Annotated in this window: 50 protein-coding genes and 1 other annotated feature (1 of these 51 running past the window's edge); of the genes, 45 read left to right on the top strand and 5 right to left on the bottom strand. The window is 34.4% G+C overall.

The annotated features are described in order from the left end of the window. The 20 genes from mutS to CAT7_RS06830 form a co-directional block, all read left to right on the top strand. Window positions 1-1,731, top strand: the 3' portion of a protein-coding gene (gene mutS, locus CAT7_RS06925; protein WP_007723689.1) for a DNA mismatch repair protein MutS. 894 nt of this gene lie to the left of the window's left edge; the window shows 1,731 of its 2,625 coding nt (coding positions 895-2,625); its start codon lies off the left edge, out of view; the stop codon is at window positions 1,729-1,731. Window positions 1,732-1,759: 28 nt separating this feature from the next. After that, window positions 1,760-3,739 (top strand): DNA mismatch repair endonuclease MutL, encoded by a 1,980-nt coding sequence (gene mutL / locus CAT7_RS06920; protein WP_007723687.1) that lies wholly within the window; start codon window positions 1,760-1,762, stop codon window positions 3,737-3,739. 80 nt (window positions 3,740-3,819) lie between these two features. After that, window positions 3,820-4,257 carry a peptide-methionine (R)-S-oxide reductase MsrB gene (gene msrB, locus CAT7_RS06915; RefSeq protein ID WP_007723684.1) on the top strand — a complete coding sequence of 146 codons (438 nt, stop codon included), beginning with the start codon at window positions 3,820-3,822 and terminating at the stop codon, window positions 4,255-4,257. 186 nt (window positions 4,258-4,443) lie between these two features. Next, complete coding sequence (gene ruvA, locus CAT7_RS06910) at window positions 4,444-5,058, top strand: Holliday junction branch migration protein RuvA (protein WP_007723681.1); 615 nt, start codon at window positions 4,444-4,446, stop codon at window positions 5,056-5,058. Between the two features lie 32 nt (window positions 5,059-5,090). Then, the gene (ruvB, locus tag CAT7_RS06905) at window positions 5,091-6,104 is read left to right on the top strand and encodes a Holliday junction branch migration DNA helicase RuvB (protein WP_007723665.1); all 1,014 of its coding nucleotides are present in this window, start codon (window positions 5,091-5,093) and stop codon (window positions 6,102-6,104) included. A gap of 10 nt (window positions 6,105-6,114) precedes the next feature. Further along, complete coding sequence (gene queA, locus CAT7_RS06900) at window positions 6,115-7,146, top strand: tRNA preQ1(34) S-adenosylmethionine ribosyltransferase-isomerase QueA (protein ID WP_007723662.1); 1,032 nt, start codon at window positions 6,115-6,117, stop codon at window positions 7,144-7,146. A gap of 489 nt (window positions 7,147-7,635) precedes the next feature. Further along, window positions 7,636-8,232, top strand: coding sequence for a TetR/AcrR family transcriptional regulator (locus tag CAT7_RS06895; protein ID WP_007723659.1), 597 nt, complete (start codon window positions 7,636-7,638; stop codon window positions 8,230-8,232). Between the two features lie 72 nt (window positions 8,233-8,304). Continuing rightward, window positions 8,305-9,450: a tRNA guanosine(34) transglycosylase Tgt gene (gene tgt, locus CAT7_RS06890; RefSeq protein ID WP_007723657.1), complete on the top strand. Its 1,146-nt coding sequence runs from the start codon at window positions 8,305-8,307 to the stop codon at window positions 9,448-9,450. 63 nt (window positions 9,451-9,513) lie between these two features. Continuing rightward, complete coding sequence (yajC, locus tag CAT7_RS06885; protein ID WP_007723655.1) at window positions 9,514-9,891, top strand: preprotein translocase subunit YajC; 378 nt, start codon at window positions 9,514-9,516, stop codon at window positions 9,889-9,891. A gap of 169 nt (window positions 9,892-10,060) precedes the next feature. Beyond that, complete coding sequence (locus tag CAT7_RS06880; RefSeq protein ID WP_007723652.1) at window positions 10,061-10,342, top strand: post-transcriptional regulator; 282 nt, start codon at window positions 10,061-10,063, stop codon at window positions 10,340-10,342. A gap of 194 nt (window positions 10,343-10,536) precedes the next feature. After that, window positions 10,537-13,209, top strand: coding sequence for a bifunctional acetaldehyde-CoA/alcohol dehydrogenase (gene adhE, locus CAT7_RS06875; protein ID WP_424650159.1), 2,673 nt, complete (start codon window positions 10,537-10,539; stop codon window positions 13,207-13,209). A gap of 157 nt (window positions 13,210-13,366) precedes the next feature. After that, window positions 13,367-14,014 carry a metal-dependent transcriptional regulator gene (locus CAT7_RS06870; protein ID WP_007723649.1) on the top strand — a complete coding sequence of 216 codons (648 nt, stop codon included), beginning with the start codon at window positions 13,367-13,369 and terminating at the stop codon, window positions 14,012-14,014. Window positions 14,015-14,028: 14 nt separating this feature from the next. Further along, a complete protein-coding gene (locus CAT7_RS06865; protein ID WP_007723647.1) occupies window positions 14,029-14,961 on the top strand; it encodes a metal ABC transporter solute-binding protein, Zn/Mn family in 933 nt (310 codons plus the stop codon). A 25-nt stretch (window positions 14,962-14,986) separates the two neighbouring features. Next, a complete protein-coding gene (locus CAT7_RS06860) occupies window positions 14,987-15,757 on the top strand; it encodes a metal ABC transporter ATP-binding protein (protein WP_007723646.1) in 771 nt (256 codons plus the stop codon). Beyond that, window positions 15,758-16,669 carry a metal ABC transporter permease gene (locus CAT7_RS06855; RefSeq protein ID WP_007723644.1) on the top strand — a complete coding sequence of 304 codons (912 nt, stop codon included), beginning with the start codon at window positions 15,758-15,760 and terminating at the stop codon, window positions 16,667-16,669. It abuts the gene before it with no gap. Window positions 16,670-16,671: 2 nt separating this feature from the next. Continuing rightward, the gene (locus tag CAT7_RS06850) at window positions 16,672-17,583 is read left to right on the top strand and encodes a metal ABC transporter permease (protein WP_007723642.1); all 912 of its coding nucleotides are present in this window, start codon (window positions 16,672-16,674) and stop codon (window positions 17,581-17,583) included. Between the two features lie 157 nt (window positions 17,584-17,740). Then, entirely contained in the window at window positions 17,741-18,874 is a 1,134-nt protein-coding gene (dinB, locus tag CAT7_RS06845; RefSeq protein ID WP_007723640.1) for a DNA polymerase IV, read from the top strand. Between the two features lie 101 nt (window positions 18,875-18,975). Next, window positions 18,976-19,665, top strand: coding sequence for a metal-dependent hydrolase (locus CAT7_RS06840; protein ID WP_007723638.1), 690 nt, complete (start codon window positions 18,976-18,978; stop codon window positions 19,663-19,665). Window positions 19,666-19,680: 15 nt separating this feature from the next. Then, complete coding sequence (locus CAT7_RS06835; RefSeq protein WP_007723636.1) at window positions 19,681-21,012, top strand: DRTGG domain-containing protein; 1,332 nt, start codon at window positions 19,681-19,683, stop codon at window positions 21,010-21,012. Between the two features lie 12 nt (window positions 21,013-21,024). Next, window positions 21,025-21,975: a DHH family phosphoesterase gene (locus CAT7_RS06830; RefSeq protein WP_007723635.1), complete on the top strand. Its 951-nt coding sequence runs from the start codon at window positions 21,025-21,027 to the stop codon at window positions 21,973-21,975. An 83-nt stretch (window positions 21,976-22,058) separates the two neighbouring features. Here the strand turns inward: CAT7_RS06830 and CAT7_RS06825 are convergent, their stop codons facing one another. Next, on the bottom strand, window positions 22,059-23,396 hold the full coding sequence (locus tag CAT7_RS06825) for a hemolysin family protein (RefSeq protein WP_007723633.1): 1,338 nt from the start codon (window positions 23,394-23,396) through the stop codon (window positions 22,059-22,061). A gap of 493 nt (window positions 23,397-23,889) precedes the next feature. On the opposite strand from CAT7_RS06825, the gene CAT7_RS06820 reads away from it, so the two are divergent. From CAT7_RS06820 to CAT7_RS06800, 5 genes are all read left to right on the top strand, one after another. Next, window positions 23,890-26,034, top strand: coding sequence for a PBP1A family penicillin-binding protein (locus CAT7_RS06820; protein ID WP_007723632.1), 2,145 nt, complete (start codon window positions 23,890-23,892; stop codon window positions 26,032-26,034). A gap of 103 nt (window positions 26,035-26,137) precedes the next feature. Further along, window positions 26,138-26,482, top strand: coding sequence for a YlbF family regulator (locus tag CAT7_RS06815; protein ID WP_007723631.1), 345 nt, complete (start codon window positions 26,138-26,140; stop codon window positions 26,480-26,482). Between the two features lie 114 nt (window positions 26,483-26,596). Next, window positions 26,597-27,850, top strand: a complete 1,254-nt coding sequence (locus tag CAT7_RS06810) for a metallophosphoesterase family protein (protein WP_198008048.1) — start codon at window positions 26,597-26,599, stop codon at window positions 27,848-27,850. Continuing rightward, the gene (locus CAT7_RS06805; RefSeq protein ID WP_007723629.1) at window positions 27,834-30,677 is read left to right on the top strand and encodes an ATP-binding protein; all 2,844 of its coding nucleotides are present in this window, start codon (window positions 27,834-27,836) and stop codon (window positions 30,675-30,677) included. Before CAT7_RS06810 ends, CAT7_RS06805 begins: the two co-directional genes overlap by 17 nt. A 34-nt stretch (window positions 30,678-30,711) precedes the next feature. Continuing rightward, a complete protein-coding gene (locus tag CAT7_RS06800; RefSeq protein ID WP_007723624.1) occupies window positions 30,712-31,680 on the top strand; it encodes a 3'-5' exoribonuclease YhaM family protein in 969 nt (322 codons plus the stop codon). A 71-nt stretch (window positions 31,681-31,751) separates the two neighbouring features. On the opposite strand, the gene CAT7_RS06795 is transcribed toward CAT7_RS06800, so the two are convergent. From CAT7_RS06795 to CAT7_RS06785, 3 genes are all read right to left on the bottom strand, one after another. Beyond that, the gene (locus tag CAT7_RS06795; RefSeq protein ID WP_007723623.1) at window positions 31,752-32,771 is read right to left on the bottom strand and encodes a peptidylprolyl isomerase; all 1,020 of its coding nucleotides are present in this window, start codon (window positions 32,769-32,771) and stop codon (window positions 31,752-31,754) included. Window positions 32,772-33,041: 270 nt separating this feature from the next. Further along, entirely contained in the window at window positions 33,042-33,389 is a 348-nt protein-coding gene (locus CAT7_RS06790) for a YtxH domain-containing protein (protein ID WP_007723622.1), read from the bottom strand. Further along, window positions 33,389-33,820 (bottom strand): HIT family protein, encoded by a 432-nt coding sequence (locus CAT7_RS06785; RefSeq protein WP_007723621.1) that lies wholly within the window; start codon window positions 33,818-33,820, stop codon window positions 33,389-33,391. The genes CAT7_RS06790 and CAT7_RS06785 overlap by 1 nt, the downstream gene beginning before the upstream one ends. Window positions 33,821-34,014: 194 nt before the next feature. Here CAT7_RS06785 and CAT7_RS06780 point away from each other — a divergent pair, with 194 nt between their 5' ends. The 5 genes from CAT7_RS06780 to trmB all read left to right on the top strand — a co-directional run bounded on the left by CAT7_RS06780 (window position 34,015) and on the right by trmB (window position 38,915). Further along, on the top strand, window positions 34,015-34,752 hold the full coding sequence (locus CAT7_RS06780) for an ABC transporter ATP-binding protein (protein WP_007723620.1): 738 nt from the start codon (window positions 34,015-34,017) through the stop codon (window positions 34,750-34,752). Then, window positions 34,749-35,975: an ABC transporter permease gene (locus CAT7_RS06775; RefSeq protein ID WP_007723619.1), complete on the top strand. Its 1,227-nt coding sequence runs from the start codon at window positions 34,749-34,751 to the stop codon at window positions 35,973-35,975. The genes CAT7_RS06780 and CAT7_RS06775 overlap by 4 nt, the downstream gene beginning before the upstream one ends. 98 nt (window positions 35,976-36,073) lie before the next feature. Next, on the top strand, window positions 36,074-36,934 hold the full coding sequence (gene dat, locus CAT7_RS06770; RefSeq protein ID WP_007723617.1) for a D-amino-acid transaminase: 861 nt from the start codon (window positions 36,074-36,076) through the stop codon (window positions 36,932-36,934). A gap of 410 nt (window positions 36,935-37,344) precedes the next feature. After that, a complete protein-coding gene (locus CAT7_RS06765; protein ID WP_007723615.1) occupies window positions 37,345-38,139 on the top strand; it encodes a phosphotransferase family protein in 795 nt (264 codons plus the stop codon). Between the two features lie 122 nt (window positions 38,140-38,261). Continuing rightward, on the top strand, window positions 38,262-38,915 hold the full coding sequence (gene trmB / locus CAT7_RS06760; RefSeq protein ID WP_007723613.1) for a tRNA (guanosine(46)-N7)-methyltransferase TrmB: 654 nt from the start codon (window positions 38,262-38,264) through the stop codon (window positions 38,913-38,915). A 49-nt stretch (window positions 38,916-38,964) separates the two neighbouring features. Here trmB and CAT7_RS06755 read toward each other — a convergent pair whose 3' ends face one another. Next, window positions 38,965-39,303: a PepSY domain-containing protein gene (locus CAT7_RS06755; RefSeq protein ID WP_007723611.1), complete on the bottom strand. Its 339-nt coding sequence runs from the start codon at window positions 39,301-39,303 to the stop codon at window positions 38,965-38,967. 179 nt (window positions 39,304-39,482) lie between these two features. Here CAT7_RS06755 and pepA point away from each other — a divergent pair, with 179 nt between their 5' ends. The 15 genes from pepA to CAT7_RS06680 all read left to right on the top strand — a co-directional run. Continuing rightward, window positions 39,483-40,562, top strand: coding sequence for a glutamyl aminopeptidase (gene pepA, locus CAT7_RS06750; protein WP_007723609.1), 1,080 nt, complete (start codon window positions 39,483-39,485; stop codon window positions 40,560-40,562). A gap of 23 nt (window positions 40,563-40,585) precedes the next feature. Next, the gene (locus CAT7_RS06745) at window positions 40,586-40,903 is read left to right on the top strand and encodes a thioredoxin family protein (RefSeq protein ID WP_007723608.1); all 318 of its coding nucleotides are present in this window, start codon (window positions 40,586-40,588) and stop codon (window positions 40,901-40,903) included. A gap of 34 nt (window positions 40,904-40,937) precedes the next feature. Continuing rightward, window positions 40,938-41,432, top strand: coding sequence for a universal stress protein (locus tag CAT7_RS06740; protein WP_007723599.1), 495 nt, complete (start codon window positions 40,938-40,940; stop codon window positions 41,430-41,432). Continuing rightward, window positions 41,425-42,036 carry a YtpR family tRNA-binding protein gene (ytpR, locus tag CAT7_RS06735; RefSeq protein WP_007723596.1) on the top strand — a complete coding sequence of 204 codons (612 nt, stop codon included), beginning with the start codon at window positions 41,425-41,427 and terminating at the stop codon, window positions 42,034-42,036. Before CAT7_RS06740 ends, ytpR begins: the two co-directional genes overlap by 8 nt. Before the next feature lie 201 nt (window positions 42,037-42,237). After that, entirely contained in the window at window positions 42,238-45,261 is a 3,024-nt protein-coding gene (locus CAT7_RS06730; protein ID WP_007723591.1) for a DNA translocase FtsK, read from the top strand. 405 nt (window positions 45,262-45,666) lie between these two features. Next, a complete protein-coding gene (gene murC / locus CAT7_RS06725) occupies window positions 45,667-46,995 on the top strand; it encodes a UDP-N-acetylmuramate--L-alanine ligase (protein WP_007723590.1) in 1,329 nt (442 codons plus the stop codon). Between the two features lie 236 nt (window positions 46,996-47,231). Next, complete coding sequence (gene polA, locus CAT7_RS06720; RefSeq protein WP_007723588.1) at window positions 47,232-49,892, top strand: DNA polymerase I; 2,661 nt, start codon at window positions 47,232-47,234, stop codon at window positions 49,890-49,892. A 70-nt stretch (window positions 49,893-49,962) separates the two neighbouring features. Continuing rightward, window positions 49,963-50,802, top strand: coding sequence for a DNA-formamidopyrimidine glycosylase (gene mutM / locus CAT7_RS06715; RefSeq protein ID WP_007723587.1), 840 nt, complete (start codon window positions 49,963-49,965; stop codon window positions 50,800-50,802). A 13-nt stretch (window positions 50,803-50,815) separates the two neighbouring features. After that, entirely contained in the window at window positions 50,816-51,415 is a 600-nt protein-coding gene (gene coaE, locus CAT7_RS06710; RefSeq protein WP_007723583.1) for a dephospho-CoA kinase, read from the top strand. Window positions 51,416-51,592: 177 nt separating this feature from the next. After that, the gene (nrdR, locus tag CAT7_RS06705; protein WP_007723580.1) at window positions 51,593-52,060 is read left to right on the top strand and encodes a transcriptional regulator NrdR; all 468 of its coding nucleotides are present in this window, start codon (window positions 51,593-51,595) and stop codon (window positions 52,058-52,060) included. Between the two features lie 25 nt (window positions 52,061-52,085). Then, complete coding sequence (locus CAT7_RS06700) at window positions 52,086-53,534, top strand: replication initiation and membrane attachment family protein (RefSeq protein ID WP_007723577.1); 1,449 nt, start codon at window positions 52,086-52,088, stop codon at window positions 53,532-53,534. A gap of 2 nt (window positions 53,535-53,536) precedes the next feature. After that, entirely contained in the window at window positions 53,537-54,466 is a 930-nt protein-coding gene (dnaI, locus tag CAT7_RS06695) for a primosomal protein DnaI (protein ID WP_007723574.1), read from the top strand. A gap of 386 nt (window positions 54,467-54,852) precedes the next feature. Continuing rightward, entirely contained in the window at window positions 54,853-56,790 is a 1,938-nt protein-coding gene (thrS, locus tag CAT7_RS06690) for a threonine--tRNA ligase (protein ID WP_007723572.1), read from the top strand. A 45-nt stretch (window positions 56,791-56,835) separates the two neighbouring features. Next, window positions 56,836-56,978 (top strand) — a sequence feature (ribosomal protein L20 leader region). A gap of 28 nt (window positions 56,979-57,006) precedes the next feature. Beyond that, window positions 57,007-57,528 carry a translation initiation factor IF-3 gene (gene infC / locus CAT7_RS06685; RefSeq protein ID WP_007723570.1) on the top strand — a complete coding sequence of 174 codons (522 nt, stop codon included), beginning with the start codon at window positions 57,007-57,009 and terminating at the stop codon, window positions 57,526-57,528. Between the two features lie 25 nt (window positions 57,529-57,553). Beyond that, on the top strand, window positions 57,554-57,671 hold a 118-nt coding region (locus CAT7_RS06680; RefSeq protein WP_007723567.1), incomplete at its 3' end, for a large ribosomal subunit protein bL35.

Below are 57,671 nucleotides of genomic sequence, written 5' to 3'. Positions count from 1 at the left end.
CAATGGATTGACCGACCTCTTATTCAAGAAAAGCAAATCACGATGAGACAAAATAGTGTTGAGAGTCTTATCAATCATTTCTTTGAACGAACGGATTTAAATGAAGCCCTGACTAGAGTATACGATCTAGAAAGATTAGCTGGTAGAGTAGCATTCGGGAACGTTAATGGACGTGATTTAATTCAACTGCAAACCTCTTTGCGCCAGATTCCTCAATTAATTGAAATTATACAATTAATGAATAAAGGTGAGTGGGATCAATTTATTGCTGAATTAGATCAAGTTCCGGAGGTAGTTGACTTAATTAATCAAGCGATAGATGAAGATGCTCCACTTTCGATAAAAGATGGTGGAGTCATTAAAGATGGGTTTAACGAACAATTGGATGTCTACCGTGATGCAATGCGAAATGGTAAAAAGTGGATTGCTCAGTTAGAAGCAGAAGAAAAAGCTGCAACAGGTATTAAAAATCTAAAAATCGGATACAATCGTATTTTTGGTTATTATATAGAAATCACTAAAGCAAATCTTGCTAATTTACCTGAAGGACGTTATGAACGCAAGCAAACATTAGCGAATGCTGAACGTTTTATTACGCCAGCTTTAAAAGAAAAAGAAATCTTAATACTGGAAGCTGAAGAAAAATCGATGCTTCTAGAGTATACCTTATTTACTGAAGTGCGAGAAACAATCAAACAGTACATTGAGCGATTACAAAATTTAGCAAAAACTGTAGCGGCTATTGATGTATTGCAGAGTTTTGCAACTATAAGCGAAAAATACCACTATACTCGTCCGGTAATGACAGCCAATAGTCAAGAAATCAGTTTGATTGAGGGACGTCACCCAGTTGTCGAAAAAGTTTTAGGGCAACAAACGTATGTGCCAAACAGTGTAGAAATGGGTAAAGAAAATGAAATTCTACTGATTACAGGACCGAATATGTCTGGTAAAAGTACCTACATGAGGCAATTAGCTTTAACCGTTATTATGGCTCAGATGGGTTGCTTTGTTCCTGCTGATCAAGCGAAAATGCCGATATTTGATCAAATATTTACACGTATTGGTGCGGCGGATGATTTGATTGCGGGCCAAAGTACGTTTATGGTTGAAATGATGGAAGCTAACGAGGCTCTGCGGTATGCTTCTAAAAACAGCTTGATTCTATTTGATGAAATTGGCCGTGGTACAGCAACCTATGATGGTATGGCATTAGCCGAAGCAATTATTGAACACATTCATGAAAAAGTTCATGCAAAAACGTTGTTTTCAACACATTATCATGAATTAACGGTTTTGGATGAACGATTGCCTCGTTTAACGAATGTCCATGTTGGGGCGGTAGAAGAAGAAGGAGAGTTAGTCTTTTTACACAAAATGCTTCCTGGTCCTGCAGATAAAAGTTATGGGATACAAGTGGCAAAGCTAGCTGGACTTCCAGATGAATTGCTGTCACGTGCAACGGTTATATTAGAGCAATTGGAGCAAAAAGAAGAAGTTATCTTAAATCATTCACCTCAAATAGAATTGGCTGAAGAAGTTCAAATGCCAATTAAGGCTAATCAAAAGAAAAAAAATGACATGATTGATGAGGGGCAACTTTCTTTATTCGGATTGCTTGAAGATTCTGAAGCTGAAGTCGTTAAAGCGGTTCGGAAAATGAATTTATTGACGATGACGCCTTTAGAAGCGTTGAACTGCATTAGTGAATGGCAACAAAAATTGAATTGATTTTAGTTTGTGGAGAGGAATGGGATAGATGGCAAAAATTCAAGAACTTTCAGATGTATTAGCCAATCAAATTGCAGCTGGAGAAGTAATTGAACGACCTGCTTCAGTAGTAAAAGAACTAATTGAAAATGCCATTGACGCAGAAAGTAGCCAGATTGACATTCTTATCGAAGAAGCGGGATTAAAAAAAATACAAATCATTGATAACGGAATAGGTATAGAACCAGAAGAAGTTCAAAATGCATTTAAGCGCCACGCAACTAGTAAAATCTATTCTCGGGATGATCTTTTTCGAATCCGTACACTAGGCTTTCGTGGGGAAGCCTTGCCGAGTATTGCTTCGGTTTCAGAAGTTTCTTTAGAGACTTCAACTGGAGGAACACGCGGTACGTATCTGTCTTTAAAAGGCGGAAAAATAATTGAAGAAAAATCTAATGAAGCAAGAAAAGGCAGCAAAATTACCGTAGAAAATCTTTTTTTTAATACACCCGCCCGCTTAAAATATGTAAAAAGTTTGCAAACAGAATTATCGAATGTGACAGATATTGTAAATCGATTGGCTATCAGTCATCCTAGAATTGCTTTTCGTTTAATTAATGATGGCAATCAGCTGTTAAGAACAGCGGGAAACGGCGATTTAAAACAGACTTTAGCTGGTATCTATGGAGTAGCTGCAGCCAAAAAAATGAGAGAAATAAATAAAGAAGATTTGGATTTTAGAGTATCTGGGTTCATATCTTTACCAGAGCTTACGAGAGCCAGTCGAAATTATATTTCTATTATTATTAATGGGCGCTACATTAAAAATTATTTGCTAAATAAAGCTATTATTGCAGGGTATCGTTCTAAATTAATGGTTGGACGCTTCCCAATGGTTGCTATTGAAATTGAGATGGATCCTTTGTTGGTGGATGTAAACGTTCATCCAACCAAACAAGAAGTTCGGATTAGTAAAGAAAAAGAACTGATGCAGCTGATTGAGTTGGCTATACAGGATTGTTTAAGTAAGGAACAATTAATTCCAGATGCATTAGAAAACTTGTCATTTAAAAAGAAAATAAACAGGCCTATAGAACAGAATGAACAAATAACTTTTGAATTTCAACAAGAAACAAACATAGAAAATAAAAGTGAAGAAAATGAAGAAACTGAAAGTACTCATTTAGCTAGAGAATCTTATTATTCGCATCGTCAAAGTACTCCTTTTGAAAAAGAAAGTAACTATGTGGATGAAGTAGAGCCCTTTTTCTTGAAAGAAAAAGAGCGAGAATCACTTATTAGTGGTGTACCGGAAGAAGAGGCTAGTGACGTTCCTATTGAAACGGTGAGCGAATTAGTGGATTACCATCAAGAATCACCTTTAAAAACAGCCGATAAATTAATGAAAAAACATGCGAAAGTTAAAGAATCCATAGGGCAGTTTCCAACATTAGAATATGTTGGGCAAATGCATGGGACCTATTTGTTTGCGCAAAATGAAACAGGTTTGTATATTTTAGATCAGCATGCTGCTCAGGAACGAATAAAATATGAATACTTCCGGAAAAAAATTGGTGAAGTGAGTACTGATTTGCAAGACTTATTAGTGCCAATCATGTTGGATTACCCGAACAGTGATGCTATTAAAATCAAAGAGAATAATGATGCGTTAGAAATGGTCGGTATTTTCTTAGAACCCTTTGGTCAGAATAGCTTTTTGCTAAGAAGCCATCCAGTCTGGTTCAACCAAGGTGAAGAAGAAACGATTGTAAGAGAAATGATTGATTTACTATTGGATCATGGAAGTGTAAGTGTCGCTAAATTTAGAGAAGCAACAGCAATCATGATGAGCTGCAAAGGTTCAATTAAAGCAAATCACTATCTGAATGATGCAGAAGCAAGAGCGTTGCTGAGGGACTTGAAGAAGACAGAAAATCCTTATAACTGCCCACATGGCAGACCTGTATTGATTCATTTTACCAATAAAGATATGGAGAAAATGTTCAAACGAATTCAAGATCCTCATTGAAATCGTTAATCGAATTCAATAAATTGAAGCAAAGCTCTAAAAAGTGTAAACTAAATATAGAAACAAAAAGGAGGATTTTCATGAATAGCTATGATAAAAATGAATTGAAAGCTAAATTGACAGATATTCAATTTGAAGTAACGCAAAATGAAGCTACTGAACGTCCATTTACAGGAGAATACGACGACTTTTATAAAGACGGTATTTTTGTAGATGTCGTAAGTGGAAAACCATTATTTTCTTCAAATGATAAATATGATGCTGGATGTGGTTGGCCATCTTTCACAAAACCGATAGAAGAAAAAGAAGTTATTGAAAAAATGGATACCAAATTTGGGATGAGTCGTACTGAAGTAAGAAGTTCAGAGTCAAACTCTCACTTAGGCCATGTTTTTACAGATGGTCCGCAAGACAAAGGTGGATTGCGTTACTGTATCAATTCTGCAGCTTTAAGATTCGTGCCTGTTGATAAGTTAGATGAAGAAGGGTATAGCACTTACCGCAAATTATTTGCTTAATCCATTCTGTGAAATTTAATAAGCACCCTCTAGCTGGTTAAACAGTCTAGAGGGTGCTTATGTTTTTTGTATAGGATTTTTTATAGCCTCTCCTTTTATTGGCACAAATGTGGTAGAATAAATAGCGAACAGGTGTGCCTTTTTATACCTAATAAAATGATAGAACGTGTGAATGGAGAAAATAAGATGTTTGAATATATTAAAGGAATAGTGACGTTTGTTAGTCCTGCGTATATTGTTCTTGAAAATAGCGGAATTGGGTATCAACTATTTATTGCTAATCCATTTCGATTTTCAAGCAAATTAAACGCGGAAGCAACGATTTATGTCCATCAAGCGGTTCGAGAAGATGCGATTACATTATATGGTTTCAAGGATTACACTGAAAAGCAATTGTACTTAAAGCTGCTTAGCGTTTCAGGAATAGGTCCAAAAAGTGGTTTAGCTATTTTAGCAAATGATGATCATCAAGGTTTAGTGCAAGCAATTGAAAACGAAGATGCTGCGTATTTAACTAAGTTTCCAGGAGTAGGTAAAAAGACTGCTTCTCAAATTGTACTAGATTTAAAAGGGAAGTTAGCTGATTTATCGCTTACTCAAGCCGAAAGTACGACTGACTATCAACAAGAATTAGTTTTATCAACTAATTATAGCCATGTTACCGAGGCGGTTGAAGCCTTAGAAGCATTAGGCTACAGTGCCAAAGAAATCAAAAAAATTGAACCACAGATTCGTAAATTAAACAAAGAATCTACAGATGCTTATTTAAGAGAAGCTTTACGATTACTCATGAAGAAATAAGTGGGAGTAAAAAAGAAAAGTGGTGAAAAACAATGGATCCAGAAGAACGAATAATTTCCGGTGATAGCAGTACGACAGAAGAGATTTCGTTAGAAAAATCGTTACGTCCGCATTATATGGCAGAATATATCGGTCAAGAAAAAGTAAAAAGAGAATTGGCTATTTATATAGAAGCCGCGAAGAACCGGGAAGAAGCGTTAGATCATGTCTTGCTTTATGGCCCCCCTGGGTTAGGGAAAACAACGATGGCAATGGTTATTTCAAATGAAATGAATGTAGCGATTCGTACTACCAGTGGTCCTGCAATCGAAAAAGCAGGGGATCTAGTTGCTCTTTTGAATGAACTAGAAGCAGGAGACGTCCTTTTTATTGATGAGATTCACCGGATGCCAAGATTAGTGGAAGAGATGTTGTATTCGGCTATGGAAGATTATTTTGTAGATATTATTGTGGGGCAAGGACCAACAGCACACCCAGTTCATTTTCCTTTGCCGCCATTTACTCTTGTGGGCGCAACTACAAGAGCGGGACTTCTATCAGCACCCCTACGTGACCGGTTTGGTATCGTGTCACATATGGAGTATTATACTGTAGAAGAATTGAGTGATATTGTTTTGCGTTCTGCAGATATCTTTAATACTGAAATAATCGAATCAGGAGCAATTGAAATTGCCAGACGTTCTAGAGGAACTCCTCGTGTCGCCAATCGTTTATTAAAACGTGTAAGAGATTATGCACAAGTACAGTCTAATGGTGTGATTAAAAAAGAAATAGCAGATGAGGCATTAGCTATGTTGCGAATTGACCAAGAAGGTTTAGACTTTGTTGATCAAAAATTATTAAAAACGATGATTGAAAACTATAATGGTGGTCCGGTTGGATTGTCTACTATTGCTGCTAATATTGGTGAAGAAATTGAAACAATAGAAGATATGGTTGAACCTTTTTTACTGCAAGCTGGCTTCCTTCAACGGACACCGCGTGGAAGAATCGTAACTCATTTGGGCTACACTCATTTAGGTTACCCTATTACTTATACAGATTAGGAGTATGGATATGTTAACAACAAAAGATTTTGATTTTGATTTGCCAGAAGAATTGATTGCTCAAACGCCTTTAGAAAATCGCTCAAGTTCAAAACTATTAATTTTGGATAAAGAAACCGGTAAAGTTGAAGATAAACACTTCACGGACATTCTTGATGAACTTCATGAAGGTGACGCACTAGTTATGAATGATACACGTGTATTGCCTGCAAGGTTGCATGGCATAAAAACAGAAACAGGCGCACACATTGAAATCTTGTTATTGAAAAATACTGAAAACGACCGATGGGAAACGCTAGTTAAACCTGCTAAAAAAGCAACGGTAGGAAACGTTATTTCTTTTGGTGATGGTAGACTGACAGCAACAGTAAAAGAAGAATTGACCCACGGTGGAAGAATTATTGATTTCTCTTATGAAGGAATTTTCTTAGAAGTGTTAGAATCTTTAGGTGAAATGCCACTTCCTCCTTATATCAAAGAAAGATTGGAAGACAGCGAACGTTATCAAACAGTGTACGCGAAAGAAAATGGCTCTGCAGCTGCTCCTACAGCAGGGTTACACTTCACACAAGAGCTATTAGAACAAATCAAAGCAAAAGGCGTACAGCTCGTATTTTTGACCTTGCATGTAGGTCTGGGTACGTTTAGACCCGTTAGCGTTGATTCAATTGAAGATCATGAAATGCATTCAGAATTTTATCGCCTGACAGAAGAATCTGCAGCAGCTTTAACGGCTGTTCAAAAGAACGGTGGGAAAATTGTTGCAGTGGGGACAACTTCCATTCGTACGCTAGAAACAATTGGTACAAAATTTAATGGTGAGTTGAAAGCCGATAGTGGCTGGACAGATATTTTCATTTCTCCGGGCTACAAATTTAAAGTTGTCGATGCTTTTTCAACTAACTTTCATTTACCAAAATCAACATTAGTGATGTTAGTCAGTGCTTTTGCAGGAAGAGAACATGTTTTGGCCGCTTATCAGCATGCCGTTGATGAAAAGTATCGTTTCTTTAGCTTTGGAGATGCGATGTTTGTCAAATAAATAAAATAAAAAAATAGAAGTTGGCTTTTAGGCCAACTTCTATTGGTTTTTAGAGAGGATAGGAGTGAATTAGCGAATTGTTAAATGAATCTTTTTTTGTTTGAACTTCTTTTAAAAACGACATACAGGTTCTTTACTACTTTTTTAAAACTGTCTTTAAATTATCTTTAAACTCTTTAAATGGTACTCAGTTACTAATTTTAAAATAATCTTTCTATTAAACTAATGGGACAGTGAATCAGGTAACGCAAAACAGAATGTTGATTTTACATGTTTTTTCTGAATCTAAACACCAAAGAAATTCGACTAATTCACTTCTATAAGCGTCTCTCTATCCACTTATAATATACCACATTAAGAAAGCGGTTACCAATTATGTGTCTTGGAAATCTAAAAAGAGTTTGTTTTCTAAAAATAGTGTGATAAACTATTATATTGAGTGAGCACGTACTTGTTTTAAGAGTAGGTTTAATTTGGAGGTCAAAGTAATTGGCAAACGTAAACACAGAAGCATTAACGAATACTCAACAACGTATTATTGATGCAGCATTAGATATCGTTTCACATGTAGGCTATAAAAGTACAACAACTAAAATGATTGCACAAAAGGCTGAAGTTAATGAAACAACTATTTTTAAAAATTTTCAATCCAAACAGGTTTTGATAGATACGGCATTTAAGCAACATACAACACAAATTACTAAAGAAGTGGATGAATTTTTTTCTCAGACCTTTAATAATACAACTGATTTAATGAAAGAGTCAGGCCGTTTTATGGCAAATATTTTCGATAAACATCGACAAATTGTGATTGGTACAATTAAAGAGGTTGGAAACGAACAAACAAAAACGATTTTTACGTATAAACAAGAGTATATTCAGCAACAGCTTTGTACTAAATTAAAAGAATTTTCAAAGGATCACTCATTAACGGACCAACAGTATGAGACAATTATTTTTATTTTTAACAGTGCAATTATGAATCTTTTAGTTGATAAAGCGAGAAGAGAATATTCGGATGATGAACAAGCTATGACGATTCATTTGGATGATGTAATTGAGTTGATATTAAAAACATTGAATTGATTTGTTGATCATGATTTAGAGATAAGTTAAATATATGGGTAACCTTAATTGGATGAAAGTAGGAATAGAAATATGGCAGAACCAGCAATTAAATATCGCTTAATTAAAAAAGAAAAACATACAGGTGCAAGACTTGGAGAAATTATCACGCCACATGGGACATTTCAAACGCCTATGTTTATGCCAGTTGGAACATTAGCAACTGTTAAGAGTATCGCTCCTGAAGAACTAGAATCAATGGGTGCAAGCATTATTTTAAGTAACACGTATCATTTATGGTTACGCCCAGGGGAAGATATTGTTGAAGAAGCTGGTGGACTGCATAAGTTCATGAACTGGGATAAAGGAATTTTAACTGATTCAGGTGGATTTCAAGTGTTCTCATTAAGTGATTTGCGCAGAATAGAAGAAGAAGGTGTCCATTTTAGAAATCATTTAAATGGTTCTAAGATGTTTTTGTCACCTGAAAAAGCCATTAACATTCAAAATAAATTAGGTCCAGATATTATGATGAGTTTTGATGAGTGCCCGCCTTTTGACGAAAGTTTTGATTATGTTAAAAAATCAGTTGAACGCACAAGTCGTTGGGCTGAGCGAGGATTAAATGCTCATGCAAAACCGAATAGCCAAGGGTTATTTGGTATTATTCAAGGAGCTGGGTTTAAAGAACTTCGTCAGCAAAGTGCTCGTGATTTAATATCAATGGATTTTCCAGGGTATTCAATTGGAGGATTATCGGTTGGGGAACCAAAAGAAAGTATGAATAGAGTATTAGAATACACTACACCGCTTATTCCAGATGATAAACCGCGTTATTTGATGGGCGTAGGAACTGCCGATTCATTGATTGATGGTGTCATGAGAGGAGTCGATATGTTTGATTGCGTATTGCCTACTCGTATTGCTCGTAATGGGACATGTATGACGAGTAAAGGTCGAGTAGTGATTAAAAATGCACAATACGAACGCGATTTTGGGCCTTTAGATGACAAATGTGATTGCTACACTTGTCGAAATTATACGAGAGCATATATTCGTCATTTGATAAAAGCGGATGAAACATTCGGCTTACGTTTGACTAGTTACCATAATTTGTATTTCTTATTAAATGTAATGAAAAATGTAAGACAAGCTATTATGGATGATAATCTATTGGAATATAGAGAGAGCTTTTTTGAAGAATATGGTTATAATAAACCAAATGCTCGGAATTTCTAAAATTTTTATAAGAAACTTTATTTAAGAGATAGTAAAAAGGCGTCATGTTTGGTAAAGTAAGGAATGAAAAGTGATTTAAAAGAAGAATGGAGTGAAATGATGGAATTAATTCTTAATTTTTTACCTTTTATTGCGATTATGGCTTTGATGTACTTTATGATGATTCGTCCGCAAAAAAAGGCAGCTACAAAAACACAAGATATGCTTAATGCTATGAAAAAAGGTGACGCTATCGTTACAATTGGTGGATTACATGGAGTAATTGATGAAGTGAATACTACTAATAATACTATCGTAATTGATTGTGATGGAATCTTTTTAACATTTGAAAAGAAAGCTATTGCACGTGTAGTAACTAGTGGTGTTTCAACTCCTGTAGAAGATCTTGGTACAAATACACCGACTCATACATTAGATGAAACTACTGACGAAGAACTTTAATACTTACAATTAATAGCTTAAAAAGGATGCTATCAGAAAAACTGGCAGCATCCTTTTTAGTGCTTCATTTGTATTTTAAAATGAATTGTGTTACTTTGTTTTAAAGTTCCATTGTGCTGATGTATAAAAGAATGCAAATAGTTTAGTTTTAAATAAGGAGTGTATACTTTTGATTAATGAATCCTTTGCTTACTCCTCTAAATACGAGCCTTGGGTAAAGTTGAAAATTAGGGAGTTTAATCAGTTAGGTTATCATCAAATAAATGAAGACGATTTGTGGAAATTTGTTGTGCAATTTTGTTGGAAAAGAGCTGTTCCAGAACACTATTACCAACAAATTAATGACATTATGAAGATTACACCCAATCATTATTTAGATTATGCTGCTCTAGAAGCACAGATTTATAAAGTAACTTCACTTGATGATATGAACTTAGAAGATTTATTTTAAAAAGGGATCAGATGATTTGTTCTGATTCTTTTTTATTTTTTTATGATTGTTTGTGAATTAATTATTATAAAAAGTGATAAGTTTTTCGGTAGTGATAATAAAAAAACGCTTTTTAGAACGTTGATTTTAAAGCTTTTTAAATCTTTTTTTAATAAAGTTACAATTTATTCTTTACAATAAAAAGAAAATGAAGTATGATAATTGTGAAATTGATAACAATATTAGGAGGATTTAACATGATGGAAGTTAACGTTAAAGAAAAAAATAAAATTGATAATAAAAGTCGCTTAAACAATCAAACTAGTGTAGCTGAAGATGTGGATTTGTTAGTTAACCAAGGGAAAAAAGCATTAAGTATTTTAGAAACATTTGATCAAGAAAAAATTGATTTTATTGTTCATCAAATGGCAATGGCAGGATTGAACAAGCATATGCCATTAGCAAAAATGGCAGTAGAAGAAACAGGCAGAGGTATTTACGAAGATAAATGTATTAAAAATATGTTTGCAACAGAATCAATCTGGAACTCAATAAAAGATAATAAAACAGTAGGAATCATTAGCAGAGACAGCCAAACTAATTTAGTTGAGGTAGCCACTCCTGTAGGGGTAGTATGTGGAGTAACACCGGTTACTAATCCAACATCTACAACAATGTTTAAAGCACTTATAGCGTTGAAAACTCGTAATCCAATTATTTTCTCTTTCCATCCAAGTGCTCAAAACTGCTCAGTGGCAGCAGCTAAAGTTTTGAAAGAAGCAGCTATCCAAGCTGGAGCACCTGAAGATTGTATTCAATGGATTGAAAAACCTTCTTTAGAAGCAACAAACAGTTTGATGCAACATCCAGGAATTGCAGTTGTCTTAGCAACTGGTGGATCAGCTATGGTAAAAGCAGCTTATTCAACAGGCAAACCAGCCTTAGGCGTTGGACCAGGAAATGTTCCTAGTTATATTGAAAAATCAGCAAAAATCAAACGTGCAGTTAATGATATTATCGCTTCAAAAACATTTGATAATGGTATGATCTGTGCTTCAGAACAAGCGGTTATCGTCGATAAAGAAATTTATGAAGAAGTGAAAGAAGAATTCAAAAAACATTCTATTTATTTTGCTAAGCCAAATGAAATAGAAAAATTCGAAAAAGCAGTAATGAATGAAGCTAAAGTTGCGGTTAACCCAGCTATCGTTGGACAATCACCACATAGCATTGCTACATTAGCTGGTATCGAAATTCCAAAAGAAACGAAAATGATTGTTGTAGAATTAAACGGAGTTGGTGCTGATTATCCTTTATCTCGCGAAAAATTATCTCCAGTTCTTGCTATGTTAAAAGCAGATTCTACTAAACATGCCTTTGAATTGTCTCAACAAATGCTAGAACTAGGTGGATTAGGTCATTCAGCAGCAATTCATACTCAAAATGATGCTCTTGCAGAAAAATTTGGGGAAGAAATGAAAGCTTGTCGTATTTTAGTTAACTCACCAACAGCCCAAGGAGGAATAGGTGACTTATACAATAATATGATTCCTTCATTAACATTAGGTTGTGGTTCATACGGAAAGAACTCAATTTCTAAAAATGTTACAGCGGTTAACTTAATGAATATTAAAACAATTGCGAAACGGAGAAATAATATGCAGTGGTTTAAATTACCATCAAAAATTTATTTTGAAAAAAATTCTCTAGCTTATTTACAAGACATGGAAAATGTCGAGCGCGTGTTTCTTGTATGTGATCCAGGTATGGTAGAATTTGGCTATGCAGCTAAGGTTGTAGATGAGTTGATGAAACGGAAGAACAAAGTTCAAGTAGAAATATTCTCAGAAGTTGAACCAAATCCTTCTACTAACACAGTTAAAGCCGGAACAGAAGCAATGAACCATTTCCAACCAGATACTATTATTGCTATCGGTGGTGGTTCAGCAATGGATGCTGCAAAAGGAATGTGGTTGTTCTATGAAAAACCTGAAACAGTTTTCTTTGGAGCTAAACAAAAGTTTTTAGACATTCGTAAAAGAACCTATAAAATTCCTAATTTAAATAAAACACAATTTGTCTGCATACCAACTACTTCTGGTACAGGTTCTGAAGTAACACCATTTGCGGTTATCACAGATAGTGAAACGCATGTTAAGTACCCATTAGCTGATTATGCATTGACTCCTGATGTTGCAATCATCGATTCTCAGTTTGTAATGAGCGTACCAAAATCAGTTACAGCTGATACAGGTATGGACGTATTGACACATGCAATTGAATCTTATGTATCTGTTATGGCAAGTGATTATACTAAAGGTTTGAGTCTTCAAGCAATCAAACTTGTATTTGAATATTTACGTCCATCTTATGAATATGCAACAGAGGAATCTCGCGAAAAAATGCACAATGCATCAACTATGGCTGGAATGGCCTTTGCAAATGCATTTCTAGGAATTAATCATTCTATTGCACATAAAATTGGGGCTGCATACAATATTCCTCATGGTCGTACAAATGCTATATTGATGCCTCACGTTATTCGATACAATGCAAAAGATCCTGCAAAACATGCATTGTTTCCTAAGTATGAATATTTCCATGCACATGAAGATTATGCAGAAATAGCTCGTTTCATGGGCTTTAAAGGAAATACAACAGAAGAATTAGTGGAATCATTAGTTCAAGAAATCAATAAATTAGGTAAAGATGTTGGAATTAATATGTCTTTGAAAGATCAAGGAGTAACTTCTGAAAAATTGTATGATACAGTTGATCAGTTGGCAGAATTAGCTTTTGAAGATCAATGTACGACTGCTAATCCAAAACAACCATTAATTAGTGAATTAAAACAAATCATAATTGATGCATTTGAAGAACTAAAATAAAAAAAAAGCAGGAACCAGAACAACTATTGTTTTGGTTCCTGCTTTTTTTTTTGCGCTAAACAGATAAAAAATGGGATTAAAGTCTTGTAATAATATTATTTCAAGGTATACTTTTAATATAAGTTAGGTTCACCTTAAAAATAGTTAGGAGAAAATTATGACGCCAAATAAAGAAGATTATTTAAAAATGATTTATGAACTTGGTGGAACAACCAAAAAAGTAACAAATAAACAACTGGTTACAGGGCTTAAAGTATCAGCGGCATCTGTAAGCGAAATGGTCACTAAGTTATTGAAAGAAGGATTTGTTGAACATATTCCATATCATGGTATCCACTTAACAGATGAGGGGCTTCTAAAAGCAAGTGCATTAGTGCGGAAACATCGATTGTGGGAAGTTTTTTTAGTGAATCATTTAGGTTATGCATGGAATGAAGTTCACCAAGAAGCTGAAGTGCTAGAGCATGTTACATCTATTGAATTAACCAGATGTCTAGATAAATACTTAGATTTTCCAACGGTTTGTCCTCACGGAGGAATGATTCCAGCTGAAAAAGAGATTCTTAATGAAAAAGCGCTCCCGACTTTAGTGGACAAACAAATTTATGATGTGGTTAAAATCAAACGAGTTGCGGATGATAAAGAACTTCTTGATTATTTAGCTTCATTAGAAGTTAGCATAGGCGATGTATATAAAATAATGGATATAGGTGCTTATGAAGGGCCTATACTACTCGAATCGGATGGCAAACAGCTAGCCATTAGTTATAAAGCAGCTACTAGTATTTTTATTGATTTGGTATAGAAAGTAGGAGAAAGATGAAAACTATTAAACGCATTCTTTTTGGATTACTGTTTAGTGCATTTATTTTTTTAGCAGGTTGTTATAATTTTAGCTCGGAGCAAGATTCAGATAAATTACAAGTTGTAGCGACCACCACTATGCTAACCGATTTGTTAAGAGAAATAGGTGGAGAACATGTTCAAGTTAACGGATTAATGCCTGCAGGTGTAGATCCTCATTTATATAAAGCAAGTGCAAGAGATGTTATTTATATGCAATCTGCAGATGTAGTAGCCTACAATGGTTTAGAACTTGAAGGTAAAATGGGTGAAATATTTCAAGGACTTGAAGAACAAAATAAAACAGTTATCTCTTTAGAAAATGGTTTGAAAGAAGAAGATATTCTTGCGGCTGGAGAAAGTACTACGTCTGTTGACCCGCATATTTGGTTTGATGTTGAACTATGGCAAAAAGCAGCAATAGAAGTAGCTAAAGGCTTGAGCGCTGCGGATGTTGAAAATGCAACAAGTTACCAAGCTAACTTAGAAAGTTATTTAATTGAATTAGAAGAGTTAGATCAATATGTCACCAATCGAGTAAATGAACTACCAAAGGATGATCGTATTTTAGTGACAGCCCATGATGCTTTTAGTTACTTTGGCGAAGGATACGGCTTTAACGTTTTAGGACTTCAAGGTTTAAATACAAATGCTGAAGCTGGGACAGGCGATATCAGCCAATTAGCAAATTATATTGTAGAGAATAATATAAAAGCTATCTTTATTGAGTCTTCTGTTCCAACAAGAACAATTGAGTCTTTACAAGCAGCTACTAAAGCAAAAGGTTTTGAAGTTGAAATTGGGGGAGAACTTTATTCCGATTCTCTAGGAGATCAAGAAAATAACACAGAAACCTATATAAAAACAGTGCAATCTAATGTTGATACAATTGTCGATGCGCTAAAATAAATCAAAAGACTGGAGTGCATGGAGCATGGAGAATGAACAAATAGAAAAAACGACAGCAATACGCTTAAACCAATTAACAGTAGCTTATGAAGCACAGCCCGTTTTGTGGAATGTTTCTGTCAATATCCCTAAAGGAAGATTGACAGCTATTGTTGGACCAAATGGTGCTGGTAAATCCACCCTTATTAAATCATTAATCAATTTAATTAAACCAGTTGCTGGTGAAGTCGATTTTATTTTTGAGCAAACGAAAGATGAAAATTATGGAAATAATAAAAATTTAGTCGCGTATGTTCCTCAAAATGGGAGTGTGGATTGGGACTTTCCAACAACAGTTTTAGATGTCGTTGTGATGGGAAGATATGGTCATATAGGTTGGTTTAAAAGACCGAAAAAGAAAGATAAAGCCTTAGCAAATGAAATGTTACTAAAAGTTGGGATGGCTGATTTCAAAGATAAACAAATCAGTCAATTGTCTGGTGGACAAAGACAGCGGGTATTTTTAGCCCGTGCATTGGTTCAAGAAGCTGAAATTTACTTAATGGATGAACCTTTTCAAGGTGTAGATGCTCAAACTGAGAAAATCATTATTCAATTACTAAAAGAATTAAAAACAGAAGGAAAAACAATTGTGGTTGTTCATCATGATTTACAAACTGTTCCTGAATATTTTGATGAAGTCATTTTAATCAATCGTGAATTAATTGGAAGTGGACCGGTTGAAACGACGTTTACCAAAGAATTGATTGCTAAAACTTATCGTCAAAATCAAACAAAACCATGGGAGGAAGAATAAATGGATGTACTAAGTACTCTGTTCTTTGATTATACCTTTCAAGTAGTCGTTTTTGGTTCGAGTATCTTAGGCTTATTGAGTGGTGTCATTGGAAGTTTTGCTGTTTTACGTAAGCAAAGTTTGCTTGGAGATGCAGTAAGTCACGCAGCTCTTCCTGGAATTTGTCTGGCGTTTATACTTACTTCAAATAAACAAATGGAAATCCTTTTACTGGGAGCACTTGTTTCAGGATTACTTGCTACATGGTTGATCATGGTGATTGTTAAACACTCTAAAGTCAAATTTGATAGTGCATTAGCACTGACAACAGCCGTTTTCTTTGGTCTTGGTTTAGTATTGCTGACTTTTATTCAAAAAAGTCCAAATTCAAATCAAGCGGGTTTAGAAAAATTCATTTTTGGTCAATCGTCTACTTTGTTAGAACGAGATGTGACAATAATGTTTCTAGTGGGAATCGTGATACTAATTGTTGTCGGTATATTCTGGAAAGAATTCAAATTATTGGCTTTTGACCAGTCTTATGCTACTAGTATTGGTTTGCCAGTCTATTGGATGAACAGCCTTTTAGCGACTCTAACCGTAATTGTGATCGTGATGGGTTTACAATCAGTTGGAGTGATCTTAATGAGTTCTCTTTTGATTGGGCCGGCTGTAGCAGCCAGACAATGGACCAATCATCTATCTATCATGGTAGGATTAGCAGCATTTTTCGGATGTATTTCTGGATTAATTGGAACTGTGATCAGTTCGTTAGGTCGACAAATTCCTACAGGACCGACTATTGTATTAGTTATCAGTTCGATTGTACTAATAAGTATGCTTTTTTCTCCAAATAGAGGGATTATTTGGAAAATGATTAAAAATAATCAACGGAAAAAAGAATTTGCAAGTCAATTAAAGAAAGGCGGATAAGTATGAACCCTGTTTTTGAAATACAACTCATAGCCGTTTTAGTTTCTGTTGCTTGCGCATTACCGGGTGTTTTTCTGGTGATACGTGGGATGGCAATGATGACAGATGCCATTACTCATACAATTTTATTGGGGATTGTAGTAGCTTTCTTTATTACCCAAGATTTAAATTCGCCGTTACTGATTGTAGGTGCTGCATTTGTAGGGATTCTAACAGTTTGGTTGACTGAATTGATTCATCAAACTAAATTGTTAGATAAAGATGCATCAATTGGAATTATTTTTCCATTATTATTTAGTATCGCTATTATTCTGATTACTCGCTATGCTGGAGACGTACATTTAGACACAGATTCAGTGTTATTAGGGGAGTTAGCTTTTGCTCCTTTTGACCGTTTCATTGTATTTGGAATGGATATCGGCACCCAAGCGATGTATTCGATGTCAATTATTCTTGTTCTACTCCTTTTATTTATAGGTTTCTTCTATAAAGAACTTAAACTGACTTCATTTGACCCTTTGCTAGCAGCATCGTTAGGCTTTTCTCCTATCTTGCTACATTATGCGTTAATGTCATTAGTATCCGTTACTGCAGTAGGAGCTTTTGAAGCAGTTGGATCAATATTAGTAGTCGCGTTTATGGTAGGGCCGCCAGTTTCAGCGTATCTTTTGACCAATCGTTTAAGTTATATGCTAGGAATTAGCGCAGGATTAGGTGCATTTAATAGTTTAGTCGGCTTCCAATTGTCTATGTATTTTGATGTATCCATTGCCGGTATGATTGCGGTTGTTACTGGACTAACTTTTATGCTGATTTTCATCTTTTCTCCTAAAAAAGGATTTATCTATGAAGTGCATCGTAAAAAGCAGCAACAAAAAAGCTTGAAAAAAGCATTGGAAAACCGTTCAAACTAATTAGTTTAAGGAGTTGGGAAATTATCCAACTCCTTTTTTTAATTCAACTAGTAATCAAACATCAGATGTATAGCACTATTTAAGCAGATAGATTTAACTACAAATCTTGCTTCAGAATGTGTGTTCCCTTATAATAAAATAAAGGAGGTGGAAAAGGATGGACATTGGTGTATTAAGATTTGATGAGCCAAAAAGAGACACAACGAGGAAAATCATACACATTGACATGGACGCCTTTTTTGCCTCAGTAGAAGAACGGGAAAATCCAGATTTAAAAGGAAAACCTGTCATTATTGCACGACACCCAAAGGAAACAGGTGGAAAAGGTGTCGTCGCTACAGCAAATTATGAGGCTCGTAAATTTGGTGTTCATTCTGCAATGAGCGCTCAAAAAGCCTTTGAATTATGTCCTCATGGGAATTTTATTTCTGGTCACTATGAGTTATATCGAGAAATATCAAAACAAGTCCGTGCGATATTTGAGAGGTATACAGATATTATTGAACCTCTTTCACTAGATGAAGCCTATTTAGACGTTACTGAAAATAAAAAGAATTTAACCAGTGCCATTTATATCGCTAAACTTATTCAAAGAGATATCTGGCAAGAAGTCCGCTTAACCAGTTCTGCGGGGGTTTCTTATAACAAGTTTATTGCTAAACTCGCTTCTGATTACCATAAACCTGCCGGAATAACGGTCATTCCTCCTGATAAAGCCTTGGAATTTTTACGCGAATTACCTATTGAGAAGTTTTATGGAGTGGGAAAAAAGACGGTTGAAAAGATGCATGAATTAGGTATTTATACAGGAGAAGACTTGTATCAAAAAGATGAAATGGAACTGATTCAACGTTTTGGGAGAATGGGGTACTCTCTTTACCGCAAAGTTAGAGGAATTGATAACGCACCTGTTCAAGTCAGTCGTGAAAGGAAATCAGTTGGCAGAGAATTAACTTATGGAAAAAATCTAACAACAGAACAAGAAGTTTTAAGCGAACTGAGGTTTATTGCAAATAAGGTACAATTATCTCTTCAAAAAAATCAAAAGCATGGAAAAACAGTAGTATTAAAAGTGCGCTATTCTAATTTTGAAACAGCGACCAAACGAATAACATTGCCCAATTATGTAAAAGATGGTGAAGAAATATTTTTCCATGCTCAAAATATTTGGGATGAGATTGGAGTAATAAGCAGAGGCATACGATTATTAGGTATTACAGTAACAAACTTGGATCCAATGGCATATGAAAATATTGTCTTGCCTTTATGGGATAAAGAAATTAGGTATTAATCTTGTTGTATAACAAGACTAATTGCAATCTATTTTTCTCAACTGTATAATAAAAGCATCTACCGTTACCTTATATTTAACGCTGGAAGGGGAACAACGATATGAAAATATCTTGGCATGGACAGTCTTGTGTACGAATACAGACAGATACAGGAGTTGCTATTTTAATTGATCCTTTTATTACTGGAAATTCTAAAAGTGATTTAGATCCAGATACCGTTGAAGCAGATGTGATTTTTTTAACACATGCACATAACGATCATATTGGAGATACAGAATCCATCGCAAAACGAACGGATGCCTTGATTGTTGCTAATGCAGAAATTGCGACTTTTTTTAAAAAGAAAGGCTTGAAAACGCATGGTATGCAAATGGGTGGGAAACATCAGTTTGATTTTGGTGAAGTTAAAATGACCCCTGCTATTCATGGTTCTTCTTATGAAGTAGATGGAGAGTCTTTAACCTTAGGGCTTGCGGCTGGAATAATTTTTAGCGCAGATGGACAAACGATTTACCATGCAGGAGATACTGCTTTATTTACAGATATGAAGCTAATTGGTGCTTATAAGACAATCGATGTAGCGTTATTGCCTATTGGGGATAATTATACTATGGGACCAGAAGATGCAACTATTGCTGCAAGTTATATTCAAGCAAAAAAGGTTATTCCTATTCATTACAATACGTTTCCGTTGATTGAACAGAATGCTGAAGAGTTTTGCATGGGTTTACCTGAAGAGCAAGGTTTAGCACTGAAAGTAGGAGAGATAATTGATGTATCTTATGTGTAGTATGGAGGCAAGTAAATGACTACAAAACATGATCAAATCATAACGTATATCGAAACTTTACCGGTAGGAGAAAAAATTTCAGTTCGGTCAATCGCCAAAAATTTAAGTGTGAGTGAAGGAACAGCATATCGAGCTATTAAAGAAGCACAAAATAACGGATTGGTCTCAACGATTCAAAGAGTTGGAACGATTCGCATTGAACGCAAAATGAAAGAAACTTTTGAAACGTTAACTTATGGAGAAGTCGTTAAAATTATTGAGGGCGACATCTTGGGTGGCGAAGAAGGATTGGATAAAGATTTAAGCAAATTTATTATCGGTGCCATGACTGAAGATGCCATGATTCGGTACATCACACCAGGATCTTTAATGATTGTAGGGAATCGCGAGAATGTACAAAAATTAGCTCTTGAACAGGGAGCAGCAGTCTTGATTACTGGTGGATTTAATACAAATGAAGAGATTACTTTGTTAGCCAATAAATTAAAAATGCCCGTGTTAAGCACAACCTACGATTCTTTTACTGTAGCGACACTGATTAATCGAGCCATTACAGATCAATTAATAAAAAAAGAAATTATGCTAGTGGATGATATTTATACGAAAGCTGATCAAACGCTTTATTTAACAGCAGATCAATTAGTATTAGATTACCGAAAGTTAAATGAAAATAGCCAACATACACGTTTTCCAGTAGTCAATAAAAAAGGCCGTTTAATTGGGATGGTTACAGCTAAAGATATTATTGGCAAGCAAGACCATGTCAATATTGAACGAGTGATGACCAAAAATCCTACATTTGCAAAAACGCATATGAGTGTGGCTAGTGTTGGACATTTGATGATTTGGGATGGTTTAGAAGTAATGCCTATTGTTGAGGATAATTTGACTCTTATGGGTATTGTTTCAAGACAAGATGTCATGAAAGCTATGCAGTCTTCTCAACGACAGCCGCAAATGGGCGATACGCTATCTGACCAAATTAATGAAAATATAGAAATCTCAACATCTTCTTCAGAAATGGATATGTCTGAAATTCCATATTATAAATTTAAAGTTACACCGCAAATGACAGATAATGTAGGAACTCTTTCATTTGGATTGTTGAGTGAAGTTATTGCTACTGTAACAAAAAATACATTAGTTGTTTTTCAAAAAAAGAATGCCATGGTTGAACAAATGAATCTATATTATTTGAAATTGGTTCAACTCGGAAGTGAAATAGAAATCAGACCACGTGTCTTTGAAATGGGCAGAAGGACTGCTAAACTGGATATTGAGGTTTATACAGATACTGTTTTAGTAGCAAAAGCGACAGTAGTCTGTCAATTAATGCAAAAAAACTAAAGGAGACAAAGAATGACTATAGAAAAATACGATCAAATACTTGTGGCAATTAAAGAGTCAAAAACAATTATTATTCATAGACATAAGAATCCAGACCCAGATGCACTTGGTTCCCAAGGTGGATTGGCTGAGATAATAAAAGCTAGTTTTCCAGCTAAAAAAGTTTTAAAAACAGGCGGTTCAGTAGGCGATTTGGCATACTTAACTACAATGGATGAGATTTCTGATGAAGATTATCAAGAAGCTTTAGTTATTGTAGCGGACACAGCTAATACACCACGCATTAGTGATGAACGTTACAAGAATGGAAAAAAATTAGTGAAAATAGATCATCATCCTAATGATGATGCTTATGGAGATATCGTTTTAGTGAATACAAATGCTAGCAGTACAAGTGAGATCATTGCAGATTTTTGTTTTTACAATAAAGACGAATTGAAAATGACAGATGAGGCTGCTAAATTATTGTATGCAGGGATTGTTGGAGATACTGGTCGGTTTTTATATCCAGCTACTACGCCTAAAACAATGCGAATTGTTGCAGATTTAATGGAGTTTTCTTTTAAACCTGATGAAATCAATCGTAAGATGACTGCGATGTCACAAAAAGTAGCACATTTATCTGGATATGTGTTACAGAATATTGCTATTGATCCTTCTGGTGTAGGAAAAGTTATTTTAACTAAAGCGATTATGGAGCAATTTGGTGTAACGGATGCTGAGACATCTGCAATCGTTTCGTTGCCTAGTTCAATTGAAGATATTGTTCTATGGGGAATATTTGTTGAACAGTCTGATGGACACTACCGGTGCCGATTAAGATCAAAAGGACCGATCATTAATGAGGTAGCTAAAAAACATGATGGTGGCGGACATCCACTAGCTAGTGGAGCCAATGCGAAAGATTTAGTGGAAGTAAATGAAATTATTGAACAATTGATTCAGGTAGCTGAACAACGCTAAGAAATTGTTTTGAGCCATTAAAAATAGATAAAAAAGAGCATAGAGTATACTGAACTCTGTGCTCTTTTTTGTTTAAAAGTAATTTATTCTAGGTCATTCATAGCAACTTGAGGTGTTTTCTTTAAAATATCAATCACTTCAAGCGTTCCATTACCAGCTTTAATGACTTTAAAGCTATGATTATTAAAAGTTAATTCTTCTCCGATAGAAATATCGTATTTTTGATTCATCATCCAGCCACCAATGGTATCGACATCTTCTTCCTCAATAGAAAGACCAAAAATATCATTTACGTCATCAATCAACATTCTAGCACTTACGCGGTAATGATGGTCACCAATTTTTTTGATTTCTGGTTCACCAACCATTTCGTAATCATCGCTAATATCGCCAACGATTTCTTCTACAATATCTTCCATTGAGATAATACCGCTAGTTCCGCCATATTCATCGACAAGAACAGCTATTTGATTGCGTTCTTTTTGCATTTTTACTAAAAGTTCTTTGATAGGAATCGTTTCAATAACCGAGATAATCGGTCTAATGTATTCCGCAAAACTAAAGGTTTCAGATAATTTTGCTTCTACAGCGTCAACATAAACAGCAAAAATCTCTTTTGTATTGATAATACCTAAGACAATATCTTTATCGCCATCTTTGATTACGGGGTATCTTGTGAAACGTTCTTTGCTGACCAATTGAGCGATTTCTCTTAGGGTCATCGAAGTTGATACAGTCACCATTTCCGTACGAGGTACCATAATTTCACGACTCATTCGATCATCAAATGCAAAGACATTCTCTACAAACTGATATTCATCACGATTGATTTCACCACTTTTTAGGCTCTCTCCCATAATGATACGTAGTTCCTCTTCAGAAACACCTTCTTCTGGCTCACTGATATTTTTCATACCGATTCGACGTGAAATACCATTTGCAATTCGGTTCAATACATAGACTAACGGATACATGATTCTGAACCATATCTGTAAAGGCTTAGCAATGAAGAGTCCAATTTGTTCAGTTTTATTGATTGCAATATTTTTAGGTACTAATTCTCCAATAATAACTTGAAGAGAAGTTAAAATGGCAAAAGATAAAACAACTGAAGCAATTGTTGAGACAGAAGGCGGAACGTCAAAAGATGAAAATATGAGGTCGAATAAACGGCCAAAAGTAGGATTTCCTAACCACCCAATTGCTAGTGAAGTTATCGTCACACCTAGTTGGGTAGCGGAGAGATAAGTATCTAATTTTTGTGTCATTTCTTTTAAAAGTATCGCGCGATTGTCACCATTTTCAATTAAGTAATCCAATCTTGATGGGCGAATACGGACGAGTACAAATTCTGACATCACAAATAATGATGCAAGAAATAGGATAATAAAGAATACAATGATTCCGGTTGTAATTGACAAATTGTTGTCTACGTTGCATAGCTTAACGTAGACTTCACCTCCTTGTAGTATAGTTTCTAATGATGCTTATCATGATGGTTTAGTATACAAAGAGCAATTTCAGTGGTCAGATAGTAAATTCCTCAGGAAGAGGGTAGATACAATGGTGAAAAAGACCCAAAGAAACAGCTATATCAAGTAAACTATTCTTTTGATGGATCAATACCCTTATTAATTTTTCTGTCCCAAGGTCTCACCTCATCTTTAAAATATAAAAAACTTGTGTCAAACAATAAAACAGCTTTTTCATTTTAACAAAGTCTTTAACTTTACTCTACATCAATATGGTAAAATGATAAAGAAAAAAGTAAGAAAACCAACTAAATTATCTAATTTCAAACGAATTGATCTATTGGCATATCCTCCTTAAGTAGGATGTGTCTTCATTATTTTTTTGATACACTAAATAAAAATAAGCTCAATTCTAAAAACTACTATTAAGGAATGAATGTGAATGAATGAATCTTCTTTTTTAACCAAGATAAAAAAAAAGCTGCTCCTACTTTGGGAATGGGCTAAACCTTATCTAATAAAGTTCCATAAAAAAAGACAACGCTTTTGGAAAAAATACAACATAACTAAAATTATTATTTTAGTTATGTTGACAATAGCTTTAGTATCTAGTGTTTATTTACTGTACTTAGCAAAAACAGCAAATGTCTCTACACTAAAAGCTGGACTAGAACAAACAACCACGATTTATGATGTCAATAACGAAGAAGCTGGAACACTTTACTCACAAAAAGGGACATTCGTTTCGGTTGATGAAATCTCTGAATCAATCGAACAAGCTGTTATCTCAACTGAAGACAAACGGTTCTACAAACATGCAGGATTCGATCCAATTGGAATTGCAAGAGCAGCAGTTGGCTATGTCGTTAATGGTGGAAATATTGTTGGTGGCGGAAGCACAATTACTCAACAATTAGCTAAAAATGCTTATTTAACACTTGACCAAACCTTTATTCGGAAATTAAAGGAACTCTTTTTAGCTATTGAAATTGAAAAAGTATATACCAAAGATGAAATACTAGAAATGTACCTTAACAACTCTTATTTTGGAAATGGAGTGTGGGGTGTAGAAGATGCTTCACAAAAATACTTTGGGAAATCTGCAGCAGATGTTAACTTATCAGAAGCAGCAACGATAGCTGGAATGTTAAAAGCACCCACAAATTATAATCCTATTGATGATTACGATAATGCTATTTCTCGGAGAAATACCGTGCTAGATTTAATGGCAACAAATGAAATTGTAACTCAAGAAGAAGTGGACACAATAAAAGTTGAAGGATTATCATTAGTAGATGCCTATTCTGAAAAGGAAGGTTATCAATATCCTTCTTATTTTGATGCAGTCGTAAATGAAGCAATCTACACATATGGTTTAAGTGAAGAAGAAGTTTTAAATAAAGGGTATAAAATTTATACTTCATTAAATCAAGATTATCAACGTGCGATGGATATAACGTATGAAAATAATTACTTGTTTCAAAATGCAGCGGATGGAACACTCCTAGAAAGCGGCTCTGTGGCACTAGATCCAAAGACAGGCGGCGTTTTTGCTATTTATGGAGGACGAAAAGAACACTCTTTTAGAGGATTTAATTATGCGACTCAAACGGTTAGACAACCGGGTTCTATTATGAAGCCCTTAGCTGTTTATACAGAAGCGTTAGAACAAGGATACAGCATTGATTCAATGCTTGTCGATGAACCTCTCTCTTATGGTAAAGATGATTATACTCCTGAAAATGTTGACCATCAATATGAAGGAGAAGTTCCAATGTACCAAGCATTGGCAGAGAGTAAAAACACATCAGCAGTGTGGCTTTTAAATGAGATTGGATTAGATAAAGGATTCAAAAAAGTTGAAGATTTTGGTATTCCTCTTGTTGAAGGTCCTGAAGGAGATGGCTATTTAGGTCTTGCATTAGGTGGTTTGAGTAAAGGTGTATCGCCACTTCAAATGGCAAGTGCGTACACAACTTTTGCTAATGAAGGTGTTATGAGTAAAGGTCATTTTATTACGAAAATTGTAGATGCAACAGGTGCAATTATTGTCGACAATACGGAACCTAAAAAGAAAAAGGTCACTACACCAGAAGTAGCAAAACAAATGACTAGTATGTTAATGGGCGTATTTTCGTATGGAACGGCACGAAACAATGATCCTGCAGGTTATACGGTTGCTGGTAAAACTGGAAGTACAGAGGTAACCTTTAATGATGAAGGTGGTACAACAGATCAATGGACAGTCGGGTATACGCCAGACATCGTGATAGCAACATGGATGGGATTTGATCCAACGGATGAAGAACATTATATGACAACAGGAAGTTCTACTGGGGTAGGTCCATTATTTAAGCTACAAATGGAGAATATTCTTCCTTATACTGAACAGACTGCTTTTAATACAGAAAGTGCTAAAGAAATCGTGACTGCAAAAGCAGAAAATGACGTGGATTCTAGCGACTGGAAACAAGGCCTAAAAGATACAGTTGATTCAATAGGTGGGAAAGTAAAAGAAGGATCAGAAATTTTGAAGGATAAATTTGGTGGGTTATTGGATAAATTTACAAACAGAGTGACTCAATAGATTTTTTTTAGTAATTTAGATGAGAATAATGGAAAAAAGATGGCTGAAATGATATAGTTACTAAGATGAGAACAAAAATTCGAATTGGAGTGTGAAATTTATAATGAGTACGAACATTTATGATACAGCTAATAGTCTAGAAAAAGAATTAAGAGATAGTCAAGAGTACATTACTTTAGTAGCAGCTTTTAATGAAGTGAAAAAAGATGAAGCAGCTAGCAAAATGTACCACGATTTCCAAGAGGTTCAAATGAAATTACAACAAAAACAAATGTCAGGTGAACAAATCACTGAAGATGAAATTGCTGAAGCTCAAAACTTAGCTCAAACTTCTGGTGAAAATGATGTTATTAAAGAATTAATGGAAGCTGAACAACGTTTAAGCATATTAATCGAAGACTTAAATCGTATCATCATGAAGCCCGTTCAAGATGTTTATCAAGGATAAGAATAGATGACTAAGAAGAACTCACTATTATAAAAGAGTAGTGAGTTCTTTTTTTCTGATAATAAAGGAACGTATGTGCCCTTGTGAAAAAGGGTCTTGTATGGAAGGAGATGAATGATTCTAATGGTAAAATTTATTCATGCAGCTGATTTGCACTTGGATAGTCCTTTTATTGGCTTGAAGAACTTGCCTGATTATATATGGAGCGCTATTTATTTATCGACATTTTCAGCCTTAACTAAAATAGTGGACCGTGCAATTCAAAATAATGTAGACTTTGTCTGTCTAGTTGGAGATATTTACGATAACGATGAAAGAAGCGTCAAAGCTCAAGCCTATTTACGAAATGAAATGGAGCGATTAAATAAATTCAACATACCTGTTTATCTATTACATGGCAATCACGATTACATAGAAAACACTGGGTTGCATTTAGATATGCCTGAGAATGTTATTTTATTTGATGAAACGGTCGAAACGAAATGGCTAACGACCAAAGAAAACGAACAAATTGCTCTTACCGGTTTTAGTTATGACAAAAGATGGGTTCTTGAAAGGAAAATTACAAATTATCCAGAAAGAAACCCTCGCGCAACGTATCATATAGGCATGTTGCATGGCTTCTCAGAAGGGTTAGAGTCAGAACATGGACATTATGCGCCGTTTACGATGGCTGAATTAAGAAGCAAAAAATACGATTATTGGGCGTTAGGTCATATTCACAAAAGACAGCACTTAGCTGAAAATCCACCAATTGTCTATCCTGGAAATACTCAAGGAAGAAGTAGCAAAGAGAGTGGAGATAAAGGGTTTGAATTAGTAACTATCACTGAATCAGGTGTAACAACTGAGTTTTGTTCCACTGCAGTTATTCAATGGAAAACAATTGAACTCTCTGTTAAAGAAATGAAGAATTTAGATACTGTATATAAAGCTTTGAAAACGGCTATAGAAGAACAACAAAATGAGTCGTACAGTCTCTTTCTTTCAATCCGTTTGACAGATAATGAGCATTTACTTGACGGAGTTATAAAAAAAATTAAGCAAGGCGAATTAGTGGAAGCTTTACAGCAAATTCCGAAAACAGACACGTTTGTCTGGGTTCACAAGATAGAGTTGCAGACGGTAGCTGAGAATCATATACCGGCTATCCAAAAGCTTTTTCCAAATGAATGGACTAAAATATTACACGAAATTGAGATGGAAAATTTATTTAATGAAACTACAAATACACTTTTTGATTTTCCTGGAATAGACGATGTTGTAGAAACACGTGAAGAACAGTACCGGAAAAAAATTGTACTAGATGCCAAAGAGATGGTCCGTAATCAACTAGGATTTGAAAGAAGTGATGACCTTGAAGATTGAATCAATTGAAATATATGGCTATGGAAAATGGGTAGACCATAAAATCGATCATATAACTAATTTGCAACTATTCTATGGAGAAAATGAAGCCGGAAAAACAACAATCATGTCCTTTATTCATAGTATCCTTTTTGGTTTTCCCTCTAAGTTAAGTTCCGAATTAAGATATGAACCTAAGAGCAGTAGTCAATATGGGGGCAGACTCTTTTTAACGGGTACACAGTATGGCGATGTTCAAATTGAACGTGTAAGAGGAAAAGCAAACGGAAATGTGACGGTAACTTTTGCCAATGGCGATACAGGTGGAGAAGAATGGCTTGAAAAAATTCTATCTGGACTTGACAAGACGACCTATCAAGCTTTATTTTCTTTTAATTTAGCTGGACTACAAAAAGTACAGCAATTAAATCGCGAAAAATTGAACCGTTATTTTTTGAGTGTAGGAACAATTGGGAATGAGCAATTATTAAAGGTTGCGGATAAATTACAAATAGAAGCAAGCAAATTATTTAAGCCTAATGGAAGAGTAACGGTCATCAATAAAAAAATGGCAGAGGTTGAAACTAAAAGAAAACAATTGAAAGTAGCTAAAGAAAAAAATAACCAGTATATGGATTGGCTGCTTGGAAAAGGTAACTTAGAAAAAGAGTTAGTTAGCTTAAGGGAACAACGAACTCATTACGAAGATAAAGTGATTAAGTTAAACCAATTGGAAGCTAACTGGGTACTGTTTAGCGAAATGCAAGATATCCAGCATCAAATAGAGAAAGAACAACTTGTCGAACTGCCTAAAGATGGATTGTATCAACTGAACCATTATAACCAAGAAATAAATCAACTAAAATTAACGATTAGTCAACAGCAAGAAAAAATGAATTACCTTAATGATAAAACTGAAGAGACACGATTACTGAAAGTTTTTAACGAACACAGAGCTGAGATTACTCAACTGATTGATCAGTTAGATGATATTCAAGCAATCTTACAAGAGACAGCATTTGTTAAAGAAACGCTCTTATCAACGCAAGTTCAATTATCACGTGAAAAGCAACATTTAGGACTCTTGGAGCAAGAAAATATACCAGCTGTAATGACTGTAGATTGTCGAAATAAAATAACTAAATTACAAGATAAAAAGAATCAAATAGATTTAGAATTAGCTCAATTAACTGAACGTATAGCATTTTTAAATTTTCAGCAGGAATCATTAGGAGATCAACTTGATAAGTTAGAAAAACGATTATGGGATAATCAAACGTATCAAGAAGTAGAAAATCAGCTAGAAAAAAGTAATCTTAACCAACGTGCGGATACTAAGGTAGCAAAGAAAATAAAAAAAGCACCAAGTAAAGGGACCATTATCAGTTTGATGGGAGGATTATTGATAAGTGTTTTAGGTCAATACCTTTCGAATGAAATTGGATGGGTTCTCATGATTGCTGGTTTTGGATTAATTGTCTACAGTTTGTGGTCAATCGTTAAGAACAATAAGGCTACGAATAAAAGAGAAGAAATCAAGGAATCTACGTACTCGTTTGAAGAATATATTCAACAAACGGAAATCCGAAAACAATGGAGAGAAAAACTTGCAGAAATTGATCAAGTGATTCTTGAATTAAATGAGAAAAGTGATCAAATTGAAGAAGCTAAGAGCCAAAATGTTGAATGGGAAAAAGAATTTCGGTTATTTAAACAGGAATATGGTTACCCTTCTCATTATTTAATAAACGAATTAATCCAAGAAACGGATATGTTTGAAGGGATAAGGGAAAAAACAGTTCATACTAATGAAATACAAGAGCACTTAATCAATTTGGAAAGAAAAATCGTATCATGGAAAGAAAAAATCAATTATTTGGAGCCAATTATTTTTGTTGATTGGACTAATAATGAACAATTAGTTGAGGCGATAAAACATTTTTTCAAGGAAGCGACAGCTGATGAAGAAAAAATCAAAGATTTTACAAAGCAGCAACAAGAAATAGACCAACGGATTGAACAGCTCATTAGGCAACAAAAAGAGTACGAGCAAAAGCGTTTACGTCTGCTCCATTCTGTTAAAGTAAAAACGGAAGATGAGTTTCGTAAGAAATATGTACTGGATGAAGAATTAGCAAGAAAAAGAGCTCGACTGAATTTATTAGAACAGCAAGTTGGTGAGTACAGTGCGCTGCTTGAAACGTACCGAGATAAAGCAGCATTATTAGAAAGTATTCAGGAAATAAAAATAAAACTGCAAAACTTGAAACAAGTAATTGAAGGTAAACTAAACAAAAAAATTGCAATAGAAGTTTCACTTAAAAACTTAGAAGTCGGTGGAGAATATTCTGAGTTGCTACAAGAATATGCAAATTTAAAAAGTGAAACACAAATTTTGGTTGATGAATGGGCCACATATAAGATTGCGGCTGAACTTATTGAACGAACATTAACAGAAGCTAGAAAAGACCGTTTTCCAGCAACTATTCGAGATACGACCTATTTCTTTACTATTTTGACACAAGGGAATTATCAAAAAGTCTTTTTAAAGGACCAGACGATTACTGTTCAACGTAAAGACGGTACTTTATTTGAAGCTTTTGAACTCTCTCAAGCGACAGCTGAACAACTTTATGTTGCTTTACGCTTTTCATTTGTGAAAAATGCGAGCGATCTAATCCAACTGCCTTTATTAGTTGATGATGGATTTGTGAATTTTGACAACCAACGAAAAAATGAGATGTATCAGCTATTACAGAAAATTAGTGAAGATATGCAAGTGTTTTATTTTACATTTGATGAATCTGTAACAGATGTTTTTCGAAAAGAGCAGATAGAAATGTTATAATAAAGAAAAGTTAGTTATAGAAAGAGGGAGTCAAATGGAAAAGAAATTATTTGAGTACACTAATGATGAAACCTTCGATATTTATTTATTAATTAAATCAGCCGATATCCGAGTTGCGAAGAATGGTAAAAAATTCATTGCTTTTACATTTCAAGACACAAGTGGTCAAATGGATGGCAAATACTGGGATGCATCAGAAGAAGATATTGCGGCTTTCACTGCTGGAAAAGTTGTAAAGGTTTCAGGGAAAAGAGAACTTTACCAAGGAAATCCTCAAATCAAACTATTTAAAATTGCTGTAACAAAATCAGGCGATCCAGATAATGCAGATTTATATGTCGAAAGAGCACCATTAAAAAAAGAAGATATGATGGAAGAAATAAATGATACTATATTTGAAATTACAAATGCTAATATGAATCGTATTGTGCGTTATTTATTAAATCATTATCAAAAACCATTCTTTCAACATCCAGCAGCCAAACGTTTTCACCATGCTTTTACTGGTGGTTTAGCTTTTCATACCATCTCAATGTTAAGAATTGCAAAGACATTAGCAGCTCAATACAAAGATATTAATAAACCTTTACTTTATGCAGGAATTATTTTGCATGATATGGGTAAAATCATTGAACTTTCTGGTCCTATTTCTACTGAATATACTTTGGAAGGGAATCTTTTAGGTCATATTGTGATAGTAGATGAAGAAATTACTAAAGCTTGTATTGCACTAAAAATTGATGAGAAAAGTGAAGATGTGCTCCTTTTAAAACATATGGTTCTGGCTCATCATGGTCAACTTGATTATGGTTCGCCAGTTCGACCAAAATTAAGAGAAGCTGAAATTTTATTTATGATCGATAATTTAGATGCAACGATTAATATGTTGAACACGGCGTTAGATAGAACCGAACCAGGTTCGTTTACAGAGAGAATTTTTGGATTAGATAATCGAACGTTCTATAATCCTAATGAACCAGAAAAAACGAGTGAAAATAAATAAAGTAAAAGAGCGCTAGGGCAATTGTCCTAGCGCTCTTTTACTTTATTGAGATTTTTTATTCGTGTACTGGATTATTCAGCAGAAGAGTCTGTAGCAGCAGATTCTTCAGTAGCAGAAGAGTCTGTAGCAGCAGATTCTTCAGTAGCAGAATCAGTAGCAGCGGGTTTTTCAGTAGTAGATTCTTTCACGGCTGATTCTTCAGTAGCAGAATCTTTAGCAGATGAATCTTTTTCAGTTCCCAAGTAAGCATCCATTGCATTAGATAAGTCTTTATCCTCAATGATGATGTTAGCATCTTTCATAATTCCGGACATAACTTTTTGAATATAAGCACTATCAGCTAACTTAGTTTGTAATAATTGGTCTTTGATTGTATCTGTTTCTTCTTTTAATGTTCCTTTTTCAGGTTTATCAATCATTTTAATGATGTGGAAACCATATTCTGTAGCAACTGGTTCAGTTGTCATTTCGCCTTCTTTTAGAGCATATGCTGCTTCTTCAAATTCAGGGACCATTTCACCAGATGAGAATGTAACTTCTCCGCCATTAGCTGCAGTAGCAGTATCTGCAGAATTTTCTTTAGCAAGTTTTGCAAAATCAGCACCATCATTTAATTGAGCGATAAGGTCTTTTGCTTTTGCTTCATCTTCTACAAGAATGTGAGCTGCTTTAACAGAAGGCACATATGCGTCATAAGCAGTTTGAATTTCTTCTTTAGTAAATTTAGTTTTATCTTTTACTGCTGCTTCAATTAAAAGATTTAAACGAATGGTGTCTTTATATTTTTCAGGGGTATAACCTTGTTGCAACATAAGGTATTCAAAAGCTTCAGCTCCACCCATAGAAGTTTCTTCAGTAGTGTATTGTTTATCTACTACTTTATCGGTAACTTTATCTCCGTATAAATCAGTTAAAACATCTTCAATGATTAATTGTTGTAACATGCTTGATCCAACAGTATCTTTCATTTCAGCATAAAACTCTTCTTCTGTAATTTTTCCTGCAGTTGAAGAGGCAACAGTGCTATCAGAACAACCTGCAATTGTAAATCCTGCTAAGATAGTAGCTGTAGCTAGTAATAATTTTTTCATTTCTTAACACATCCATTTCTTTTATTTTGCTGTAAATAAATATTTCGTAATCACAGATATAAATATACCATACTCATTTGTATAAAAAAAACTAAAATCCCATTATTTGGCTTAAAGTCAATTAAAAATCACAAAAAAAACACAAACTGATGGAATTGCGAATGATGTTCAGTTTTTACTGGTAAAGCAGATTCCCTTTTTGTTGAAGATAAAAAAAGAGAGGTTGGGACAATTGCCCAATCTCTCTTAAAATAATAGAATAAAACGACATTATTTCATGCTTTGAGTCAAATCTTCCATATCAGCTGTTAATTTTTCAGTATGTTCTTGAATACGGCGTAAACGAGGCTCGGCCTCAAATGAAAATTCATCAACCGATTCTTTCACATCTTGTGTAAATTCTTCAGCTAAGTTTTTTCCTTCATTTGTTAATTGAGCAATTGCCCCTTTTAAATCATTGACACTTTTTGAAACATCATTAACCAGTAAAGTAGTATCATCAACATAAGATTTTAGTGCAACTCTATTTTCTTTACCTGTACGTGGAGACTTAAGTAGTCCATATATTCCTCCCGCAGCAGCACCTAAAAATAAGCCGTTCATAAAGTGATTAGACATTAATATCCCTCCAATTTGCTTTTTATTGTTAACGCGATACTATCTAATTCTTCAGGTGTATAGTTCTCGGAATGGTCTCCGAAATGAATTGAAAAATCATCTTGCTCATCGTATCGTGGCAAGATATGTATATGTGAATGGAAAACAGATTGATAAGCTAATGTACCATTATTATTTATAATATTCATACCTTTAATTGCAGGATTGGATTGCTTGATTGCTTTTGCAATTGTTGGTATTTTACTGGCAACTGTAGCTGCTAAAATCTCATCTAATTCAAAAATATCGGCTACATGCTTTTTCGGGATTACTAATGTGTGACCAGGTGTAACTTGTGTAAGGTCTAAAAATGCTAATATATCGTCATCCTCATAAACTTTTCTACTGGGTATTTCATTATTTATAATTTTACAAAAAATACAATCTGCCATTTAGTATCCTTCTTTCTACTATAAAATCTTTGTATATAAGGTAATGATAATAGAGAAATAGGTTCTCTTATCTAATAAATGTATCATAAAAGCTAAAGAAAGTGAAACGGTAACACATGAAAAGAGAAAAGATTCTCATTCGTTCTTATGGTACAATAACTACATTAACTTGTGCAGAAGGGACTAAAAAAACTATGAGTTTAACAGTATCACATGTTACAGGAGGCTATAGCCAAATACCTGTATTAAAAGATGTATCTTTTGAAGTAGGAGATGGAAAATTAATTGGATTGATTGGTTTAAATGGGGCAGGAAAAAGTACGACTATAAAACATATTATTGGTCTTTTACAATCTCAAAAAGGGGAAATCAGTATTGATGGTTTGACCTTAAAGGAAGATAAAGAAACCTATCGGAAAAAATTTGGTTTCATTCCTGAAACTCCGGTTTTATATGAAGAATTAACCTTAAAAGAACATATTGAAATTACAGCAATGGCCTATGATATCCCAATTGAGATTGCTTTAGAGCGCGCTAATAAACTATTAAAAACATTTAGGTTAGAAAATAAATTAGAATGGTTTCCGGCTAATTTTTCTAAAGGAATGAAGCAAAAAGTTATGATTCTTTGCGCTTTTTTAGTAGAACCAAGTTTGTACATTATAGATGAACCTTTCTTAGGTTTAGACCCACTAGGCATTAATGCACTTTTGGAATTAATGGAAGAGATGAAAAAACAAGGTGCTTCAATTTTAATGTCCACGCATATATTAGCAACAGCTGAAAGACAATGTGATGGGTTTGTCTTATTACATGATGGCAAAGTAAAAGCTGAAGGAACATTAGAAGATTTACGAAGAACTTTTAACATGCCTAATGCAACATTGGACGAATTGTATATCCAATTAACAAAAGAAGAGGATAGTAAATGATGATAGAAATATGGAAGCAACGAGTTAAGCTGCATCAAAAGAAAATGATGAAGTACTCAAAGTATATATTCAATGATCATTTTGTAATTGTTTGTTTATTTTTAGTCGGTGCTATGGGGTATGCCTACTCAAATTATTTGAAAACAATCACTTCTTATGACGTGAAAGGCCAATTGATAGGAGTTGTTGTTTTTACAGCTACATTAGGTATTGGAAAGTTAGGAACACTTGTTCAGCCAGCTGATGCAGTGTTCCTGTTGCCTAAAGAAAAAGCTATGGCAGAATATTTTAAACAAGCAAAATGGAGAAGTCTATGGTTACCTATTTTTGCTATTGTGTTAATTATTGGTGCAATAATGCCTTTATTAGTTGCTATGTCTGGATTTGCTTTTTCAGATATGATCTATTTTATGGTGATATTAATCATTTTGAAAGAAGTAGATCTCAACGTACAAATGCTAAATTTGAAAATAAAAGAATCTAAAGAATGGGTTAAAATACAAATTATCTTATTTAGTATTTTCTTCATTGTTAATATTCTTGCTCTATTTATCAGTCCAATTGTTGGACTAGTAGCTGCTATCATTTTAACGATAAGTTACCGCTTATTACTTAATCGTAAAAATGATTATCAAACTTATCAATGGGAAAAGATGATAAAAGATGAATCGAATAGAATGAAGCGGATTTATCAGTTTATAAATTTGTTTACCGATATTCCTGCACTAAAAGGTTCTGTTAAAAGAAGAGGCTATTTAGATGCTTTTTTGAAACCGATACAAAAAAACAACAGCAATGCTTTTTACTATCTATACGCTAGAGCATTTCTAAGAGGTACTGAGTACAGCGGTTTATATGTTCGATTGTTGGTTATCGCTATGTTGCTTAGTGGCTTAGGCAATTCCTTTATGTTAAGTGCCTTTTTAACAATTGTATTTCTCTATTTAACAGGTTTTCAACTTTTACCACTTTATTTTCATTTTGATAACTTATCGTTAAATGTTCTATACCCTATAAAGCAAGATGATAAACTTCAGTCTCTTAAAAAAGTATTATTGGCATTACTGTTTGTTGAAGGTTTATTGATTACTGTTGTATCTGCTGTTCACTTGTCCATTATAGAAGTACTGGTTCTATTGACAATCAGTGTAACCTTCAACTTAGGCTTTTGCCAGTTCTATTTACCTCATCGACTAAATAGAATGATTAAATTACAGAGATAATTGAGAAAGTAAACTTATTTTTTAAATTAAAAATGCACAGTTCATTTTTTTTTGGTATGATAGAAAAAATTATTCTATTTTTAGAAAGAGGTTAAGAAATGAAAGTTATTTGGAATAATGAAATTGTTGAACGTAGTGAAGTTAAAATTGATATGGAAGATAGGGGTTACCAATTTGCAGATGGGATCTATGATGTTGTAAGAGCTTATAATGGCAAGTTTTTTACTTTAGATGAACATGTAGATCGTCTATTTTCTAGTGCTGAAAAAATTGAATTGATTTTACCTTTTACAAAAGAGGAATTGAAACAACTGTTAAGTAAATTGATTCAGGTAAATGAAATCGATACGGGTAATGTTTATATGCAATTAACTAGAGGTATTGGGATTCCAAGAAATCATTCCTATCCTGATCCTGAATTAGTTCCGCCAGTTTTTACAGCTACAACAACACTTGTTCCGCGTGATCAAATAAAAATGGATCAAGGCATGTCTGCTATTATCGTACCTGACTTACGATGGTTAAGATGTGACATTAAGTCGACCAGTTTGCTTGGTAATATTATGGCTAAACACGAAGCACATAAAAAAGGCGGAGACGAAGCAATTCTTCATCGTGATGGTGTGGTTACGGAATGTTCTTCTTCAAATGTATGGATGATCAAAAATGATGTAATTTATACTCATCCAGATGGAAATCTTGTTTTACCGGGTATTACTAAGCTAATGTTGTTAAAAGTTGCTCGAAAAGCAGGAATACCTGTTAAAGAAGAAGCGTTTACTCTTGAAAATCTAAAAGAAGCAGATGAAGTGTTTGCATCTAGTACGACTATGGAAGCTATGCCGATAACCTTTATAGACGGCAATCCCGTAGGACAAGGGAAACGAGGCTCAGGAGTCGAAAGGTTGCAACAATTGTATGTAGATGCTGTAGAAGAAGTATGTGGAAAGATAAGATAACCAATCAAAATTAAGAAGGTCAGCCAAATAATTTGTTTGGCTGCTTTTTTTTGAGAAAAATTATCGTAGAAAAAATCTGAAAATAAAAAGAAAACGTAATAAATTGCATGAATGAACTCGTATAGCAACTTTTTATAAATCCAAAGTAAGTGTATTTGTAGAAAAAGAACGTATATACGCTTGACGTAGAAAGAAAATCTATTTAAAATAGAAAGAGAACAGAAAGATAGATGTCTTTTGTGATATCTGTCCTTTTTTTGTCTAAAGTTGCAGGTAAACTAAATAAGATTTAGTACTATTGGTTTTACGGGTTGGAATTTTTTGCTATTCGAATAAGATTATTCTCACCCGTTTTGCTTTTCATGTCTGTATAGAAATGTTTCAGAATATAAAGCAAGGAATGATTTGGTATGGATTTTGAAATAGATTCTGGATGGAAGTTACATCCCGTTGGTGGTGACACTGGTCAAGCGTATATGGGTACAAGGGCGGAAGAAAAGCTTTTTTTAAAGCGAAATTCTTCACCTTTTTTAGCTGCATTATCTGTTGAAGGAATTACTCCAAGGTTAATGTGGACAAAACGTATTGGTAATGGTGATGTCCTGACGGCACAAGAATGGTTAAATGGAAGAGCTCTTACAAAAAAAGAAATGTCTTCACCAGAGGTAGCAAAACTGATTAGTCGAATACATAATTCTGCAACATTAAGAAGAATGCTTGCTCGTGTAGGCGGCGAAGTTGTTACACCTGAACAGTTAATTCAAAAATATGAAGAAAAATTATCATTAGATTTAAAAAATCATCCTTTATTATCACTTATTATTAAAAAATTAAAAGCTGAAGTAGCATTAATGAGCACAGTTGAAGCCAAAGTTTGTCATGGAGATATTTATCGCAAAAACTGGCTTTTATCAGATGAAAATCGACTTTATCTAGTTGATTGGGATTCTGCTATGTTATGTGATCCGGCTATGGATGTCAGTATGTTACTCTGTCAGTATGTCCCTGAAGATCATTGGGTAGATTGGCTAGAACATTACGACACAGAAATAACTGAAGAGTTAAAAAACCGTATTATGTGGTACGCTCTAATGAACTATTTAATTCAAACAAAACAACACCATAAGGAAACACGATTCCATGAAATGAATAAAGATATCATTATGTTACAAAGTCTTTATCAAGGGAAAAATTATTTTTTTTAACAAAAAATGAAGAATAATAAGTGTCAGTATTTATTCAAATCCTCTTCCTGTTTTTGAAGAGGATTTTTCTATGTCAAACGGAAAAAAATTAGGTAATAATAAATAGAATGGAGAATATAAATATGCGTTTAAGAAATAAACCAAATGCACCGCAAAAAATTGCTGAGTTTCCTCAGTATATACCTGAACAACCAGATAATTGGGTAGGAAAATGGCAAGAAAGATTTGGCAATGACCATCCTATTCATATTGAAGTAGGTACGGGTAAAGGGCGTTTTGTTACTGAAATGGCCAAACTACATCCAGAAATTAATTATATTGGTATTGAACTTCAAATGAGTGTAATTGTTGTGGCTTTAGACAGATTGATTGAAGAAAAATTGCCAAATCTACAGTTGTTACACGTCAACGGAGGCTCAGTAACACAATATTTTGCAGAAGGAGAAGTTGCTCAAGTTTACTTGAATTTTTCTGATCCGTGGCCGAAAACACGTCATGAAAAAAGACGGTTAACATACAAGAGCTTTTTAGAAAGTTATGAAAAAATTCTAGTATCTGAAGGTGAAATTCATTTCAAAACAGATAACCAGGGATTATTCGAATATTCTTTAGCTAGTTTCTCAAAATATGGGATGATACTTGACCAAGTTTGGCTAAATTTACATGAAAGTGATTTTGAAGGAAATGTTATGACTGAGTATGAAGAGAAATTTTCTTCTCGAGGTAGCCGCATTTATCGTGTAGTTGCAAAATTTCCTAAGAAAGAAGTTAAATAGAAATAAAAGCGTTAAACCAATTAACTTTACTTGGTTTAACGCTTTTATATTAGACACGGTATAAGTCTAAGATGCTTCCAGTGTAAGCATCCGCAATGAATTCGTATTGGATTAATTGGTCTTCTTCAAGTCTTGAAATACCTCCGTAATAAACATCCGTTTTAAGAGCAAATTTTTGTAAAGGGACTTTTTGTAATTCAATCCAAGAGCCTTCTATAGGACCTTCTTTTAAAAATAATGTTTTAACGTGTTTTAAAATAGTATCTCCATGGATAGCTTTTTTTGTAGTTAGTATTTTGTGAAGGAAATAACCACAAGTTAATCCTGCTCCAAAAAGTAATCCGCTAGCTAATAGATATGGTGTTTTTTCTTTAGTATAATAAGTCATTTAATAAACGCCCTCCCATTTCATTTGTTTTTTTTATAGTATACCACGTTTAAAAATAAATGAAATTAAAGCATTACCACTTAAACTTAGACTGAATTAAGGTATAATAGAATAAAGAAAACTTATAAGGGGGATAGATCACGTAGGTAGCAACACAAAAACTATGTGGGTATACAATAATGGAAGCTAAAACATTTGATTTGATAAAGAAGTTAACTGAAGCACAAGGAACAAGTGGATTTGAACATCGCATACGCGATATTATGCGTCAAGAAATGACTCCTTTAGTAGATGAAGTTGTGCAAGATGGACTTGGCGGAATTTTTGGAGTACGTAAAAGTAAAATTGAGAATGCACCGAAGATTATGGTAGCGGCTCATATGGATGAAGTTGGTTTTATGGTAGCAAGTATTTCTAAGCATGGTTTGTTTAGAGTAGTCCCACTAGGTGGATGGAATCCATATGTAGTATCTGCACAACGTTTCACGCTTCAAACAGCTAAAGGAGACTATCCGTGTGTTTCTTCATCTGTTCCACCTCACTTATTAAGAGGTAAAGATGGTACTGGGAGTAAATTAGATATCGCTGATATTCTATTCGATGCTGGATTCGATTCTAAAGAAGAAGCTGAAGCATATGGCGTGCGCCCAGGAGATGCTATTGTTCCATTAGTTGAAACAATTAAAATGGCGAATGGCAAGAAAATTTTAAGTAAAGCATGGGATAATCGTTATGGAACGACTGTTGTTCTTGAAGCTTTAAAAGAATTACAAGGCGAAGAATTGCCAAATACTTTGATTGCTGGAGCTAACGTTCAAGAAGAAGTTGGGTTACGTGGAGCAAAAGGTGCTGTACATCAATTCAAACCGGATTTATTCTTTGCTGTTGATTGTTCTCCAGCTGATGATTTGACTGGCGATAAAGATAAGTTTGGCCATTTAGGAGAAGGCTTCTTATTAAGAATCCAAGATCCAGGCATGATAACGTTAAAAGGAATGCGCGAGTTTTTGTTGGATACAGCTGAGACACATAATATACCTTATCAATATTTTGTTTCTAAAGGTGGGACAGATGCAGGGGCAGCTCATCAAATGAATAATGGCGTGCCAAGTGCAGTCATTGGAGTATGTGCACGATATATTCACACACATCAAACAGTCTTTCATATTGATGATTATGCTGCTGCAAAAGAAATGGTTATTCAAGTTGCACGTACCTTAGATCGCAGTACATTTGAAACAATCATGAAGAATAATTAAACGAAAAGAAAGAAGGCTACAACGTGGAGTTATTAAATACAGTTGAAGAATTTTATATAATGGTTAAAGAAAACAAACAAAAAACAATTTTCTTCTTTACAGCAGATTGGTGTGGTGATTGCCAATTTATTAAACCTGTCATGCCTGAAATTATTGAGAATCATCCTGAAATCGATTTTGTAGAAGTTGATCGTGATAAATTTATTGATTTATGTGGCGACTTGTCAATTTTTGGAATACCTAGTTTTGTGGCATTCGAAAATGGAGAAGAGACTGGGCGATTTGTAAATAAAGATCGTAAAACACAAGAAGAAATAGAGAAATTTATATCAACTCTTTAATAGATAATAAAATTGACTAATAGGAGATGTTATTATGTTAGATACACAACAATTTCAACGCATACTGATTGCCATAGACGGAAGTGAATCTTCAGAAAATGCACTTATTAATGCTATTAAAATAGCAGAAAGAAATAGTAGTGAATTGATTATTGCTCATGTGTTTGATATAAACTCTTATGCTTTAGGAATGGTAGATACTGCAGGTATAAACACGTTAGATGCAGCAGGAATAGACCTTGATAAGAATCGAATGGAAAAGCTTTTAGAAGAGTACAGTCTAAAAGCTAAAGAACATAATATAGAAAAAGTTCAAACAATTATGGTACAAGGATCACCAAAATTACTTTTAGCAAAAGATATACCTAATAAATACCATGTAGATTTAATTGTGGTTGGACAAACAGGTATGAATGTTGTTGAAAGATGGATGATGGGTAGTGTGAGTGAGCATATTATTCGCCATGCACCATGTGATGTTTTAATTGTACGAAATAAAAAACAGGATGAGGAAGTTAATAATGATTAGTATTTATAATAATGAAGGCATTGGAGATACACTTATTGTCATGCTTGACAACAGTGAATCGAAGGAACAAAATTTTGAAAAACAAAATGATGTGGTTCGAATTTTTAAAGAAGAAACAAATCAAACAGTTGGATATAACTTTTTTAATAGTTCAACTCTTATTGATCTTAAAGGAACTGGGCAAGTTATTTTAACGAATGAACAAATAAAAATTTTAAATGAATCAATTGCATCTGCAGGATTTTCTGATACTTTACTAACAGATGAGTCACCAAAATTTGTTATTGGTGAAGTGAAAGAATGTAACCCACATCCAGATTCAGATCATCTATCTATCACGCAAACTGAGATAGATAATGGAGAAATTATTCAAATCGTTTGTGGAGCTTCTAATATCGCTAAAGGCCAAAAGGTTGTAGTTGCTAAAGTAGGCGCTATGATGCCTAACGGAATGTCAATATGGGATGGTGAGTTGAGAGGCGAACCTAGTCATGGTATGATTTGTTCTGCTAAAGAATTGAATTTGAAAAACGCTTCAGAAGAAAAGGGCATTTTAGTCCTACCAGATTCTGCAACTACAGGCGAAATTTTCCAAGTAAATTAACTTAAATTATTCTCTAAAAAGACTTCAAAAGCTGTCTTTCAAAAAAACGAAAATATGTTTTTTGAAAGATAGCTTTTTGTAAAGTCTTTTTTTATTTGTAAATTGTAAGGATATCGCGTGTTTCTTAAAGAATGCACCTATAATCACTTTATTTTTTATGGTAAACTAAGATTCGGAGTAAGGTAGGAAAGGAGGGTCATCATGCCCAAATATGATGGACCTAGTTATCAAAAAAATCAAGACAGTCAAAAAAAGTTTAAGTTTCCTTTCTATCGTGATGCTGAAAAAGCAACGAATAAGGAAGCGTCTATTAAAATTTCCCATCCAAAAAATAACGATAGTCAAACAACTAACCAACTAATAAAAACTAATGAAAAAAATTCAGAGGTTGATTTTACGACTCTTCAAAAAGATAATAATTCTGTTAGAAATTATCTTTCTACTATTAGTAAAGAGGAACAAAAGAAACAAAATGAACTTAAGAAGCAAAAAAAGAAAGTTGAAAAAAGAATTAAACAAACGGCGTATTCAAAAGAATCTTTAAGACATGCTGCGACACCTTTTCAAGAAGGAAGAAGTTCGACACCTTTTAAAGTTCAAAAGATTCCTTCGCCTTATTATGGGTTTCAAGAGAGGTCACCAAAAAAGAATGAAGACACTAATTATTTGGAAATTCTCTTAAAATTAGAAAAAAAACCAGAAGATTTCTTGTTGTTTGAAGAAAATTTATTAAATGAAATCGATTATTTTTTTGAATTAGAATCAGAAGAAGCACTGAAAACAGAAGAAGTGTTAGAGCCAGAAGAAGTATTAGAACCAGAAGAAGTATTAGAACCAGAAGAAGTATTAGAACCAGAAGAAGTATTAGAACCAGAAGAAGTATTAGAACCAGAAGAAGTATTAGAACCAGAAGAAGTATTAGAACCAGAAGAAGTATTAGAACCAGAAGAAGTATTAGAACCAGAAGAAGTATTAGAACCAGAAGAAGTATTAGAACCAGAAGAAGTATTAGAACCAGAAGAAGTATTAGAACCAGAAGAAGTATTAGAACCAGAAGAAGTATTAGAACCAGAAGAAGTATTAGAACTAGAAGAAGTGTTAGAACCAGAAGAAGTATTAGAACTAGAAGAAGTGTTAGAACTAGAAGAAGTGTTAGAACTAGAAGAAGTGTTAGAACTAGAAGAAGTATTAGAACCGGAACTAACCAATAGTAGTATAGAAGATGAAGAAATGGCGGTTACTAATTCCGAGAAAGCAGCTGTAGAGTCTTTGGCACACTCTGTTAAGAAAAAACGAGGATTATCTCGATCATTAGCAGGTATGATTGAGGATGAGCAAAATATCCGCCTTAATCGAGGAAAAAATGTTGCAAGATATTTTGGTGAAGCAACAGTATTACCAAAACAAGTCAGACAACCTATTAGTCCAACTCGAGTTTCTGATAAACCATCTACTCCAACAAGTACAGAAGAAATTGAAAATATGGAATTAATGGCTGCATTAAGTCGGATGAATTATTTAGACAAACAAACTTTCCCAGTTAATGACATTAACCAGCCTGAAGAACCAGAGCAATCAGAAAAGTTAGAACAACCAAAAAAGCTAGAAGAATCAGAAGTACTAATCGATACAAAGAATACAGAACAGCCGGATACGATTCTTATTGAATCAATTGAAGAAGACTCTTCTATCATTGATATGAAAGAAGTAAGTCAAGCAGAAATAGAAACGGATGTAGTAGTAGAAAGCACTATTGAAGCGACTAGTGAAACCGATAAGTTAATGGAAATGACTGAAGAAATTTATGATGAAAATTATATGTTTCCATCAGTAAATCTTTTACTTCGTCCTGTAAAACTTGAACCAAATGCAATTGATGATTGGGTTTTAGAACAAGCGGAAATATTGAATGAGACTTTAGATGCCTTTAATATCAATGCTCAAGTAATTGGTTGGACAATTGGACCAGCAGTTACCCAATTTGAACTTCAGTTAGGTCGCGGTGTAAAAGTTAATAAAATTACAAATCTATCCGATGATTTAAAATTATCATTAGCTGCTAAGGATATCCGTATCGAAGCTCCAATTCCTGGGAAAAGTTCAGTAGGTATTGAAATTCCTAATAAAAAATCAAGACCCGTTATGTTATCAGAAGTCATGGAAAGCAAAGAATTTAAAGAGAGTCATTCTCCTTTAACGGTGGCTATTGGAGTTAACATAGCAGGAGAAGCGGTTGTTTCCACTATTGATAAAATGCCTCATGGGTTAATTGCTGGAGCAACAGGTTCAGGAAAAAGCGTCTTTATTAATTCGCTTTTAGTGAGTTTATTGTATAAGGCTACACCAAGTGAAGTGAGATTAATTTTAATTGATCCAAAAGCGGTTGAGTTAGCTCCTTATAATGAAATTCCTCACTTGCTGTCCCCAGTTATTTCTGAACCTAAAGCAGCGAGTGAAGCTTTAAAATGGGCAGTAAATGAAATGGAAGAACGTTATCAAAAACTAGCTGCTGCAGGAGTTCGAAATATTCAACGATTTAATGAAAAAGCAGAAGAGCATAAAGAGTTTGGCTTGAAGATGCCCTATATTGTCATCGTCATTGATGAATTGGCAGATTTAATGATGGTTGCCAGTAGCGATGTGCAAGACTCTATTGCACGAATTACACAAAAGGCTAGAGCGGCAGGTATTCATTTAATTGTTGCGACACAACGCCCAAGTGTAGATGTTATTACAGGAACAATAAAAAATAACATTCCAACTAGAGTAGCCTTTATGGTATCCAGTCAAGTAGACTCACGCACTATTTTAGATACAGGTGGGGCGGAGAAACTTCTTGGTCGAGGAGATATGTTATTTCAAGAAAATGGGTCAGGACGACCAATTCGTGTACAAGGAACGTATGTTGAAAAAGAAATAGAACGAATCGTCAGACATGTAAAAGACCAACGCCCTGCAAGATATCTTTTTGAGCCAGAATCGTTAATGGCTAAATTAGAATCAGTTGAAGGAAAAGATGAGCTGTTTGAAGATGTTCTGCCATTTATTGTTTCAGAGGGACAGATATCAGCATCAGCATTACAAAGAAAATTTAAAATTGGGTTTAATCGAGCTGCTAATTTGATTGAATCTTTAGAGAACGAAAACTTTATATCCGGAAATAAAGGATCAAAACCACGCGAAGTATTTTTAACTAAAGCGGATTATGAAGAAAAATTCTTATAAATAAGTTCAAAAAGAGAGAGATAACTTTTGCTCTCTCTTTTTTTATTGTTCTAATGTAGTTAGAGTGAATTTCCCTACAAAAATTATATTAAAAACAGATGATAATTATTTAATTGAATCCGTTCACATTATTTCATTCTGATAAGAGTAAGGAGAATTAGAGATTTAAAGTGTGCTATTAAATTATTTCATGGTATACTAAATTCGTTGTATTTTGTCTTTTTTGACTAACAACAATCGATTCATCCCATTTAATAATAAATGAAACAGGATGATGGTCTATTTATTACATCGTTTTATGAGCTTTTGAAAAACGAGTTGAAACAGGACAAACTAAAAAGGCTTTCTCAAACACTAACAGTCATAAACACAAGGTGAATTTATGAATATGGAGGAAATAAAGTAATGAATAAAGAAATAATTTATCATTTCGTTGGTATTAAAGGTTCGGGTATGAGTGCTCTTGCTTTAATTTTGCACGACAAGGGATTCAAAGTTCAAGGTTCCGATATAGAAAAATACTTCTTTACTCAAAAAAATATTGAAGAAGCTCATATTCCAATTTTAAATTTTAGTAAAGAAAATATCCATCCAGGTTTAACGGTGATTGCTGGGAATGCTTTTTCTGATGACCATGAAGAAATTGTTGCAGCAAATGAACTAGGTTTAACCGTTATACGTTACCATGATTTTATTGGTGAATTCATCGGTCAATTCAACAGTGTAGCTGTTACTGGTTCTCATGGGAAAACAAGTACAACTGGCTTATTAGCACATGTGTTAAGTTCGCTTAAAGATACAAGTTATTTAATTGGAGACGGAACAGGTCATGGCGTACCTGATGCAGATTTCTTTATATTAGAAGCCTGTGAATACCGCCGTCATTTTTTAGCGTATCGACCTGATTATGCTATTATGACAAATATTGACTTTGATCACCCGGACTATTACAGCAGTATTGATGATGTCTTTAATGCATTCCAATCCATGGCAGTTCAAGTGAAAAAAGCTATAGTTGCTTGTGGAGATGATGAACAACTCCAAAAAATCCAAGCTAATGTACCGATTTTATATTATGGATTTGGAGATCATAATGATTTTCAAGCTAAAAATATGACTCGTTCAACAACGGGTTCTACTTTTGATGTCTATGTAAGAGACGAGTTTTATGGACATTTTGATATTCCTACATTCGGAAAACATAACATACTAAATGCGCTTAGTGTTATTGCAATTTGTCAATATGAAAACATTGATAAAGAAGGCGTTATGGAAAACTTAAAAACGTTTAAAGGCGTTAAACGCAGATTTACTGAAAAACAAATATTAGATATGGTCATTATAGATGATTATGCACATCATCCATCTGAAATTCGTGCAACTATTGATGCAGCTCGTCAAAAATATCCAGATAAAGAAATTATCGCTATTTTCCAACCACACACATTTACTCGTACAGTAGCATTATTGAGTGACTTTGCGGAATCGTTAAATTTAGCTGACTCTATTTATTTATGTGATATTTTTGGATCAGTACGCGAAAATCAAGGAGACATCACCATTCAAGATATGGCTGATAAAATTGATAATGGAGCGGTTGTGTTAAGTGAAGAGAATATGTCGCCGTTGTTGAACCATCATGATGCAGTCGCAATCTTTATGGGTGCTGGAGATGTTCAAAAATTTGAATTGGCTTATGAAACGTTGTTAAGTCAATCATCGCCAACGAAATAACAAAAAAATAGACAGGAGACGGTTGTTTAACAATCGTTTCCTGTCTATTTTTTTCTCATCATATTTTTGGTTTAAAAGTGCAAGCTGAAAAAGTTTCATTAGATGAAGAGCAAATTCGCTATCTACCTCTTTTTTTGTTAGAATAATAACGATAAGTACGGTCAGAAAAATGAATTTTAAAAATGAAAAGATGATTTGAAATAGAAATAAATGCAGTAACTAAAAGGAGATTTCTTATGAATGAGCGAAAAAAATTAGTATTGATTGACGGAAACAGTGTGGCTTACAGAGCTTTTTTTGCATTGCATTCACAATTAGAAAGAATGAAAAATAAAAACGGATTACACACGAACGCATTATATGGATTTCATAATATGATTGATAGTGTCTTAACAAAAGAAAATCCGAGCCATGTGTTGGTTGCTTTTGATGCTGGGAATACGACATTCCGGCATAGCTTTTTTGACGACTATAAAGCTGGACGTTCAAAAACACCCGGTGAATTTTCAGAACAAATGCCTTACTTGAGGGAACTACTGGATGGATTTGGTATTAAGCACTATGAACTAGAAAATTTTGAAGCAGATGATATTATTGGAACTCTTGCAACCCAAGTTGATCCAACTATTTATGATGTGGTCGTTATTTCTGGAGATCGAGATCTGACACAATTGGCAAAAGAGAATGTACGTGTGGATATTACCGTAAAAGGTGTCAGTGAGTTAAAAGAGTACACGCCTGAATCGATTCATGAGGAGATGGGCATTAGCCCATTGCAAATCATTGATATGAAAGGTTTAGCTGGAGATGCATCAGATAACATACCTGGAGTAACCAAGATTGGTGAAAAGACAGCCCTTAAATTATTAAAAGAATACGGCTCAGTCGAAGGAATCTATGAAAATATCGATTCATTGAAGAAAAGCAAGATGAAAGAAAATCTTATCAATGAAAAAGAAACGGCATTTTTAAGTAAAAAATTAGCAACGATTGATACCGATTCGCCTATAAAGGTTGGAATTGACGATCTAAATTTCTCAGGACCAAACATGGAAAAACTGATTGCTTTTTATAAAGAGATGGATTTCAATTCTCATTTGAGTAAATTGGATACTGCAGAATATGATGCTGAACAAAATAATCAAAAAGAAGAAATCTCGTATAATATAGTGACTGATATCACAGCAGATATGTTTAGGGATGATATGGCTCTTTACGTAGAATTGATGGGTGATAATTATCATACTTCTCCAATTATTTGTATTGGATGGGGCGATGATCAACAAATATACATTGCAGAACCTGAAGTAGTTTTTGCATCAGATGATTTTAAAAATTGGGCAAAAGAAAAAGAGACTAAAAAACAGGTATTTGATGCTAAAAGAACTTATGTTGCATTAAGAAGACAAAAAGTCGATATCACATCTATCAGTTTTGATATCTTATTGGCCTCTTATTTATTGAATACAAAGGACAATAGTAAGGATTTATCTGAAGTTGCTATGGAACATGACTATTACGATGTTTCTTCTGATGAAAGTGTGTATGGTAAAGGTGCAAAAATTGCTATTCCAGAAGATAAGAAAGTAACGTATGACCATGTTGCCAGAAAAATAAAAGCCATTCGTATTTTAAGCAAACAATTGAGTGATAACTTAGAGAAGAATGTACAAACTAAGTTGTTTGATGAAATGGAGTTGCCATTATCCATAGTTTTAGCTGAAATGGAACTCACTGGTGTAAAAGTAAATGACAAACGTTTGATGGAAATGAAAGAAGAGTTTGCTATTCGACTAAACGATATTGAACAACGGGTCTATGAATTAGCAGGTGAAAAATTTAATCTAAATTCACCAAAGCAATTAGGGGTTATTCTATTTGAAAAAATGGGGTATCCGGTTGTTAAAAAGACTAAAACCGGTTATTCAACAGCTGTAGATGTTTTAGAGCAATTAAAAGAGCAAGCGCCCATTGTAGAACATATTTTAGAGTATCGTCAAATCGCAAAAATTCAATCAACTTATATCGAAGGTTTGCTAAAAGTGATTGATAAAGAAACAGGCAAAATTCATACGCGGTATATGCAAACAATCGCTCAAACTGGTCGCTTAAGTTCTGTAGACCCCAATTTACAAAATATTCCTATTCGACTAGAAGAAGGTCGGAAAATTAGACAGGCTTTTGTTCCAAGCCATGAAGGCTGGAAAATTTTCGCATCAGATTATTCGCAAATTGAGTTGCGCGTATTGGGACATGTTTCAAATGATAAATTGCTCAAAGAAGCGTTTATTGAAGGTCAAGACATCCATTCAAGCACAGCTATGCGAGTCTTTGGTATTTCTTCACCAGAGGAAGTTTCTTCTGAGATGCGACGTAGAGCTAAAGCCGTTAACTTTGGAATTGTTTATGGCATAAGTGATTATGGTCTATCTCAAAATTTAGGAATTAGTCGTAAAGAAGCGCAACGGTTTATTGACACGTATTTTGAAAAATATCCAGGTGTAAAAACGTATATGGAAGATATCGTGAGAGAGGCAAAAGATAAAGGGTTTGTTGAAACACTTTTCCACCGCCGCCGCTATTTACCAGAAATTAATTCTCGAAATTTCAATTTGCGTTCATTTGCTGAAAGAACAGCAATCAATACTCCTATCCAAGGTAGTGCTGCGGATATTATAAAAATTGCGATGATTAAAATGGATGAAAGATTAAAAGAATCAAAATTGAAAGCGACCATGTTATTACAGGTCCATGATGAATTGATTTTTGAAGCTCCAGAAGAAGAAATAGAAGAATTGAAAGCCTTAGTAGTTGAGGTTATGGAAGGAGCAGTAGAATTGTCTGTTCCGTTAAAAGTCGATAGTAACAGTGGTAAAAGCTGGTACGAAGCAAAATAATAAGGAAGTGTGTCTGCTGTGTTCATTAATAGCAGAGACGCTTTCTTTCATATAGAAAGGAAGTAGAACTTTGCCGGAATTGCCTGAAGTTGAAACTGTTAGAAAAGGATTGGAAAAACTTGTATTAGGAGCAACGATAAAATCTGTTGATGTATATTGGGATCGTATTATAGCCGGTTCCATCGAAAGCACTGAATTTAAGCAGCTTTTAATTGGAGAAAAAATTACAGGGTTTGATCGACGTGGCAAATACATTGTCTTTCATTTTAAGAACTGGGCGCTAGTTTCGCACTTGCGTATGGAAGGTAAATATGAAGTCGAAGAATCAACAGTTCCTCTCAAAAAACACACGCATGTTGTTTTCCATCTAGCGGATGGGAGAGATCTGCGTTATTTAGATGTACGAAAATTTGGTAGAATGACACTGGTGCCTTTAGGGGAAGAGTACAGTATGACTGGAATAAGACTGCTTGGTCCTGAGCCGACTAAAGAGGCATTTGATGAAACAACTTTTTTTAATACATTGCTTACAAAAAAAAGAGCAATTAAACCACTTTTACTAGATCAAAAGATTGTAGCTGGTTTGGGGAATATCTATGTAGATGAGGCCCTTTTTGCGGCTAAAATCCATCCATTACGAATGGCCAACAGCTTGAAAAAACAGGAAGTTTCGCAGTTACATGAGGCAATCATTAAGGTGCTTGGTGATGCAGTTAAAGCGGGAGGAACGACTATTCGTACTTATCAAAATGCGTTGGGAGAAGCAGGGAAATTTCAAGTGAAGTTATCTGTCTATGGTAAAAAAGGGATTCCCTGTATTCGCTGTGGCACACCAATAGAAAAAATAAAGGTTGCACAAAGAGGAACCCATTTCTGTCCTCATTGTCAATTGTTAACGTCTGTTCAGTAAAAGGAGGAAGGAAATGACCATAGTTTTAGGATTAACAGGGAGTATTTCAACCGGTAAGTCAACGGTAAGTAAGCTATTTAAAGAACTGGGTTATCCGGTAGTAGATGCCGACATTGGTGCAAGAGAAGTAGTACAGCCAGGAACGGATGGATTAAATCAAATAAAAGAAACGTTTGGAAAGCAAGTTATTCTAGATGATGGCACATTGAATCGTGCTGCGCTGGGAGAAATTGTATTTAATAATGAGAAAAAAAGAGAGCTACTGAACGGTATTTTGTCTGAACACATACATCAATGGGTAGTATCTAAAAAGAACGACTATTTAAAGCAAAATCCTGCGATCCTTGTATTGGATATTCCGCTATTATTTGAATCGGGTTATGAAAAAGAGGTTGATCAAATTATGGTGGTAGCTACATCAGAGGAAGTTCAGCTAGAGCGATTAATGGAGAGAGATGGGATAAAAAGAGAAGAAGCTTTGAAAAAAATCAATGCCCAATGGTCTATTTCAAAAAAAATCCCTCTTGGAAATAGTATTATTGATAATAATGGAACGCTCACGAATACAAAAAAACAAGTCCTTGAATGGATAAACAAACTAAACGTTAATTAGAGTCTAGTAGTAGGACAAAGCGAACAATCCTTTAAGGTTTGTTCGCTTTTGTACTTAAGTGAGAAACACCTTATTTTAAGCGGTTTTATCTCTGGTTGTTGTATGGTATAATAGAGTAAATAATTGCGTAAAAAAATAGTTTAGATACTTATGACACTTAAGATAGGAATGATAAACATGCAATGTCCACGCTGTCAAAATAATGGTTCTAAAGTTGTTGATAGTCGTCCAGCAGATGATGGACGTGCTATTCGTAGAAGAAGAGAATGTGAAGCTTGTAGTTTTCGCTTTACTACATTTGAGCGAGTAGAAAAAACGCCACTATTAGTCATTAAAAAAAATGGTACCAGAGAAGAATTCAATCGCGAGAAAATTTTAAGAGGGCTAATACGGTCTTGTGAAAAAAGGCCTGTAGCAATGGAACAAGTTGAGAAAATTGTCGGAGACGTAGAAAATCAAATCAGAGGATTGGGCGAAAATGAAATAGCCTCAGCGATCATTGGGGAATACATTATGGAGAAATTAGCTGATATCGATGAAGTTGCTTATATCCGTTTTGCTAGTGTCTATCGCCAATTTAAAGATATGAGTGTCTTTTTGACAGAACTACAAGAATTTGAAAGAAAAAAAGCTGAAAAAAATTAGTTGAAACAGAAAGGTGTGAGTCATTTTGGGGTATCCTTGGAAAAATTTAAGTCCTAAAGATGGTTTTATTGTAAAACAACAAGCTTTACTTTCTGATATCGATCAAAAAATTCTCACTTTTTTGTATCAACCCCTAATTGGGACTGCAGCTTACAGCTTATATATGACATTGTGGACTGAGATTGAAGAAGAGGCCTATTGGAGTGAAGGGATCTTACATTCGGAACTGCTGGCCTTGCTGAATATCGGTATTCCTGAGTTGTATCAAGCCAGAATTAAGTTAGAAGCAATTGGATTGCTTAAAACTTATATCCAAACAGGTTCGACCAAATTAACAATCTATGAATTGCAAGCTCCCCAAGCAAGTGATGTCTTTTTTAAAGATGATTTATTGAGCTTATTATTATTAGAAAAAGTTGGAGAACGAAAATTCAGAAAATTGAGAAATCGATTTGTGATAGAAAGCATCGATAAGAAAAAATTTCAAGAAGTCACAAAGTCGTTTTTAGATGTTTTTCAATTTGATGCTGAATTATTGAAAAGAGAAAAAGATCTCTTGAAAGAACCGGTTTCATATATTGGCAAAACGAGTTCTTCAAAACCAAAAATCGATTCCAAAACATTTGATTTGAAGTTTTTTTATACAGGTTTGAACCAACAGTACATTAATCGTTCTTCAATTACTAAAGAGGTTGAAGAAGCTATCCTTGTATTGCATACGTTATATGGACTAGATGAATTAGCCATGCAACAATTTGTGTTGAATGCTTCTGATATTGAAACAGGACAAATTGATGAAAAAAAATTAAAAAAGTTAGCTTATGATGATTATCATAATAAAAACCAACAGAATATTTCATTAAAAGATGTTGTTGAAAAAGATATCCAAGTTGATGCCAATCAACAAAAAATGCGTGATAATGAACTAACTCAAAGAGGTTTAACAATAGAGGATATTGCGGTCATTGAAGTGAGTGAGCAAATAAGTCCGATTGATTTTATGAATTCTATTAAAGATCAAAAAGGTGGTTTTGTCACAAAACCAGAAGAGTGGACTTTAGAAGAAATTGTAAAAAAAGCCAATTTACCAACTGCAGTTATTAATATTTTGATTCATTATATTTTAGTGGTGAAAAACAATCCCACACTGGATCAAAAATTAGCTTATAAAATCGCTAACGATTGGGCACAAGAAAAAGTAGTGGCTCCTGAAGAAGCCATCCAAAAAGTCAAAAAAATGTATTTAGAAAATGCTGAAAAAAGACAACAACAAGAAAATCGCACTAAAACCTATGCACAAAACAGGAACAACGGCAATTATAGTAAGCAAGTGACCACCAGAAAAGAAACACTTCCTGAGTGGGCTAAAGCAGAAAATAAGCAAGCTGAAGAAAAACCGATGAGCGAAAATGAGAAACAAGCGTTTATGGAGCGATTGAAACGAATTCAAAATTTTGGTAAAGAAGGTGAATAATAATGGAGGACATTGGTGAAAGTCTGACCCGTATGATTAAAGAGCGAAACCTGAGTCATAAATACGAGGAATTAATACAGGAAGTATTAGATGATCCAGATGTAACGCAATTTATTGCAGATAATCGCCAGAAATTGGATGATGAAGCAATTGTTAGAAGTTATGCTAAATTGTACGAATACGTTCAAGAAAAAAAGAAATTTCATTTAAATCAAGGAATGATGGCTCCAGGTTACCATCCTAAATTGGTTTTAAACTACCATTATATTGATGTAACTTATGTACCATCAGCTGAACTAATAGCTAAACAAAAAGAATTAGAAATAAAAAATCGGATTTATTCGATGGACATGCCAAAAGACGTTAGAAATGCTAAATTAGCCAATTTTGAATTGACTGATGAACGAAGATTAGCTATTTCAGAAGTATACGACTTCATTGATGCATATCTATCTAATCCTAAAGCTTTCCATAAAGGGTTATATTTGCAAGGATCATTTGGTGTCGGTAAAACTTATTTGTTAGGAGCTTTAGCTCATGAACTAGCAAAAAATGGCTTTCCTTCTACATTAATGCATCTTCCGTCATTTTCAGTTGAAATGAAACAGTCTATCGGTAAAAATACTACCGGTGAAAAATTGGATTTTGTAAAAAAAGCGCCCATATTAATGTTAGATGACATTGGTGCTGATTCAATGTCCAGTTGGATACGTGATGACGTTCTTGGAGTTATTTTGCAGTACCGTATGCAAGAACAGTTGCCTACATTCTTCTCTTCCAATTTTGATATGAAGCAACTTGAAGAAGAACACTTAAGAGTAACTCAAAGAGGCGAAGATGAACCATTAAAAGCAAAAAGAATCATGGAAAGAGTTCGTTATTTAGCTAAAGAAATAAATATGACAGGTACGAATAGGCGTCATCTCCAATAAAAGTTAATGAGAGAACCTTATTTTTTCCTTGAAATCAGAATCAAAAAGTGCTTTAATAATAGATATAAAAGAAATCATTGAGAAAGACACCAAGACTTGGTTGCGATTTTTTTAGAGAAGAAGACAGTTGCTGAAAGTTTTCTAATTTCGTTCTTGTTTTGACCCCTTTCGAGTGCCACTGTGAACCGTTTATCGAATTAGCAGTTGGTCGTTTAGCTAGCGTTAACAGCTTAGAGTGAATTTAGTGTGTTTGCTAAGTTCTAAATCTGGGTGGAACCACGTAATGAACGTCCCATTTATGGTATTTGATATACTATAAATGGGGCTTTTTTTTTTTTAGCTGAACAAAGATGGTATTTTAAAATTAGAATATGGAGGAATAGACTATGTCAGAAATTAAGATTACTTTTCCAGATGGAGCGGTAAAAGATTTTCCTGCTGGTTCATCTACAAAAGAGATTGCTGAAAGTATTAGCAAAGGTTTAGCCAAAAAAGCATTGGCCGGTAAATTTAATGGCGAATTAGTGGATTTGATTCGTCCGCTTGAGTCAGATGGCTCAATTGAGATTATTACACCTGATCATGAAGATGCATTACAAATTTTGCGTCATTCAACTGCTCATTTAATGGCAAATGCCTTACGTCGTTTGTATCCCGATATAAAATTTGGAGTAGGTCCTGCCATTTCAACTGGATTTTACTACGATACAGATTCTGAAGCACCAATAACAGATGAGGATATTCCAAAAATTGAAGCTGAAATGATGGCGATTGTAAAAGAAAACAACCCAATTATTCGAAAAGAAGTCACTCGTGAAGAAGCCTTAGAAATCTTCAAAGATGATCCTTACAAAGTTGAATTGATTACAAATCTTCCAGAATCAGAAGCAATTACCGTTTATGACCAAGGCGATTTTGTGGATTTATGCCGTGGAGTTCATGTTCCTTCAACTGGTCGTATTCAAGTATTTAAATTATTGTCTCTTGCAGGTGCGTATTGGAGAGGCAATTCAGATAATAAAATGATGCAACGTGTTTATGGAACAGCCTTTTTCGATAAAAAAGATTTAAAAGAGTTTATTCAAATGCGTGAAGAAGCTAAACTACGCGATCATCGTAAACTAGGAAAAGAATTAGATTTATTTATGATTTCTCCTGAAGTTGGTTCTGGATTGCCTTTCTGGTTGCCAAAAGGTGCTACAATTCGTCGTACAATTGAACGTTATATTGTTGACCGTGAAATCAGTTTAGGTTACCAACATGTCTACACACCTATTATGGCTGATGTAAACTTATATAAAACTTCTGGTCACTGGGACCACTATCATGAAGATATGTTTCCACCTATGGACATGGGAGACGGCGAAATGCTTGTCTTGCGTCCTATGAACTGCCCACATCACATGATGGTCTATAAAAATGATGTACACAGCTACCGCGAATTGCCTATTCGGATTGCTGAATTAGGCCAAATGCACCGCTATGAAAAGAGTGGAGCTTTATCAGGATTGCAACGTGTGCGTGAAATGACTTTAAATGATGGGCATACATTCGTACGTCCAGATCAAATTGAAGAAGAATTTAAGCGTACATTGGAATTAATGCTAGCTGTATATGGTGACTTTAATATTACGGATTATCGTTTCCGTCTAAGCTATCGTGACCCTAATAACACAGAAAAATATTATGATGATGATGCAATGTGGGAAAAAGCTCAAACAATGCTTAAAGCGGCGATGGATGATATGGGACTGGATTACTTCGAAGCAGAAGGAGAAGCAGCATTCTATGGTCCTAAATTAGATGTCTTAGTTAAAACAGCTATTGGAATCGAAGAAACTCTTTCAACGATTCAATTAGACTTCTTACTGCCAGAACGTTTCGATTTAACGTATGTAGGAGAAGATGGAGAAAATAACCATCGTCCGGTTGTAATTCACCGAGGTATTGTGTCAACAATGGAACGGTTTGTTGCTTACTTAATTGAAGAGTATAAAGGAGCTTTCCCTACGTGGCTAGCACCCGTACAAGCTACAATTATCCCAGTTAATTTAGATATGCATACAGATTATGCCTATGAAATAAAAAAACAAATGGAACGTATCGGAATGCGTGTAGAAGTAGATGAACGTAATGAAAAAATGGGTTATAAGATACGTGCTTCTCAAACACAAAAGATACCTTATCAATTAGTTGTTGGAGATAGTGAAGTTCAAGATAACACGGTTGCAGTTCGTAAATATGGTGAAAAAGCTACTGTAACAATTAACTTAAGCGAGTATCTAGAGACTGTTTCAAAAGAAATTGAAAATTTCAGTAAATAATTTATTGACATATTCTGTCTAGTAGAGTATGATTAGTTAGTTGAGAAAATCAAGCAGAAGCACCCGCTTCTCGCCTAAGTTGACGAAAGTGTCTCTGGGCTAGATATAAACGATGATAACTTGCATACGGTGTGAGTTAGAAATTATTTATAGGCGGGTTCGTAATGAACTCGTCTATTTTTCTGCTGTTCTTTCTCTCAAATCTAATGGAGGTGTATGACCATAGCAAAAGATATGATGGTAAATGACGGCATTCGTGCACGTGAATTACGCGTTATCGGTAGTAACAGCGAACAACTTGGTGTAATTACAAAAAGTGAAGCGTTAAAACTTGCAGAAGAAGCAAACTTAGACTTAGTACTAGTAGCTCCAAAAGCAAAACCGCCTGTAGCACGTATTATGGACCACGGGAAATTCCGCTTTGAGCAACAGAAAAAAGAACGTGAAGCCCGTAAAAATCAAAAAGTCATTAGTATCAAAGAAGTAAGATTAAGTCCTACTATTGATTTGAATGACTTCAATACTAAATTACGTAATGCACGTAAGTTCCTTGAAAAAGGAGATAAAGTAAAGGCTTCAATCCGATTTAAAGGTCGTGCCATTACTCATAAAGGTATTGGTAAAGAAGTGTTAGATCGTTTAGCTAAAGAAACAGCTGATATTTCAACTATTGAATCAGCTGCTAAAATGGATGGTCGCAGCATGTTCTTAATTTTAGCACCAAAAACTGAAAAGTAAGAGTATTTTGAGGAGGAAATAACAAATGCCAAAACAAAAAACACACCGTGGTTCAGCAAAACGGTTCAAAAGAACAGGTAACGGCGGATTAAAACGTCACCATTCTAAAACAAGCCATATGTTTGCAAATAAATCACAAAAAC

Source organism: Carnobacterium sp. AT7 (genome assembly GCF_000171855.1).
In the GTDB taxonomy this organism is placed as follows: Bacteria; Bacillota; Bacilli; order Lactobacillales; family Carnobacteriaceae; genus Carnobacterium_B; species Carnobacterium_B jeotgali.
Note: the sequence above shows the minus strand (reverse complement) of the source record. Positions and strands in the feature narration are given on the sequence as shown.

Bases quoted from the DNA above. Each gene is read 5' to 3' on its own strand.
- adhE (WP_424650159.1), top strand. From the start codon at position 10,537: ATGATAATTGTGAAATTGATAACAATATTAGGAGGATTTAACATGATG.
- CAT7_RS06855 (WP_007723644.1), top strand. From the start codon at position 15,758: ATGGATGTACTAAGTACTCTGTTCTTTGATTATACCTTTCAAGTAGTC.
- murC (WP_007723590.1), top strand. From the start codon at position 45,667: ATGAATAAAGAAATAATTTATCATTTCGTTGGTATTAAAGGTTCGGGT.
- dinB (WP_007723640.1), top strand. From the start codon at position 17,741: ATGGACATTGGTGTATTAAGATTTGATGAGCCAAAAAGAGACACAACG.
- polA (WP_007723588.1), top strand. From the start codon at position 47,232: ATGAATGAGCGAAAAAAATTAGTATTGATTGACGGAAACAGTGTGGCT.
- ytpR (WP_007723596.1), top strand. From the start codon at position 41,425: ATGATTAGTATTTATAATAATGAAGGCATTGGAGATACACTTATTGTC.
- CAT7_RS06790 (WP_007723622.1), bottom strand. From the start codon at position 33,389: ATGTCTAATCACTTTATGAACGGCTTATTTTTAGGTGCTGCTGCGGGA.
- CAT7_RS06740 (WP_007723599.1), top strand. From the start codon at position 40,938: ATGTTAGATACACAACAATTTCAACGCATACTGATTGCCATAGACGGA.
- mutL (WP_007723687.1), top strand. From the start codon at position 1,760: ATGGCAAAAATTCAAGAACTTTCAGATGTATTAGCCAATCAAATTGCA.
- ruvB (WP_007723665.1), top strand. From the start codon at position 5,091: ATGGATCCAGAAGAACGAATAATTTCCGGTGATAGCAGTACGACAGAA.
- CAT7_RS06820 (WP_007723632.1), top strand. From the start codon at position 23,890: ATGAATGAATCTTCTTTTTTAACCAAGATAAAAAAAAAGCTGCTCCTA.
- CAT7_RS06765 (WP_007723615.1), top strand. From the start codon at position 37,345: ATGGATTTTGAAATAGATTCTGGATGGAAGTTACATCCCGTTGGTGGT.
- CAT7_RS06850 (WP_007723642.1), top strand. From the start codon at position 16,672: ATGAACCCTGTTTTTGAAATACAACTCATAGCCGTTTTAGTTTCTGTT.
- trmB (WP_007723613.1), top strand. From the start codon at position 38,262: ATGCGTTTAAGAAATAAACCAAATGCACCGCAAAAAATTGCTGAGTTT.
- CAT7_RS06860 (WP_007723646.1), top strand. From the start codon at position 14,987: ATGGAGAATGAACAAATAGAAAAAACGACAGCAATACGCTTAAACCAA.
- CAT7_RS06785 (WP_007723621.1), bottom strand. From the start codon at position 33,820: ATGGCAGATTGTATTTTTTGTAAAATTATAAATAATGAAATACCCAGT.
- CAT7_RS06775 (WP_007723619.1), top strand. From the start codon at position 34,749: ATGATGATAGAAATATGGAAGCAACGAGTTAAGCTGCATCAAAAGAAA.
- ruvA (WP_007723681.1), top strand. From the start codon at position 4,444: ATGTTTGAATATATTAAAGGAATAGTGACGTTTGTTAGTCCTGCGTAT.
- CAT7_RS06865 (WP_007723647.1), top strand. From the start codon at position 14,029: ATGAAAACTATTAAACGCATTCTTTTTGGATTACTGTTTAGTGCATTT.
- CAT7_RS06830 (WP_007723635.1), top strand. From the start codon at position 21,025: ATGACTATAGAAAAATACGATCAAATACTTGTGGCAATTAAAGAGTCA.
- CAT7_RS06835 (WP_007723636.1), top strand. From the start codon at position 19,681: ATGACTACAAAACATGATCAAATCATAACGTATATCGAAACTTTACCG.
- dnaI (WP_007723574.1), top strand. From the start codon at position 53,537: ATGGAGGACATTGGTGAAAGTCTGACCCGTATGATTAAAGAGCGAAAC.
- CAT7_RS06870 (WP_007723649.1), top strand. From the start codon at position 13,367: ATGACGCCAAATAAAGAAGATTATTTAAAAATGATTTATGAACTTGGT.
- msrB (WP_007723684.1), top strand. From the start codon at position 3,820: ATGAATAGCTATGATAAAAATGAATTGAAAGCTAAATTGACAGATATT.
- CAT7_RS06840 (WP_007723638.1), top strand. From the start codon at position 18,976: ATGAAAATATCTTGGCATGGACAGTCTTGTGTACGAATACAGACAGAT.
- CAT7_RS06815 (WP_007723631.1), top strand. From the start codon at position 26,138: ATGAGTACGAACATTTATGATACAGCTAATAGTCTAGAAAAAGAATTA.
- thrS (WP_007723572.1), top strand. From the start codon at position 54,853: ATGTCAGAAATTAAGATTACTTTTCCAGATGGAGCGGTAAAAGATTTT.
- CAT7_RS06795 (WP_007723623.1), bottom strand. From the start codon at position 32,771: ATGAAAAAATTATTACTAGCTACAGCTACTATCTTAGCAGGATTTACA.
- CAT7_RS06805 (WP_007723629.1), top strand. From the start codon at position 27,834: ATGACCTTGAAGATTGAATCAATTGAAATATATGGCTATGGAAAATGG.
- CAT7_RS06730 (WP_007723591.1), top strand. From the start codon at position 42,238: ATGCCCAAATATGATGGACCTAGTTATCAAAAAAATCAAGACAGTCAA.
- CAT7_RS06755 (WP_007723611.1), bottom strand. From the start codon at position 39,303: ATGACTTATTATACTAAAGAAAAAACACCATATCTATTAGCTAGCGGA.
- coaE (WP_007723583.1), top strand. From the start codon at position 50,816: ATGACCATAGTTTTAGGATTAACAGGGAGTATTTCAACCGGTAAGTCA.
- infC (WP_007723570.1), top strand. From the start codon at position 57,007: ATGACCATAGCAAAAGATATGATGGTAAATGACGGCATTCGTGCACGT.
- tgt (WP_007723657.1), top strand. From the start codon at position 8,305: ATGGCAGAACCAGCAATTAAATATCGCTTAATTAAAAAAGAAAAACAT.
- queA (WP_007723662.1), top strand. From the start codon at position 6,115: ATGTTAACAACAAAAGATTTTGATTTTGATTTGCCAGAAGAATTGATT.
- CAT7_RS06800 (WP_007723624.1), top strand. From the start codon at position 30,712: ATGGAAAAGAAATTATTTGAGTACACTAATGATGAAACCTTCGATATT.
- CAT7_RS06810 (WP_198008048.1), top strand. From the start codon at position 26,597: ATGATTCTAATGGTAAAATTTATTCATGCAGCTGATTTGCACTTGGAT.
- CAT7_RS06780 (WP_007723620.1), top strand. From the start codon at position 34,015: ATGAGTTTAACAGTATCACATGTTACAGGAGGCTATAGCCAAATACCT.
- yajC (WP_007723655.1), top strand. From the start codon at position 9,514: ATGAAAAGTGATTTAAAAGAAGAATGGAGTGAAATGATGGAATTAATT.
- dat (WP_007723617.1), top strand. From the start codon at position 36,074: ATGAAAGTTATTTGGAATAATGAAATTGTTGAACGTAGTGAAGTTAAA.
- pepA (WP_007723609.1), top strand. From the start codon at position 39,483: ATGGAAGCTAAAACATTTGATTTGATAAAGAAGTTAACTGAAGCACAA.
- nrdR (WP_007723580.1), top strand. From the start codon at position 51,593: ATGCAATGTCCACGCTGTCAAAATAATGGTTCTAAAGTTGTTGATAGT.